We start from the raw sequence: 56,541 nt of genomic DNA on the forward strand, positions 1-56,541 counted from the left end.
TTCATTAAGGCACCTGTGTTGTTCTGAGGTGAGCATATCACCTCTGTTCAGGTGGCCAAATTTATTAAACCACTACATTTCAGGAAACAAAGCCCCAGACTATCGAATTAACGGGGAGATTTTTGATAACTATGCACCTAAGTCAGGAAGTGTTCGGAATATCTGGACAGAAGTAAAAGGTAAGATAAATGAAGGGCAGACTAATAATGTTGTTATTAATATGTCTGATACTAAAGTATCAGTTCCTGAACTTCAGCAGCAGTTTACAAAATGGCCAATAATGGGATTAGATAAGGTCATTATCATTGATAAAACTGGCAATGCAATCAGAGTTAAGTGAGGAAACATGTCCATAGATTTGAGATGCTATACGACATTATCTGTCGATGAATTACAGAAAAAACTGGATATTTTTCTGGCTAATTACCCTGAAATCTTTCCAAAACACTATATTTTATATAAAGCCAGAGATCTGGAGCGGTTTGATAAAGAAATTTCAAACGAATTTGGCCTAGATCCTAAGTCTTATTTTTACATTAGAGCATCTAATAAATTGCTTGAAATATGTACAAATAAAATCGCTAGTTTAGTGAAAGATCAATTAGGAAAAGATAATGTGATCGTTCTGCATAATGGTGAAGATTTAATATAAGCAAGATCCAGATCCTGCGAATAATTCTGTGTAATTGCCACCGTATTAAAGGTGGTCACTCGGGCGATCACCGAACACGATAATAAACCGTGTCATGGCCAATCGCTGGTTTCTGATCGGTATACAGTAGTAGTTTAATAAATTTGGCCACCTGAACAGAGGTGATATGTTCACAATGTGGTCGCGAAAAAAGACATCAGCCTGACCGGACAATCCGTTGCGGTTAGCCTCCGCGGTAGATAAAGACAAAAACACCCTCGATACCGGTACGCTGGGCTTTAACAATCTGGAAAACAAAGCGGAATATCAGGTGGAGCATCAGGGCGGCGGCCTGGGCACCGGCGGTGACCTCGGTGCTCAGGTGATTTCCAACCTGGGCAATGCCCTGGCCGTGGCGGATAACAAAAAAGAGAGCAGCAGCAACACCACTCATGCGGCGGTCTCGGACGGTAAATGGATTATCCGTGATACTGAAAACCAGAAACAGGACGTGGCAGACCTGAGCCGTGACACGGACAACGCCCACTCTGCACTTAATCAGATATTTGATAAAGAGAAAGAGCAGAACCGGGTGAAAGAGCAGCAACTGCTCGGTGAAATTGGTGTTCAGGTGATAGATATTGCCCGGACGGAGGCAAAAATCAACGCCACGGAAAAAGCGAAGGAAAGCTTTGATATCAGAAAGTACAGTAAGGATGATATCGATAACGCCAGAGCGGCACTGACGGCAGACGGTAAAGAAACGGACGATGAAGCGATCAGTGCACTGTTATTTAACAAAGAGGTTGAGAAAAACTTAGCGGAATCGGGCTTCGGCACCGGCGGCAAGTACACCCGCGCCATGCAGGCCGCCACCGCAGCGGTACAGGGTCTGATGAACGGTGACCTGAATGCGGCACTGGCCAACGGCGCAGCCCCGCTTATTGCCAGTGAAATCAAAAATCTGATCCCGGGAGAGGGCACAGATTCACAACTGGCCCGGGTAGTGGCCCACGGTATCGCCAACGCAGCGCTGGCACTGGCCAAAGGTGAAAACACCGCCGCACAGACCACCGGTGCCATGACCGGTGAAGCTATCGGTATACTGGCCGAATCTATCTACAATAAAAAAGCGCATGAACTGACCGAACAGGAAAAATCAAATATCAGCGCCTGGGCCACCCTGGCCTCCGGCCTCGCCGGTGGTCTGGTGGGCGGTGATACGCAGAGTGCAGCTAATTCGGCACAGGCCGGGAAAATTGTGGTTGAGAATAATGCAATGAGTCCTCGTGTAATGGCTGCGGCAGAAGCGCGGAAAAAACACACAATTGAAAATTGGGAAGCAAGTAAAAAAGCGGAAATAGAAAAAGCCTGTAATGGTTCTAATCCGATATCATGCCAAACCATGACAGCAATGGAATTCAGTATAATTGCCTGGCCTTTATTACCTGAAACTGCGGCAACAACGAGTCTTATTGGTGCAACGGCGAATACAGGTATTCAATATGCATTTACAAAATCGGTTGATTTAAATGATGTTATATTTGCATACTGGACCGGTGCTCTAACCGGAAACACTGGTTTTTGGGGAACTGTTGTTATCAATGCCTCGATGGGTGCAGGTTCCGCTTATGTTGCAGGGAAAGACCCATTAATGGGAGCTGGGATTGCCGGACTTGGTTCCGGATTAGGGTATGGATTAGGTAGTAGCATAAAATATGGTTTAAACAGGTTTGGTTACTGGAGATCTAATGGTTTTGATCCTAAGTATAACCCTCGGATACAAGGTGGTGCTATTCAGGGGCAATTGGGGTTATCCAAAGATATGGGCTCTGCTTCATTGCCAGGCACTTTAGGAAACGCAGGAGCATCAGCTGTTACAGAAACATTTAATGCCATCGTTCAAGAAGAAATTAAGGCTACCAATGAAAAAAGTAATAAATAAAAATGTGTTATATATTTTAACGATAAGTATGTTAAGTGGAGTGGCCGTTTTTTTCATAATATCCTTATCTTTTTTTATTGGTAAATCTATTGTTTGGTTTTTTTATGATAGATGTTTTTTTTATTCACTTGATTATTTTGTAAAGGCATTTAAGGCAGGTTTAATTACTGGCCCCGTTATTGGGGTAGGTACGTGGTGTCTTAGTTATAAGAAAAATAAAAAGTTGTAACGGGAAGGGGTCATGCATTCAATGCGTTGATTGCACATCAGGCGTAATACTCACGTTCAATGAACGTGCCGATGATCCTGTCATGCATTTCCGGCGATTTTGAATATCCCAGTGTCTTACGGTTCAGCCGCTTCAGTTGATTACGCAACGTCAGATTTGAGACGGTGGCAGGCTCGCGTATTCCGGCTGATGGCAGACCGAGATTATCTGCCTTTCTTCCTCCGGACTCAGCTTGTTCGCCGGGACAGGACGTACGGCCTCCGGCCGTCTGTCGCGGGGGAACTGCTGCCAGCGCCGCCAGGTACGCAGGCTCAGCTCCACTTCCCATCAGGCAACCGCCAGCCGGGATCCGGTACTCACCGCCTCATTAATCCAACGGATAAATAATGCACGTTCGGAGGCCGGTGTCAGTCGTCCCCGTCGGTTTCCCCGTAATAATCGCTGAACTTTTTTCGCAGCACCAGTAACTATGCACCTAAGTCAGGAAGTGTTCGGAATATACATAGTGAAATAAAGCGTAAAGTGACAAGCGGACAAACAACCAATGTAGTGATTAACATGTCGGATAAAAAAGTCTCTGTTCCTGAACTACAGCAGCAATTAACTAAATGGCCGGTAATGGGACTGGATAAAGTTATCATCGTTGATAAATCTGGTAATGTTATAAGGATGAAATGAAAAATTATGTCGATAGGAATCACTTGTTTTACAAGCTATAATGCTAAGGATTTACAGGAAAAATTGGATTTTTTTACCGTAAAATACCCAAGTATTTTCCCGGTGAAGTATTATTTATCCAAGGCAGCTCTTCCGGACTCTATAGACATAGAGATATCTAATGAATTTGGTTTAATACCAAAATCTTATTTATATATATCGGTAAATGATAAGTCGTTTTCTATATCTATAGACGATATAGCTAATTTGCTAAAGAATGAATTAGGTAAAAATAATGTAATAGTCCTTCTCAATGGTGAAGATTTGATCTAAATGAATGAGACTGTAATTTAAATTGTGTAATTGCCTGTTTTTGATATGTTCACTCAAACAACGGAGACAGGCAAATTATGGGCGAAAAGAAACTCAAAGCCCTTGCGGCTGAACTGGCCAAAGGCCTGAAAACGAAAGGTGACCTCAATCAGCTTTCTATGATGCTCAAAAAGCTCACCGTCGAAACTGCACTGAATGCCGAGCTGAGTCGCCACGGATAATCTAGACACTTCCGAGTCGTTGATAATACTGGTTTTCATATCCACTCTTTGCTCTGATGTTTTCACACGAGATGAGTGCCGGGTTAGATCGTAGATTAAAAACCCAGTAATTTTTTGCCCCCAAAAATTACTTTATCCTCCCTTTTAGCTGATATCTTTCTGAAAATCCCTGAGCACACCGGTTTCACAAACAGGCTCATGTTTAGGGATACCACTATGTCAAAACTCACCAAACAGCTCACTACCCTCGCCCGGCAGGGCGGCGGCAGTTTTAAAACCGTAGCGGATCGCTCAAAACTGGCCGCCCGCTTTGCGGCGAAGATGGCTGCACTGAATATCCAGATCCGTGATGTGAAACACATCAAAACGCATCATATTGAAAAATATATCCGGAGCCGTCAGGCGGAAGGGATTTCAAGACGCTCACTGCAAAATGAGATGGCGGCAGTGAGAAATATTCTGACCACGGCCGGTCGCGGTAAGCTGGCTGATCCACAGCATGAGAAACTGTGTAATAAAGCGCTCGGGTTGTCAGGGGCTAGCCGTGACGGCACGAAGGTGGCGATCAGTGCGGAGCGTTATCTCGCGGCGGTTTCCGGTGCGGAAAAACAGGATGCCGGTGTGGCGGCAGCGTTGCAGCTTGCCCGTTGTTTCGGGCTGCGGACGGAAGAGGCGGTACAGTCTGTGAAGTCGCTGAAAACCTGGCAACAGGCATTACTGCGCGGAGAGGCTAGGGTGCGTGTGGTGTTCGGCACAAAGGGCGGACGGCCACGTGATACAACGGTGATCGACCGGGACAAAATGCTGCACGCGGTCAATCATGCTCTGACGGTGGCAGCAGCACAGAACGGTCGCCTGGTTGACCGGCCGGAGTTGAAATCCGCCATTGATCGTTACCGCAATGTCGCCCGCAAAGCCGGGCTGACCGGCAAATCTGCACCGCATAGCCTGCGGTATGCGTGGGCGGTTGATGCAATGGAGTTTCATACCCGCAACGGCATGAGTGAAAAGGAAGTCAGCGCGATGGTGTCGATGGATCTCGGGCACGGTGACGGGCGCGGGCGTTATGTAATGCGCGTTTACACGAAATCTTCAGAAAGCTGAAAAGAGTTTCTGCTCCCGTTGTCAGTAATAAAAAATTAGTATCGGGTGGATTATTCGTTGTCACTGACAACAGTCTTTTATTAACCCGCGCGGGGATTTTTCCCTGCCGGGAGACATCCCCGTGTTGACTGACAGGGATGTCTTATGAAACAGAAAACTAACCGTAAACCCGTTGTAAAAGCTGACTTATTCCGGGAGGTGACTGACAAAATGATTGCTGCACTGGAGTCCGGCACACCGCCGTGGCGTCAGGCGTGGCAGAGCGGAAATGAAGGGTTACCCGCCAATGCAGTAACCGGCAGGCGTTACGGCGGTATCAATGTGATGCTGTTGTGGTCGGATGCGATGAATAAAGGGTATGAACGCAACCGCTGGCTGACTTTCCGTCAGGCGCGGGAAGCGGGGGGAAATGTGCGCAGAGGGGAGAAATCCACGACTGTGGTCCTGTTCAAACCGTTTCAGAAAGCGGAGGAGGATGAGCACGGCCGGATGACGACGGATGAAAACGGCGACCTTGTCATGAGGAATTACCGGATGATGGACAGTTTTCATCTGTTTAATATCGGTCAGTGTGAAAATCTGCCTGATAAGCTGTGTCCGGAACAGCCGGTGCTGCCGGAAGCTGAACGTATCGCCGGAGCGGATAAAATTGTCGCTAATGGCGGCGTTCCGGTGAGACACAACAACGGCGGACGTGCCTGTTATCATCCGGTTGCTGATCACATCATTATGCCGCAGGCTGTACAGTTCCGGAGCCCTGCGGACTATTACAGCACGCTGCTGCATGAACTGGTGCATTCCACCGGCCATGTATCGCGTCTGGCCCGGGACGGAATTGTGTATTGTCCGGCAGATAAACATGATCCGGTATACGGATTCGAGGAACTGGTTGCGGAGATGGGGGCAGCATTCCTGTGTGCAGACCTGGGAATACAGGGGGATCTGCAACATGAAAGCTATACCCTTATTCATTCAAATTGCAGGTTCGTTGGCCGCGCTCAGCCAGCCGGGTCACATACTGATTGTATGCTCCCCGTCTGTCTTCCCTTGCCGCCTGCCTGCATTTCGAATGACGTTGGGTAATATCGCGTCCTGGCTGACGATCCTGAAGGAGGACAAACGGGCGATATTCCGGGCTGCACGTTATGCTCGGGAAGCCTTTGAATATCTGACCTCAGAGACAGAAACCTGTCGCTGATATCATCACACTCAGGAGTTACCGGTTGTTCCGGTAGCTCTTTTTTATGTCCGGAAATCCTGATGCTGAATCTGAAATCCTTCTTTCAAATCCGGTCAATCCCGGAAAAAACACCAAAAATCCCGGCCGGATATTACTCTCCCCTAAGTGCGGACGTGTTGCTGGCAACACCGCAGCGTCAGTGCTGGCTCGCCTTCCTCCGTGATTCCTCACCACTGCCGAAAGCTCAGTTTCGGCATTATTATCAGCGGCCGCTGATGCGCTGTCTGACCCTGATGCAGCAGTTTCCGCTGACAGCGGAGGGTACACACGCCCGTTCAGGGGGAATGGCGGATTACATGCTGGAAAGCCTGTCATACGCGGTGCGGCTGGCAAAGGGGCATATGTTGCCGCCCGGTGCTCCGCCGGAAGAGCAGGCCGCACAAAGTACTGCCTGGCATGCAGTGATGGTGTATGCGGCCATGTTATCGCCGCTGGGTTATCTCTGTGATGTAGATGTTGAGCTGGTGAACGGAAAACGCTGGTTTCCGCTGGATAATGCACCTCCTGCGCCTTACCGGTTCCGGTTTCTTCCCGCAGCGCCGGATGATGCGCGGCAGAGTGCCGGGGCTATGCTGGCGTGGCGGCTAATCCCAGCCGAGGCGATTCAGTGGCTGAGTAACTATCCGGACGCGTTTCGTGCCTTATCATTGTATCTGAGCGGCTTCCGGGAACAGACGGGTGTGGTTCATCATATTATTTCTGAGGCGGTACAACTGACAACAGGGATGACAGCGGAGAAAGCAAAACCTGTTAATGATATGGTCAGCCACAATATGAGTGAAGTACCGGAAGAACTTCCTGACAGTCCCGGAAGTCAGTTCTGGCAGTGGCTGGTGACAGGATGTCAGCACGGGGAAATTGCGGTCAATCAGGCGGAGAACTGCGTGCATCTGACCGGCGGTTATCTCTTTCTGCCTTCGCCGTGGATCTTCCGGCAATACCTGACTACAACCGGCGGCGAGCCGCAGGAAAAAGACGCGATTCAGAAAGCGTTTGAGCGGCTCCGGTATCACCGGCGTAACAGCGAAAAATGGTTACCTGTCATTTATATCAGACGGAAGACAGGGAAGGGCCTTACCGGAAACTGAGCGGTTATCTGGTCCCCGCCGGGAAGGTGTTCAGCGGCGGAATTAATGACGGGGATAATCCCCTGCTTGCTGTTATATAATGATATCGTTATAGATTCTCACCGACTATAAATCCCCGTAACAGATGAAAACCGGTAAATGCCTGTAAAATCGGGCATGGCAGCTATTCGTGGCAAAGAGCGCTTGAAGCGACTTACTAATCACGGTATCTTTCCTCCGCTCCTGCAAAATCAGGAGACGGGATTAGCCTCCCGGGTCAGTCTGTTAGATATACGATTTAGGTCGTATGACCGGTTACACTTCAATGGTGGGCCGGGCGGGGGCGTCGAAAGACGCGCCGGTGTCTAACAGACCGGTAAGGCTAACCTCGTCCGGTTCACCACCAGTAAGATTAGCCTCTTCGGTGGTGAATATAGAACACCATCTGTTAGAGGATGCCTTATGGCGACGACCCTTAACCCCGATCATCCGTTAGTTTCTGTTTCCTTCACCGCTGATACTGATTTTACTGTCCTGGCTGACCATTGCGCCCTGTTTGCTGAAGTTTTGATTGAGTCGGCTGACCCGGTGCAGAAGCTGGCATTGTGCGGCAGGATAAGCACCGGTCTCTCTCTGCTGAAATCCAGGCTCTCTGATCCCATCGCTCCCCATCTTGTTGAATGTCTGACCACCGATATACCCCCTGTCTCTTCTCCTCCCCGTTTTAATCCCGACAGCACTGAACTCTGCAACTATTGTCTGGCGCTGACGCAGGTTCTGGCAGGGCAGGGATTTGGTTCCCAGACGGCGATGAACCTGAGCTGGCTGCTGTATGAATTACTGGATTATTTTAAGACAGATTTACAGTCACCGCGCTGGTTACGGACAGCAGAAGGAACCCGGTTTCTTGATGAAAGGACGGCATGATGCACAACAGGGAGGAAAAAAAAGATTATCACAATCGTGGATGGTCGAAATTTTATGGTATTTCATGGTGTTATAAGCGATAACACGCGGCACCGGATACATGAATTACGTTTACATATGAGTGCTTTATGGATGATGTTACCTTTAAGTACCTGACTGATCAGTATTTTTACAGTAAATCGCTGCGTCCCCGATCAGAAAAAAGTTACCTGAAAGTTGTCCGTACATTCGGGAATTTTTCGGCTGTTTCACCTGCAGATGTGGATCACCATGTCGTGTTGGGCTGGCGTCATCTTGTTTTGCAGGAGCAGAAGCGGGCTCCGCGAACCTGGAATAACAAAGTGGCTCATATGCGGGCTTTGTTTAATTTCGGTATCGCAAAAGGATTTTTACCTCACGATGAAAACCCGTTTTATTACACACAAGTCCGGGTTGGTAAAAAGAGGAAAAAAATTCTGACGAAAAACCAGATGGAGGCGCTATACCGGCGGATTGAGCTGTATCTGGATCTGGAAAGGGTTCACGGTAATTCGTTACTTCACAGCCGTCGTCCGAATGCCATGCTTCCTGCCTAGTTCTGGAGCACGGTCATGAACGTGTTGCGTTATACCGCAATGCGGTTGGGGCAATTGCTCTATATCCGCTGGTGTGATGTCAATCTGGAGGAACGTCTGATTAATCTGTGTTCTGAAGGTTCCAAGAATCATAATGACAGCCAGATACCGATTGTTGATGCACTGTATCCGTCGCTGGAGTATCTGATGGTGCAGGCAGAGAAAGCGGGAATGGAACCGAAGCACCAGTTGTTTAATGTGGGCTGGTTTCACCCCGGCCATAAACGTAAGTATCCGGAACTGATGGATGAGGCGCCGTTACGTTCATTCTTCCGGCGCCTGTCCCGTGAGTGTAAATTCACCGTCACACCACACCGTTTTCGCCATACCGTCGCGACACATATGATGAAATCGCCGGAGCGCAATCTGTACGTGGTAAAGCGTCTGCTCGGCCATGTCAGCCTGGCATCGACGATGGAATACATTGATGAAAATGTTGACGGCCTGCGTAACATACTGGAAACCGAGCTGATGTAGTGCTCAAAGGGGGAATTTACTGACTGAGTTTGACTTTGACGGAGAAGATCTGTAAAGATCGCACGCATAAAAAAAACAGACTTGCGCGAACAAGTCTGTTTCTTTGAGAGCTTTTTCAAACACGGGTAACAATGTTACGTTATGTTTTACTTTGTGCTCTTTTCCTAACCTGTCAGAATAACATCATGTTTAACTGACAAGCGGGTTCTGAATTAGTGGTGCCCGGACTCGGAATCGAACCAAGGACACGGGGATTTTCAATCCCCTGCTCTACCGACTGAGCTATCCGGGCAACGAGGCGTATTAAACCCGATTCCGTTCGGGGCGTCAATCTTATTTCCTTCAAATTTAATCAAGTGCCGGTTTTTTCTGCAATTTACTGAAGTTTTAATCAGTAACGTCTGTTTTTACGGCATAACACGTAAAATTGCCGGCGGACAACTGCGGATGCTGCCCGCCGGTAAGTTTAACGGCGGTAGCCTTTTTGCAGGTCATTTACTTTGCGCAGATAATTGCGGGATTCTCCGGACGGGTGTTTCGTCGTCAGGGTTTCATACACTTTACCCGGCTCCATACCGCTGATAATGCGGGCGGCCTGCTTTTTATCACTGTGGAAGACACGCAGTACACTGCCTGCGCCGCCGTTGTAGGCGGTGATAACCGCATAGCGCCGTGATGTCGGGTTGCTGATCTCACCGAGGTAGGTATTCTGCAGAATCGCCAGATATGCTGTACCGGTGTCGATATTGCTGGCCGGGTCAAACAGATAGCTGCGGCTTGGCACACCGGAGCGGCCCTGTGATTTAAACACATCACGTCCGGCGGTGTTCGGCATAATCTGCATCAGCCCCAGCGCATCAGAGCGGCTGACCGCATACGGGTTAAAGCTGGACTCTGTCTGCATAATGGCAAGGATCAGCGATTCTTCCACGCCGTATTTGGCAGATGCCTGACGAACCAGCGGCAGGTATTTGTGAGCACGCTGATCCAGATGGTTCGGCACCAGTTTCAGGGTGATATAGGTGATCATCTGTGAGCCGGACTGGCGGCGCTGTAAGCGATTGGTCACCAGATAATCCGCGAATTTGGTGGCGCGCCACTCCCAGCGGATCGGCTGTCCGGTATGATCCAGCACCTGGCCGAACAGGAACGGCTCTTTACTGATGGTAACATCGTTGGCATCAGAATAGAGGTCAACCGAGCCCGGATCCTCGCCCATCAGCAGAGTATTGATAATCGCCTGACGCAGATGCGCTTCCGGCTCAACACCCGCCAGGGTCTCAATGGTGACAGTACCGGCATCAAAGTTGATATGGGAGCGGGTGTAGTACTGATCGGTATATTTGACATAATCTTTCGGACCGGCGATCAGAACTTCTTTTATACCCCAGATATTTTCAATGTTATGGGCAAACTGGCCCATCAGAATATCAAATCCGTTGGTATCCTTAACATATTCAGGACGGAACTCCGTCTGTTTTTGTGAACCGGTACAGGACGCCAGCAGCGGCGCAATAATGATCAGTGCAGCAAGTTTTTTCATGGGTATAAATACGGTGCGATCCGGGTTCAGATACAACATCAGAGCCGGGAAAAGGCTCTGATGACAGGGTTATTTTTCAGGCGGTGTATAGCCTTCAATGTGGATATCGTGGCCTTCAAACAGGAATTTGACCATTTCCTGTTCCAGCAGTTTGCGATCATCCGGGTTCATGGTGCTGAGTTTTTTCTCGTTGATCAGCATGGTCTGTTTGGACATCCACTGCTGCCAGGCTTCTTTGGAAATCTCATTAAAAATACGTTTGCCTAATTCGCCCGGATAGAGCTGAAAATCCTGGCCGTCAGCCTCACGCTGAAGAAAAGTGCAAAAAATTGTTCTGCTCATGTAACATCCTCAAAAATAGGGTTCTTTACCCGATCTGCTTAAGCAAGGTTTCCACCGGGGCGGCCAGGCCGATCGCCGGCGGATTTTGGCTGTTATACCAAATCCCGTCGCTGTCGTCATGGACTGCTGTGCGATCGGTGACGTTTGCGGCAACGGGCACAATATCCAGGTGAAAATGGCTGAATGTGTGGCGGAAGGCAATCAGCTGCTGTAATGGTGAGTGGCTGATACGGCGTTGTGCCAGCCAGTCGTGCATAGCATCTTCCGTTGCAAACTGCGGAAAGCTGTATAATCCGCCCCAAATTCCTTTCGCCGGCCGTTTTTCCAGCCAGATCTCATTATCATGCTGAATGATAAGAAAGTAAGCTGTTTTTTCCGGAATCGATTGTTTTGGTTTTTTGCCGGGATACGCCGCCGGGTTGTGCTCTGCATAGGCAATGCAGCCGGACTGCAGCGGACACAAATCGCACTTGGGTTTGCTGCGTGTGCAGACCATCGCGCCCAGATCCATCATCGCCTGATTAAAATACTGCACGCTGTCAGCCGGAGTCACATCTTCGGCGATCGCCCAGAGACGGTTTTCCACCTCTTTTTTACCCGGCCAGCCGCTGACGGCATAACAGCGCGCCAGCACCCGTTTGACATTACCATCCAGAATCGGGAAATGCTGATTCTGAGAGAGGGACAGAATCGCGCCTGCGGTTGAGCGCCCGACACCGGGCAGGGCAACCACATCCTCAAACGTGATCGGGAACTGTCCGCCGAATTCAGAAGCGATAGTCTGTGCCGCTTTGTGCAGATTGCGGGCACGGGCGTAATAGCCGAGCCCGGTCCATAAATGCAGCACTTCATCAAGTGGTGCGGCGGCGAGATCAGTGACCGCCGGAAACCGTTCAATAAAGCGGTTAAAATAAGGGATAACCGTTGCCACCTGGGTCTGCTGTAACATCACTTCAGAGAGCCAGACGTGGTAAGGGGTTTTCTCCTGCTGCCAGGGCAGATTTTTTCTGCCGTAGCGGTGATACCACGTCAGAACCGATTGCGAAAATTGCTGTGCTTCCATGAGAATAAAATAATAATTGAATAGTTTTAATTGACGGGAATTCCAGCACACTGTTTTGCGACTGTAAACCAACTTTTGCCTGAAATTGTGCGAAAGAGGATGATTAACCGGTGCGAAGTCGGTTGTCTCTTGCTAAACTTGCCGCACTTTGCGTGTGTCAGCGCAGCGCAGCCCGTTGTGCAGGACACATTATGATTTATTTTTGCCGGGATACTGACAGCAAACCTTATGATCAACAATGTAATTTCGCCGGAATTTAATGAAGACGGCAGAGCCCTGCGCCGCGTCCGCAGTTTTGTGCGCCGTCAGGGACGGCTGACCAAACGTCAGGAAGATGCCCTGACTGACCTGTGGCCGTCTGCGGGTGTGGATTTTACCCCGGAACTGCTGGATTTTACCGCGCTGTTCGGGCGCGATGCGCCGGTCACACTGGAGATCGGTTTCGGCATGGGTGCCTCTCTGGTGGAGATGGCGAAACAAAATCCGGATAAAAACTATCTGGGCATTGAAGTGCATGCCCCGGGTGTCGGTGCCTGTCTGGCGGATGCGCAGGAAGCCGGGGTGACGAACCTGCGGGTGATGTGCCATGATGCCATCGAAGTGCTGGATAAAATGATCCCGGATAACAGCCTGCATATGGTGCAGCTGTTCTTCCCTGATCCGTGGCATAAGGCCCGTCACAATAAGCGGCGCATCGTTCAGCTGCCGTTTGCGGAAAAAGTGCGGACAAAACTGACGCAGGGCGGTATCTTCCATATGGCAACAGACTGGCAGCCGTATGCGGAGCACATGCTTGAGGTCATGACTCAGGCACCGGGTTACCGCAATCTGTCAGCAACACAGGATTATGTACCGCGCCCGGATACCCGGCCGGTCACGAAGTTTGAAAAACGCGGCCATCGCTTAGGCCATGGCGTCTGGGATCTGATGTTTGAGAGGATGAAATAATGGCAACACAACGTAGTCGTCGTTTACGGAAAAAAATGCGTATCGATGAGTTCCGCGAACTCGGTTTTTCCTTCAAATGGGATTTCCCGGAAGGCACTGATGTCGACACTATCGACCGCACCGTAGACCAGCTGGTTGAGGAAGTGATCGAGCCGAACGGCCTGGCGCTGGATGCCAGCGGCTACCTGAGCTGGGAAGCCATGGTCTGTTTACAGAAAATCGGTGAATGTACCGATGAACACCGTAAACTGGTGGGTGACTGGCTGAAAGCCAAAGGGATGCAGAACATTCAGATGTCTGAACTGTTCGATATCTGGTGGGACTGAGATAAATTCTTTACCACGCTAATTATTAATAAGGGCACCTGAAAAGGTGCCCTTATCTCTCTCCGGCCTCCGGATTTGCGGCGTGCTGTATTTTGGAGTAACAACCTTGACCACACACTTTAGTAATGAACTGCTGGACGATATCTTACACCGTGTCCGGCCGCTGATTGGCTCCGGTAAAGTGGCGGATTATATTCCGGCGCTGGCAGAAGTCTCACCTGACAGGCTGGGGATCGCGGTGTGTACCGTGGACGGGGAGATTTATTCCGCCGGTGATGCTTATCAGCGCTTTTCCGTGCAGTCCATTTCCAAAGTGCTGAGTCTGACACTCGCGATGACACGTTATAAGGAATCGGAGATCTGGTCCCGGGTCGGCAAAGAGCCGTCCGGTCTGCCGTTTAATTCGCTGGTGCTGCTGGAGATGGAAAAGGGCATTCCGCGCAATCCCTTTATTAATGCCGGGGCGATTATTATCGCAGATATGCTGCAGTCCCGCCTCAGTGCGCCGCGTCAGCGGATGCTGGAGTTTGTCCGCAAACTGACCGGCAGTCAGGATATCACCTATGATTTGCAGGTGGCACGCTCTGAACTGGAGCACGGCAGCCGCAATGCCGCTATCGCCTTCCTGATGAAATCCTTCGGCAATTTTGAGAATAATGTACTGACTGTGCTGGAGAACTATTTTCACTATTGCGCACTCTCAATGAACTGTGCTGAACTGGCAACCTGTTTTGCTTATCTGGCCAACGGCGGTGTGCCACTGGGCGGCAGCGAGCCGGTGATCACGCCGTTGCAGTCACGGCAGATAAATGCCCTGATGCTGACCTGCGGGATGTATGACGGCTCGGGGGAGTTTGCTTACCGGATAGGTATGCCCGGGAAATCCGGGGTCGGCGGCGGGATCGTCTGTGTGGTGCCGGGCGAGTTTTCTGTGGTGGTCTGGTCACCGGAACTGGATGATTCAGGGAACTCTTTGGCCGGTTGCGCTGCCTTAGAAATGTTATCTGCAAAAATCGGGCGCTCTATTTTCTGAACCCGCCGGGTTCAGCGTCCGCTGTCTGAGAATCAGGAGTGTTTATGTTACGTAAATGGATTGCCGTTCTGAGTCTGGGTGCCGCGTCGCTGGCATCGGCGGAAGGGTATCAGTGCAGTGTCACCCCGCAGGATGATTTGGTTATCACACCGGCCTATGTGCAGGTGATCGGAAAAAGCGGGGAAATGAAGATCACCCCTGACGGGCAGATCACCCGTGACGGTAAATCCCTGACACTCAGTGCCGCACAAAGTGCGGATGCAAAACGCTATCAGTCAGGTGTGCGTCAGGATGTGCCGTGGATAAAACAGCAGGCGGTGAACCGGATCGGTAAATCCCGTCAGGCGGTGGACAAGGTGCTGATCAAAGAGATGGGGCAGGACAGCAAACTGCGCGGTCATCTGACAACCCTGGAAGCGGATCTGAATAAACAGGTTGACCGGATCATTGAAACCCGTCCGGATGGTTATGCTTTCCATCATCAGGCGATTAAGCAGGTGGAGCAGGACGGACGTGCGCAAATTCAGCAGCGCCTCGGTGGTATGCTTCAGGATGCCATCAATGAGATCGGCCGTAAACAGCTGCTTGCCGGGCTGACTGGTGACAAAAGCGCCGCCGGTGCGGCACTGAGCGGGCTGGACGGATTACAGAAATCCTTACAGCAGGCCGTGCGTGAACAGGAAGATGACTTTAAACAGTTCAGCAAACAGGTGTGCGGAAAAGTTACCACTCTGGAACAACAGCGTATTCAGCTGATGAATTCCCTTAAGTAATATAAGGTTACCGGTACATTTTGTGCCGGTAACTGCTTTTTTAGCCGATTAGGTTCAAATAAATAATAATTGTTATGATAATGATTCTTATTTGATTGACATGTTTCGGCTTCTGCCTAGAATGAACTGCGACGTTAAACGCATTTAATCAGGCAGGAACATGAAAAAGATCATTCCGTTAGTGTTAATTCCGTTTTTAGGCTTTGCCTCCGCTTCCGCGCTGGCTGACTCCGCGCCGAAATATACCCCGAATCATATCGCCGCCGTGGCGGATAAAAGCCCGCTGTTAACTATCGAACATCAGTCCGGCTCCGCAAAAGTGGTACAAAAGCCATCCCGCGTGGTGTTGTTTGACTTTGGTGTGTACGACACCATGAATAAGCTGGGACTGGCTGACAATGTTGTCGCGCTGCCGCTGGGTAATCTGCCGTCATACCTGAAAGGTCAGGTGGACAGCAAAGTTGCGGATGCAGGCGGAATGAAGACCCCTGACCTGGCAAAAATCGCGGAACTGAAACCGGATCTGATTGTGATCACCGGCCGTCAGGGTAAATCATTTGATGAGCTGAACAAAATCGCGCCGACAGTGAACCTCGGTACCGGCGGTGATGATTATCTGGCAGCGGCAGAGGCGAATATTACTCTGATCGGTCAGCTTTATGATATTGAGAAGAAAACCGCAGAAGAACTGGCCGCACTGGATAAAACCGTTGCTCAGGCTCAGGAAAAAGCCGCCAAATCCGGTAAAAAAGTACTGGTGATGCTGCATAATGACGGCAAATTATTCCCGAATAAACAGCCGGTTGTCTATCAGGTGGTGAAAGCAGCTGGTGTTGATATTCCGGTTGACCCGAAAGCAGAGAAAGATAAGCGTCCGCTGGTGACACCGGAAATGGTGGCAGAGCTGAACCCGGATGTGATTCTGGTGATTGACCGCAGCGCGGCTATTGGTGCAGGGCAGTGGGATAAAGCGGCCTTTGAAACTGATGGCGTGAAAAAGACCAATGCCTTTAAGAATGACAAAATTATCGTGTTACAGCCGGATCTCTGGTATCTCTCCGGCGGCGGGCTGGACAGTCTGAATCGTCAGGTGCAGGCCGTGGAAAGCACGCTGTAATCAGCTGATTCATACAAATAATAAAAACCCGGACGTGAAAACGGCCGGGTCAGGCCGTTGACAAACCCGCAGGGGTTGGCGACGACCGCCAGAGGTTGTAAAAATAAACCAGGAAAATCAATAAATTGATTTTCGGCTGATAACACAAAGCAGGAAAAACCACGTTTTATCCTGCTTTGTCAGCAATCTCACCCGGGCGTGAAAGCGGCCGGGTTTTTTGTTTTATAAAAACCGTTCCAGCAACGTATTGAGGAATAACTTGCCGTGTTCAGTTATCTGCCAGTGAGTCGCAGTTTCGGAAATCTCACCGGCATTCAGTGCCGCTTCAATCTGCGGACGAACCACGGATTCCGGCAGTCCGGTGTAATCGGTGAAATCCCGGCGCGGCATCGCTTCCAGCAGGCGGAACCGGTTCATAAAGAACTCAAACGGCCGGTCTTCCGCTGCCACCTCATTTTGCTGATCAAGGTAGCGCCCTTCCATATAACCGCGCGGGTGTTTGGTTTTGACTGTCCGCAGAATACGTCCGTCAGCAAACGAAATTTTGCCGTGCGCACCACAGCCGATCCCGAGGTAATCCCCGAAACGCCAGTAGTTGAGGTTATGCTGACACTGAAATCCCGGTTTTGCATACGCGGAGGTTTCATACTGCACATAACCGGCCTGTGTCAGTAACTGATGACCCTGAGAGAAAATATCCCACAGAAGATCGTCATCCGGCAGTACCGGCGGGCGGGAGCCGAAACTGGTGTTCGGTTCAATCGTCAGCTGATACCAGGAAAGGTGCGGCGGCGCGAGTTCAATGGCCTGGCGCAGATCACTGAGTGCTTCGCCGAGATGCTGCTCCGGCAGCCCGTGCATCAGATCGAGGTTAAAACTGCGCAGTCCGAGTGTCGCCGCGAGCCGGGCCGCCCGTTTGGCTTCTCCGGCATCGTGAATACGCCCGAGGCGGATCAATTTGTCATCACCGAAGCTCTGCACACCAATGGAAATGCGGTTGATACCGGCTTTCTGGTAGCCGCTGAAACGATCGGCTTCCACGGTACCCGGGTTGGCTTCCATGGTCACTTCCGCATCTGCTGCGACAGGAATACGGGCACGCACGCCGTCCATCAGTGTCTGCATCGCTTCCGCACTCAGCAGGCTGGGCGTGCCGCCGCCGATAAAGATAGTGCGGATTTCGCGACCGGCAACCAGCGGCAGATCGGCATCCAGATCTGCCAGAAGATGTGCCACATAATCATCATGCGGCACTTCACCTTTCAGCGCGTGAGAGTTGAAATCACAGTAAGGGCACTTCTGAACACACCACGGAATATGAATATACAGACTGAGCGGGGGAAGCTTACCCATTACGCAGGGCTTCCGACAGCAGTGCCAGTGCTTTGCCGCGGTGAGACATAGCCTGTTTTTCTTCCGGGCGCAGTTGTGCGGCAGTTTTATTCAGTTCAGGTAACCAGAAGACCGGATCATAACCGAAACCGCCTTCGCCCTGAGCCTGCTCTGCGATCACACCGGCCCAGCGGCCATGACAGATGATCGGAGTCGGATCATTTTCATGACGCATATACACCAGCACACAGTTGAAGTGTGCCTGACGCTGCGCCGCCGGTACGCCGTCAAGGGCGGCCAGCAGTTTTACGATATTGGCACCGTCGTTGCCGTCAGTTCCGGCATAGCGGGCGGAGTAGATCCCCGGCGCACCGCCGAGGTAATCGACGGAAATCCCGGAGTCATCGGCAATAGCCGGTAAACCGGTGACTTTTGCTGCGTGACGCGCTTTGATAATGGCATTTTCAACAAAGGTCAGGCCGGTTTCCTCAACGGAGCCGACCCCCAGTTCCGTCTGTGCCACCACATCCATTCCGGCATCCGCCAGCAGTGAGGCCATTTCGCGGACTTTTCCGGCATTGCCGGTAGCTAAAACAATTTTGCGGGTCATATCAGCGCCTGATTATAAAAATATCCACTGAACAATATCGTTATAGAGATAGCCCAGTGCATACAGAATAAAAATGACAATCATTGCAGAGAAATCAATGCCGCCCATCGGCGGAATGATACGGCGGAACGGCGACATCAGCGGCTCGGTCAGCTGCATCAGCACATAATCCACCGGGTTGCGGCCCTGGCTGAACCAGCTCAGCAGCGCGCGGGCGAGGATCACCCAGAATACCGTCATACCTGCAAGATAAAGAAGATTAAAGAAAGCAACTAACAGCATCAGCCCGCCGAGCTGGCCCTGAAAACCGGCCAGAAACCACGGAAAGAGCAGTTTCAGCAGGACGGCAACATAGGCCACCAGCACAGAGGCCGTATCAATCGGGCCGATAGCCGGAATAATACGGCGCAGCGGACGGACAACCGGCTGTGTGGCTTTCACGACAAACTGGGCAAACGGATTATAAAAGTCCGCGCGCGCCCATTGCATCCAGACACGCAGCAGTAAAATCGTGGCATAGGCATGCAGGAGCGTGGTGACAACAAAATTCAGTGTTTGCATCGGTGAAATCCTTAACAGAAAACAAATTAACCGGTTCGTGATAACGCACTAAGATACAGGAAGGTCATGATACAGAATGATCAGGATACAGAATAGTTACGTGCACCGAAAATTGCAGTGCCGATGCGTACCATAGTCGAACCGCAGGTAATCGCGGCATCCATATCGTCGGTCATACCCATCGATAAGGTATCCGCCTGCGGGTATTTCCCCTGCAATTCACGGAAAGCGGTTTCCATCTGACGGAAAACCGCAGACTGGCGCTCCGGATCCGTTTCCGGTGCCGGAATTGCCATCAGCCCGCGCAGACAGACATTCGGCAGTGCGGCAACCTGCTCCGCCAGCACCGGTAATTCTGCAAGAGTGATACCGGACTTGCTGTTCTCATCGCTGATATTGATCTGGATAAGCACATTCAGCGGTGCTTTGTCTGCCGGGCGCTGATCACTCAGACGCTGTGCGATTTTCAGCCGGTCGATGGTGTGGCACCAGTCAAAATGCTCTGCAACCAGACGGCTTTTATTAGACTGCAGCGGCCCGATAAAGTGCCATTCCAGATTTTGATTCGCGGAGAAATACTGAATTTTTTCAACGCCTTCCTGGACGTAGTTTTCACCAAAGCGGGTTTGCCCGGCCGCTATCGCTTCTTCGAGCGCGCTCACAGGTTTGGTTTTGCTGACGGCAAGTAAGGTCACTGTGTGTGGATCGCGGCCGCATTTTTGCGCCGCAGCGGTTATACGTTCTCTGATTTCTGTCAGATTGTCTTTTATTGGTTTCATGATGATCCGGGAGATAACCTAATGAATATGGATAATTTAATCGCCCTTAGTGTAAAGCATAATGCATCCGATCTGCACCTTTGTGTTGGTCAGGTGCCGGTGTTACGGGTGGATGGAGAGCTTTTTTCGCAGACACACTGTGCGGCGGTAACCGATGACGCACTGCGCGGCTGGGTAAAGACGATCCTCGACCAGGCAAATTACCACAGATTGATGACAAAAGGGCAGGCGGATCTTGCGTTGTTTATCCGCGATCAACCTTTGCGGGTGAATATTTTTATGGCGGGGGGATTGCTGAATGCCGCACTGCGGCTGATAAGCCCGGTGGTTCCCTCTCTGGAGGATATCCTGGCGCCGCCGGTGTTTGCCGGACTGCTGTCAAAGACGCAAAGCGGCCTGATTCTGGTCACCGGCGCGACCGGCAGCGGAAAATCAAGCACGCTGGCGGCGCTGCTCAGTTATATCAATCAGCACTTCCGGCGGCATGTGATTACCCTGGAAGACCCGGTGGAGTTCCGTCACCGCAGCAGGCAGTCGCTGATCCGCCAGCGGGAAATCGGCCGTGATTGTGAGGATTATCAGCAGGGGCTGACAGCCGCGCTGAGACAGGATCCGGATGTGATTATGCTGGGAGAACTGCGGGATGAGGCGGCTATCCGTCTTGCTCTGACGGCGGCGGAAACCGGGCATCTGGTGCTGAGCACGCTGCACACCCGGGGAGCTATTGCCGCCATCGAACGGCTGACGGATGTGTTCAGCGGCGCAGAAAAAAACCGGGTATGCAGCCAGCTGGCAGGCAGTCTGGTGGCGGTGCTGAGTCAGCATCTGGTGGCAAAACAGGGCGGCGGGCGCTGTGCAGTGTTTGATGTGCTGATCAATACCCCGGCGGTGGCGAGCCTTATCCGGGATAACAAAGCATATCAGATTGCCTCTCATCAGCAGTCAGGCGCACAGTCCGGGATGATGACGGAGGAGCAGTGCCTGCAATGGCGGCGCGGCAGAGGGGAAATAGCCGGGGAGGCGGGCGCGGTACCGGCATGGTAAACAGTACAGCGCGCCGGGGGCGGGATAGTCAGCCGTAAAGCTGTTCAAACCAGCTTTCAAGGATAATCACGGCAGAGGCGGAGTCCACTTTGTCTTTGCCGAGGGCGCGGTAGCCGCCGTCTGCAAACAGATTGGCGCGGGCTTCCACTGTGCTGAGGCGCTCGTCATGGAGTTCAGCGGGGATCCCGAAACGGCCGTGCAGGCGATTGGCAAATTTTTTCGCCTGATTAGTGACCAGCTGCGGCGTACCGTCCATATTGAGCGGCAGGCCGACAACCACATAGTCCGGCTGCCATTCACGGAACACGGCGGCGATCAGCTCCCAGTCCGGAATGCCCTCACGGGCTTTCAGTGCCGCCAGCGGGCGGGCGGTGCCGGTGATGGTCTGACCGACAGCCACACCAATGCTTTTGGTGCCGAAATCAAAGGCAATCACAGTATTGCTGCTCATTATGCGTGTCCGGCCTGTTGTGCGATGGTGTAAATATTCACGCCGATACCGGCGGCAGCTTCGCGCCAGCGGTCGGGCACCGGGGTACGGAACAGCAGGCGCTCACTGACATCCGCCACCAGCCAGCTGTTTTCCATGATTTCCCGCTCCAGCTGACCGGCTGTCCAGCTTGAGTAGCCGAGCGTCATCAGGTAGTGCTCCGGCTGCTCTGCGGTTCCCAGCGTCTCCAGCACATCTTTTGAGGTGGTCAGAAACAGGTCATCGGTCAGGCGGGTGCTGGCGGCGTACTTTTTATCACCGGAGTGCAGCACGAAACCATGCTCTTCAGAAACCGGACCACCAACCAGAACCGGTTTTTCCAGCGACTGGTTTTCATCACGGATGTCCGGGGAGATTTTCAGCTTTTGCAGAATTTTACCGACAGACAGCTGTTCGATTGGTTTGTTGATCACCAGTCCCATCGCCCCGTTTTCATTGTGTTCACACAGATACACAACTGAACGCGCAAAATACGGATCATCCAGCGAGGGCATAGCAATGAGAATATGATGTTGTAAGTTCATAACCTTCTTTTCAGTCTGCCCGCAGACCGGAAAAAACGGCCTGCGGGTGTGAATGTACGGACACAGTGCCGGCTGTTACCGGCCGAGACGTTTTTCAATGGCATCCATCAGCATGCCGGTGACAGAAACGTCCGGTTGTGCGGCTTCAATTTCACGGGCACAGGTCGGGCTGGTTACGTTGATTTCAGTCAGGCGGTCGCCGATCACATCGAGGCCGACAAAAATCAGACCTTTTTCTTTGAGGACCGGTGCCACGCTGCGGGCAATGGCCCAATCGCTCTCACTCAGCGGACGCACTTCACCGTGACCACCGGCAGCGAGGTTACCGCGCGTTTCGCCTTTGGCCGGGATCCGTGCCAGGCAGTAAGGAACCGGCTCGCCGTCCACTACCAGGATACGTTTGTCACCGTCTTTGATGGCAGGCAGGAAGTTTTGCGCCATGCAGAAAGTATGACCATGATTTGTCAGGGTTTCGATAATCACACCGACGTTCGGATCATCCTGTTTCAGACGGAAAATTGACGCACCGCCCATACCGTCGAGCGGTTTGAAAATCACATCACCGTGTTTCTGGTGGAACTCACGCAGACGCTGTGCACTGCGGGTGACCAGGGTGTCCGGGGTCAGATCAGCAAACCAGGCAGTGAACAGTTTTTCGTTACAGTCGCGCAGGCTCTGCGGTTTGTTGACGATCAGGGAACCGGCACTTTCCGCGCGTTCCAGGATATAGGTGGCGTAAATGAATTCAGTATCAAACGGCGGATCTTTGCGCATCAGAATGACATTCAGGGTGCCCAGCGCGATATCCTGCTCACTGCCGAACTGATACCAGCCTGCCGGGTCTTCTTTCACCGTCAGGGTGCGGGTACGGGCACGGGCAACGCCCTGATGCAGATAAAGGTCATTCATCTCCATATAATGGATTTCATAACCACGGCGCTGTGCTTCGAGCAGCATCGCGAAACTGGTGTCTTTCTTGATTTTGATGGAATCGATAGGATCCATCACAATACCGAGCTTGATCATTTTTTCTCCTTAACCCAGATCGCCGAAACGCACCTGCAATGCGGTGATTGCAGTGAGCGCGGTGGTTTCTGTGCGTAATACACGCGGCCCTAATAATATGTCGGTAAATTGATGACCGGCGGTCATCGCGATTTCCTCTGCTGACAGCCCGCCTTCCGGGCCAATCAGCAATCGCACTTTAGCGGTTTCTGCGGGCAGTGTATTGATACTTTGTGATGCGCGCGGATGTAAATTTATTTTCAGAGCATCATCATTCTCCGCACACCATGCTTCCAGAGTCTGCACCGGGCGGATCTCCGGAATCACATTACGTCCGCACTGCTCGCAGGCAGCGATGGCAATTTTTTGCCACTGCTGCTGTTTTTTCTCCAGCCGCTCACCGTCCAGTTTAACACCACAGCGTTCAGAGATCAGGGGGGTAATAATCTGAACACCCAGTTCAACCGATTTCTGAATGGTGAATTCCATTTTTTCGCCGCGCGACATCACCTGTCCGAGGTGGATAGACAGCGGGGATTCGCGGTTGTCGTCCTGCTCATCTGTCACACGGACGGATACACTTTTTTTGCTGACATCTGTAATTTCAGCATTAAAAATCCGGTTGGTGCCGTTAAACAGGATCAGGGAATAGCCGGTTTTCATCCGGAGCACACGGGCAACATGGTTGGCACCGTCATCTGTCAGTTCTGTCACCATGCCGGGGGTTAAAGTGGCGGGGTGATAAATGCGCGGGATCCGCATGAAAATATCCTTTACGTTCTGCCGGCACGCTGCCGGTTGATACACATTGCCCCATGATAATAGAGGGGGGATCCTCACTGCAAGCATCAGCCGGGATCATTACATGCCGGGGTAACTGTCAATATTGCGTTATGACCCGAAAAAAAATGTAATTCAGCTGTAATCAGGGAAAAAAACGTGTCTTTCCCGGGGCGGTCAGGCAGGCTGCGGATATCGCAACAGGGAAAAACGCGGGGAAAACATGGACTGGCTGATTATGATTATCTGGGGAGTATTTTTGCCGCCGCCGCTAAAAGCCGGGACGGAATATATTCTGCGCCATTACTATCAGTATCCGCAGCGGTTACCGGGCGGGTGGCTGTATCTGCACTGCCTGTTATCCGGTGTGCTGATAGTGTTCTGGTCAGACGGACAGGGCGTGTATGTCCTGTTTCTGACACTGCTGTTTTTATGTCTGGTGATGTTGTTTCATATTGATAACGCAGTATTTTATCTGCCGGATAAACTGGTGTTCCCGATGCTGTGGGCCGGATTGCTGTTTCAGAATGAGGTCCGGCTGGTGACGCTCTCTTCCGCGCTGTACGGGGTGATCGGCGGTTTTTGTCTGCTCTGGAGTGTGGCGGAAGGCTATGCCTGGTGCCGGAAAAAAAGCGGCCTGGGAGGCGGGGATATCAAACTGTTTTCTGCCTCCGGGGCCTGGGTGGGGGCGGAACAGCTCGCGCTGTTGCTGATGCTGGCCTGTGTGTCTGCGCTGGTGGTGTACGGAGTGCAATATTTTCGTCACCGCAGTTATCATCACCCGCGATGCGGCCCGCGCATTATTGCCTTCGGGCCGCATTTAATTGCGGGGATGATTATCGTGATGGGGCTGATGTCAGGCGGTCGTTTTCAGTAACGGGATCAGCCTTTCCCAGTGTGATTCCGCACCCAAAACGGCCTGGTTCGGGATGTGCTGAAATGCGCCGTCCTCTTCCAGCAGCAGAGTCGGGAAGCCGCCGGTCGGGTTATGGACAAATAACTGACGGCTCTCATGAATATGCTGCTCAGTTTGATCAGACTGAATATCGCTGATACCCAGTTTATCCGCCAGCTTGCGCAGGGTATCGCGGTTAAGCGGCAACCCGTTCTGATAATAGGCTTTCTGGCAGGCTTCCAGCATGTCAATGCCTTTACCGGACTGCGCCTGCGCACTGAGAATGGCGGCAATCGGCGGCACGGAATCCATTACCCACTCCTGATTTTTCAGCAGAGTGTAAAAGGCATCGGTAAACGGTTGTCCGGTCAGCTGAGTGATGCGCTGATTGTGGTTGCGGATCATCTCCCGCATGCTGTCATCTGCCGGGCGGCGCTGTGAGCCGGTGATCATCCCGCCGCCGTGCAGGGCGATCGTCACGCCCTGTTTATGTGCAGCCTGAATAAACGGCGCGATACCATAACACCAGCCGCAGAGCGGATCATAAATATAGTGCAGCGTTTTTACTGACATTCTGTTTTCCTTAAATCAGATTACTGCGGCCAGCGCATTTCACCTTTGAGCACTTTGGCACTCAGTTCGAGGCTTGATTCATCCGCCAGGGCCGGGTAAGCGGCTTTCAGTGTGCTGATCATCTGTTGTGAGTCCTTACTCTCTTTCAGGGCTGCTTCTGCACGGGTCAGATAATCTGCGGTAAAGGTAATGGCCGCCGGTGAGAAATGGCTGTTACCGACATAATGGCCGGGCACCACGGCGGACGGATGTTTGTCCTGCATACTTTTCAGCGACTGCTGCCAGTACTGACGGGATTCCGGGGTTTGCGTATCTGCCAGCCAGACATGGATATTTTCTGATACCAGCACACCGCCCATTACCGCAGACAGTGACGGCACCCATACATAACTGCGTTCCGGTGCCGGGCTGTCCAGCCCTTCAATCAGAATACTTTTCCCTTCCAGCATAATGCGGTTGCCCTCTAACGGCTCCGGCACAACGATACTCTGCGGGGCATTCTCTTTCAGAACCGGTCCCCAGTAAGCCAGTTTACCGTCTTTGCTTTCTTTAATCAGTGCGACGGTCTGCGGAGTGGCCACAATCTTAGCCTGCGGGAAGGCTTTTTTCAGTTCATCCAGTCCGAAATAGAAATCCGGATCAGAATGGCTGATATAAATGGTGGTCAGCGTTTTGCCGGTCGCACGGATTTTATCCGCCAGTACCTGAGCATCATCTTTCTGAAACTGGGCATCAATCAGAACCACCTCATTTTTGCCGCTGATGATTTCCGAAGAAACCGGGAAGATACTTTTTTCGCCGGGGTTATACACTTCCAGCGACAGCGGTGCGGCGGCAGTGACAAAAGAGGCACCCATCAGGGCGCTGAATACCAGTGAGGTACGGATTGCAGAAGTCATGGTGTTATCCTTTTTTGCAGGTGAGTCGTTAAGATGACGCTATAATAAGTTGCATAATCCGCCGGAAAAACCCCATAATCCGGTCTTCATTGTTGCATAAACCGGACAAATAAAATGGACAGGATCACTGCCGCTCAGGTTTTTATTGCCATTACCGAACAGCGCAGCATGAGCAAAGCTGCGGATATGCTGGGAATGTCCCGGGCGATGGTCACCCGTTATCTGGCTGAAATGGAAAACTGGGCCGGTGTGCGGTTGCTGAACCGGACAACCCGCAGTCTGACGCTGACCTCTGCCGGTGAAGCGGTGCTGACGCAAAGCCGGGAATTACTGTCGCTGGCAACAGCGATTGCCCGTCCGGTAGTGACAGAAGATGAGGCCGTCAGCGGCCTGGTGCGGATCACCTGCGCCCAGTCACTGGCGATGGTGGCACTGTCAAAGGCGCTTGTGCAGTTTCGGGCCCGCTATCCGGCCATTGCCGTCGATGTGCAGGTCACAAATAAAGCGATAAGTCTGGTGGAGGAACGGATTGATCTGGGGATCCGTATCACCAACAATCTCGAACCAAACCTGATCGCTAAGCCGCTTTCCCGCTGTGATTCTGTAGTTTGTGCGGCACCGGCGTATCTGGAAAAACACGGTTATCCGCTATCTCCTGAGGCACTCAGTGAATTGACCTGTCTGACCTATAATTTTTACGGCCGCAGTCTGTGGCTGTTTGAACGGGATGATGAGGTGATTTCTGTTCCGGTAAGCGGGGCGCTTAGTGCCAATGAATCCACGTTTCTGCTGGAAGCAACGCTGAACGGGGAAGGTATTGCATTGCAGCCTTACTGTTCGGTGTATGAACATCTGAAAACCGGGCGCCTGGTGCGTCTGTTTCCGGAATACCGGCTGCCTGCGCTCGGCATTTACGGCATTTATACCAGCCGCGAGCATATGGCGCGGCCTCTGCGTCTGCTGCTGGATTTTCTGGCAGAGTGGTTTGCGCATTCGCCGGACTGGCTGCCGTATCTGCTGGATGAAAAAACTAACCGGTAACCCGTTTTAACTGCCGCAAAACAGCCTGCATATGCTGACGGAGATGGGTAATAAAAATATCTGTCAGTACAGAATGCGGCCTGTGCAGCGGGCGGATCAGACTCACGGTGAACGGAATATCCTCACTGAACGGGCGGACACAAATCCCGCTGCAATCCATGGCAGTCAGCGGGTTAACGACAGACACTCCCAGCCCCTCCCTGACCATGGCACATACCGAGGCGGCACTGTGTGTTTCCATTATCATCCGGCGCGGGATCTGCTTTTCACTGAACAACGCATCGATTTTCTGCCGGTAACTGTCCGCAACGGACAGGCTGATGAAATTCTGCTGTGCAAAATCAGCAGGGGTCAGTACGGATTTACTGCACAGCGGATGCGATTCCGGCAGAACACAGACTTCGCTGAGCGTGAGCAGGGTTTCCTGCAGGGTGCCGGGCGGTGTCAGCTGATGCTCGGTTATTCCGAGGTCATAACGCTGGGCTGAAAGCCACTCTTCCAGCAGGGGAGACTCCTGCGGGGCGATTTCAAAATTCACATCCGGATACTGCGCATGGAATGTGCGGCAGACAGCGGGCAGTAATGACTGGGCAAAGGCGGGCAGACAGGTTATCGCCAGCTGGGCATGCTGAAACTGGCGGATGCTCTCCGCTGCCCGGCTGATGCGCTCGAGTCCGTAATATGATCGTTCCACTTCCTCGAATAACCGCAGTCCCTGTTCAGTCGGATGCAGGCGGCCTTTGATGCGGTCGAAAACACGGAACCCGAGGATTTTTTCGAAACGGGCAAGCTCCCGGCTGACAGTCGGCTGAGAGGTATGCAGCAGTTGCGCGGCATCCGTCAGACTTTTTGTGGTCATAACCGCGTGGAAAATATCAATGTGACGCCAGGAGTAGTGTTCCATTATTCATCGAGTCCATATCAGTAATGAATAGACCTTAGCAAATCAGATATTTTAAATCCCGCAGAATTTTTGTCACGATGGAAAAAAATGAGATCACGATCAAAAAGAGCACAATATCATGACCATCGCAACCAAAACACTCCGCGCCCCGTTTACCCCGGATGCCCTGCGCAGCCTGGCTCAGCAGTACGGTACCCCGCTGTGGCTGTATGACAGTGAGGTGATTGTCAGCCGTATTGCCAGGCTGAACCGCTTTGATGTGATCCGTTTTGCGCAGAAAGCCAATTCCAATATTCATATTCTGCGTCTGATGCATGAGCATGGTGTAAAGGTGGATTCTGTATCCGCCGGGGAAATCGAACGGGCACTGAAAGCCGGTTACCGTCCGGATGAGATTGTTTTCACCGCCGATATGATCACAGAAGAAACGCTGGATCGCGTGCTGGAACTCGGCATTGCGGTGAATACCGGCTCGGTGGATATGCTGCGCCAGATTGGTGCCCGCCGTCCGGGACATCCGGTGTGGCTGCGCATTAATCCGGGTTTTGGTCACGGCCACAGCCAGAAAACCAATACAGGTGGCGAGAACAGCAAGCACGGGATCTGGTTTGCGGATCTCGGTGAAGCACTGGCGGAGATCAGCCATTATCAGCTGACATTAACCGGCATCCATATGCATATCGGTTCCGGAGTGGATTATGAGCACCTGGCAACGGTCTGTGATGCTATGGCCGAACTGGTGATCACCAATAATCTGGATATCCGTGCGATTTCTGCCGGCGGCGGATTATCGACCCCTTACCGTGAAGGGGATGAAATTATTGATATCGATAATTATTTTTCACTCTGGGATGCCGCCCGGGCACGTATTGCCCGTCATCTCGGTCGTGAGATCACTCTTGAGATTGAACCGGGTCGTTATCTGGTGGCGGAATCCGGTATTCTGCTGGCACAGGTACGGGCGGTCAAAGGGATGGGGAGCCGCCACTATGTGCTGGTGGACAGTGGTTTTAATGACCTGATGCGTCCGGCCATGTATGGCAGTTATCACCATATTTCAGTGTTACCGGCAGCGGGAGAACCGCAAAACAGTGCTGTGCGGGAAACAATTGTCGCCGGGCCGTTATGTGAATCCGGGGATGTGTTTACCCAGCTGGAAGGCGGGATGGTGGTGCCGCGCGCATTACCGGAAGCCGCTGTGAATGATTTTCTGGTATTTCACGATACCGGGGCATATGGCGCATCGATGTCATCGAATTACAACAGTCGTCCGTTATTACCGGAAATCTTATTTACTGACGGAAAGGCAAAACTGATCCGCCGCCGTCAGACCATTGATGAACTGATGGCGCTGGAAATTACAGAATAATATATCTGTCTGACCGATATTGAAAATACCCGGGAATAACATCCCGGGTATTTTATTATTGATACTCCCCGGGAGTATTTTAATGTTATTTTTACTTACATAAAAATAACAACGGAATGATAACTTTTAACGCAATAATCCCATCCGGAGGCCATATTCCGGCAGAGTGTGACTGGTGTTATAAAACAGATTACCTGTCATAGAGTCCCCGCACTGTTACCTCTATTATCACTTCAGTCACTTTATTATTTATCATCGGTACAGTTTTTATATAACAGTGCCGGTCAGCTTTTTCCGGGGACGTGTGTATTATGAATTTAATGCAGCCATTTGTATCAGAGAAATTAACACTTAAAAATAAATTAGTTTATCCGCCTGTCAGAATAAAACGAGCCACTGACGGCTACGCGGATTACTTTCATCTGGCGCATTATATGTCTTTTGCTATCGGTCAGGTCGGGCTGATTATTATGGAAGAGTGCGCGGTTACCGCTGACGGCCGCCTGGGCAGTGGTGCGCTGGGTTTATATGAGGACGGACATGTTGCGATGCTGGCGCAGATTGTGGCAATGCTGCAAAATGAAGGCAGTAAAGTGGCGATCCAGCTTAATCATGCAGGCAGTAAGTCACGGCTGGAATCCGGCAATATTATTCAGGATATTAATGCATTAACCGCGAAGGATATTACTGCATTGTTTGACTGTTATACACGTGCGGCAGCACGGGCAGATAAAGCCGGATTCGATGCCCTGGAAATTATGGCATCCCATGAGTTTTTAATTTCTCAGTTTATTGATCGGCGGACAAATCAGCGCAGCGATAAATATGCTGATCCGGTTATTTTTCTGACAGAATTACTGTCCGCAGTCCGCAAATCCTGGCCGGAAGATAAAGCGATTATTTTGCGTATCGGCACCCGTTACTGCGAAGAAGACAGTATTCCATTTACACAAAAAATTCTGCGTAATATTAATCTGCTTATTGATATTGTACATATATCCAATGGCGGCAGTCAGATGCACGGAACCAATAAAGGTGTGGCATATCAGCTGGAAGATACCAAAGGGGTAAAAAAAGGCTGTGAGAAACCGGTTATTGTTGTCGGGGGTATTCGTGATCACCAACTGGCCGATGATATATTAGAACACCAATATGCGGATTTAATTGCCGTTGGTCGCGGGTTATTACGCAATCCTAACTGGTATCTGGAATATTTACTGAAATATGATCGTAAATTAATTCCCCGTCCGTATATCCGGGCATTTCGCTGATAACAGTAAACTGAAAGAAAGAGACAGTACCCACGCCATACTTATACAGTTCAGTAATGGCGGAGCAGGGAATTGCTCCGCCGTGTTATTTATGCGCCGGGATTTTCACCTTTGCGGTAACGGTGAGAATTGGCGTGTGATTTTAAGCCGATAATCTCCGGTGCAAACTCATCCACATTGATTGAACGCAGACGGCTGGCTTCCGCTTTGCGCAGAATATCCGCCTCTTCCGGCGTAACTTTTCCGCCTTCCAGGGCAATATCCGCCAGTTTATCCAGCCGTGTGAAATCAATGTGTTTTTCAGTCATGCGGCTCAGGCGATCCACCAGCGGCTCGGCGGCGAGAATATCACTGAGTGCGGCATTGAGCAGCCCGTGCGGGTTGTTGGGCTCAGGTGCCAGATATTGTCCGCGTCCGATTCTGTCGCGGGTCTCTGACGGTTCCTGCAGCAGACGGGCGAGTTTGCTGTCCAGTTTATCTGACGGCGGACGGTGATGGCGGCCTGACGGGAAGACGGTCAGACGCAGCAGGGCGGCTACTTTGCGGTCAGGGAAGTTGGTCAGCAGTTCATCCATCGCTTTTTCGGCTTCATACAGGCAATCCTGAGCAGCCCAGTGTACCAGCGGTAAGTCTGCCTGCGGACGGCCATCTTCATCAAAACGTTTTAAGGTGGCGGATGCCAGGTAAAGCTGGCTGAGTATATCGCCGAGTCTGGCGGAGATCCGCTCACGGCGTTTTAAACTGCCGCCGAGTGTTGCCATGGCGATATCAGACAACAGTGCCAGGTTGGCACTCAGCCGGTTGAGGTGCTGATAATAGCGGCGGGTGGCATCCCGGAACGGTGACGGGCTGAAATATCCGTGTGATAACCCGAGCCAGAAACTGCGGGTGGCGGCGGTTAATACATGGCCGATATGGGCAAACAGTGCGTTATCGAAGTCATTCAGCTGATTGTCTGCCGCTGCGGCCATTTCAGTCAGTATATACGGGTGACAGCGGATAGCGCCCTGACCGAAGATAATCATACTGCGGGTCAGGATATTGGCACCTTCGACGGTAATCGCGATAGGCGCCCCCTGATAGTTGCGGGCCAGGAAGTTGGACGGCCCGAGGCAGATCCCTTTACCCCCTGCAATGTCCATCGCGTCAATAATGGCGCGCTGACCGCGATGGGTGCAGTGATATTTTACAATCGCGGACAGAACCGCCGGTTTTTCTCCCTGCATAATACCGGTGGTGATCAGTGTGGCAGCGGCATCCATCAGGTAGGCATTTCCGGCAATACGTGCCAGCGGCTCTTCAATTCCTTCCATTTTGCCGATTGGCATCCGGAACTGGCGGCGGATATAAGAATAAGCGCCAATTGCCATGGCCGCACTTTTCAGCCCGCCGGTGGCATTGGACGGCAGGGTGATACCACGCCCGACCGACAGACACTCCACCAGCATACGCCAGCCCTGTCCGGCCATTGCCGGGCCACCGATAATATAATCCAGCGGCACAAAGACATCTTTACCGCGTGTCGGGCCGTTCTGAAACGGGACATTAAGCGGGAAATGACGGGTGCCGGTTTCAACCCCCGGGGTATTTACCGGGATCAGTGCGCAGGTGATCCCGAGCGAGGTTTTTTCACCGAGCAGTTTATCCGGATCATACAGTTTAAAGGCAAGACCCAGTACGGTGGCAACCGGTGCCAGGGTAATATAGCGTTTATTCCAGTTCAGGCGCATGCCGAGCATCTGTTTGCCCTGCCATTCGCCGGTGCAGATAACCCCGGTATCCGGAATGGCACCGGCATCAGAACCGGCTTCCGGACTGGTCAGGGCAAAACAGGGGATTTCTTCCCCGGAGGCCAGTCCCGGCAGCCAGCGTTTTTTCTGCTCATCAGTGCCGTAGTGCTGTAACAGCTCTCCCGGCCCCAGTGAGTTGGGAACGCCGACGGTAATCGCCAGAATACCGGAAACCCCGGCGAGTTTTTGCAGCACCCGCGCCTGGGCATAGGCGGAGAACGCCAGGCCGCCGTATTCTTTGCGGATGATCATGGCGAAGAATTTATGCTCCCGCAGGAACTGCCATAATTCCGGCGGCAGATCCGCCAGTTCGTGGGTAATTTCAAAATCGTTGGCCATCCGGCAGGCTTCTTCTGCCGGGCCGTCGAGGAAAGCCTGTTCTTCTGCTGTCAGCTGCGGAGCAGGATAGCTGTGCAGCTTCTGCCAGTCAGGCTGACCACGGAACAGATCACCCTCCCACCAGGTGGTACCTGCATCGATCGCCTCTTTTTCTGTCTGTGACATCGGCGGCATCACTTTACGGAACAGCAGCATCAGACGGCTGCTGAACAGGGCTTTACGTACGGACGTGATCACAAACGGCAGGAAAAGCAGTACCAGCAGCGCGGTGACAGCAAAAGGCCATAAACGGAAGATATTCATGACGAGACTGAACAGTATCAGTGCCATTGCACTGTACTTCAGGCTGACCCGGTGAAATGAGAGCAGCCCGGTGATGGCGATAAACAGAATAATGCTGAGTAGTAACATGATGAACCTCCGTAGGCGGATATTCGTGTCAGCACAACGTGACATCAGAGGTCTGACCTGTTGTGTTCAGATTTAGCGTAACGGCGAAATAACTTCAATGATTTCACATTTTATTTACAACTCAGCTCACAAAATTAGCAGAACAAAATGTGTCTTATTTGCAGATGCCACGGATTGTGACTTCTTTCACCGGGACAGATCCGTTACACTCAGGACAGACAAATCCGATTCATTTTCAGGAGCCTATCTCTATGTACCAGGAACTTATCCGCGGTGAACTGACCGAAGCAGCGGCAACCCTCGATAACTTTTTGAAAGATGAGAATAATATTGATGCTATCCGCCGGGCTGCTGTCATGCTGGCTGATTCTTTTAAAGCGGGCGGCAAAGTAATGTCATGCGGCAACGGCGGTTCACACTGCGATGCGATGCATTTTGCGGAAGAACTGACCGGACGCTACCGTGAAAACCGTCCGGGCTATCCGGCGATTGCCATTTCAGATGTCAGCCACTTATCCTGCGTCAGCAATGATTTCGGCTATGAATATGTTTTCTCCCGTTTTGTGGAATCTGTCGGTCGTGAAGGGGATGTGTTACTCGGTATCTCCACATCCGGAAATTCAGGCAACATTATTAAAGCGATTGAAGCAGCCCGCGCCAAAGGCATTAAAGTGATCACGCTGACCGGCAAAGACGGCGGCAGGATGGCAGGCAGCGCGGATATTGAAATCCGTGTGCCGCATTTTGGTTACGCGGATCGTATTCAGGAAATCCATATTAAAGTTATTCATATTCTGATCATGCTGATCGAAAAAGAAATGGTTAAATAACCGGATATAAGCCGGATCCTGAAAAAGCACTCTGCCGCGGTTGAGTGCTTTTTTTATGGCGCAATACCTGTCTTATTCACCATAAGCATAAATCACCTTACATATAACCAAATCATCTAAAAGAATGATATTTTCGCGATTGTGAAACTATCGGATTGCGGGTAACAATAGTCTTCGGTCATCACAAAAACGGGTAAGGGAGAAAGGCGATGTGTGAATTGCTGGGGATGAGTGCAAATGTCCCGACTGATATTCATTTCAGTCTCAGTGGCCTGATCCCGCGCGGCGGTGAAACCGGGCCGCACAAAGACGGGTGGGGAATTACCTTTTATGAAGGTATGGGGTGCCGGACATTCAAAGACGCCCGCGCCTGCTGCAACTCTCCCGTTGCCCGTTTTGTCCGTGACTATCCTGTCAAATCCGAAGCGGTGATTGCCCATATCCGCCAGGCAAACAGAGGGGTGGTATCACTGGAAAATACCCATCCCTTTACCCGCGAACTGTGGGGGCGGAACTGGACATATGCCCACAACGGGCAGCTCAGCGGCTATGAACATCTGCCGACCGGTTTTTTTACCCCGGTTGGTCAGACTGACAGCGAGCACGCATTCTGCTGGCTGCTGAATCAGCTGAAAGAAAAATACCCGCAGCCGCCACAGGATCTGCAAACGGTGTTCCGTGAAATTAAACGGCTGGCGGATGTGCTGCGGCAGTTTGGTGTCTTTAATATGCTGCTGTCAGACGGCAGCTATGTGCTGGCGTACTGTTCAACGAATCTGCACTGGATCACCCGCCGCGCGCCTTTCGGCAAAGCGCGGCTGGTGGATAGTGATGTGGAGATTGATTTTTCACAGCATACCCGGCCGGACGACGTGGTGTCTGTGATTGCCACACAGCCGCTGACCGGTAATGAGCAGTGGCAGAAAATTCTGCCGGGCGAAGCCGTTCTCTTTTACTACGGCGAACGGGATCAATCCGTGTTCTGAGTCAGCAAACCGGTGTCCGCTGCCGGTGCCGGTACAGCTGAATGTGCGGCGGTCACATAACGGCCGTTAACAACAGCAACCACAGCAGGTATCTGATTATCCGCGAAATACTGATAAGCAGGCTGTAACTGCTGCCAGAAGGCCAGATGTGAGGAGTTCCGGTGGCGGTTCAGGTTCTCCGGCGTCATCCGGAAAGGATAAATCGCGATATTCAGATCCGTCTGTCCGCTCAGCAGGGCGCTTTCCACATAGCGGTAAATCTCATCAATATAAGCATCCGTCATGGCGTAGCAGCCGACGGATTTGCAGTCTCCGTGAACCATCAGATAATCCCCTGTATAGCCATGCGCCCGGTCGAATTCATTGGGAAAACCAAGGTTGATCGCTCGGTAAAACCGACTGTTCGGGTTAAGCTGTGACAGACTGATACGGTAAAATCCCTCCGGGCTTTTTAAATCGCCGGTCAGTTGCTTGGGTCCCAGTCCGCCGGAAAACTGACAAACCGGGTAGCGTTTTACCAGTTTAAAACGTCCGTTATTTTCCCGCTGATAAAGCTCCAGCTCTTTTTCTTCTTTAAATATCTGTATAAATACCCGGCTGTCACGGACATCACTCACCGGCGCTGTGAGCCATAATGACGCGGATTGTTCCGTGTTTGCTGATGATTGCCCCGCAAAAAACAACAGGCCGATCATCATAAAAATGATATGTCGCATTCTTAATATTCAGGGTGGCGATAGGTTGGTGAAAAAAGTAACAATAGATTGCCATGATGCAGATAATTTGTGAATGGTTTCCTGTGAGAATAAAATCGGTTGTTACGAATATTATTGTGGTTAAAAAAGAGACAGAAATCGGTAAAGGTGACTTAACTGCTCGGTAAAGGCGAGTTATCAGGCTTTTTCTGATCACAATAATCCCATTTGCTTGAGCCAGGTCACTCGTTTCGCCGGACAGAATTGTTGTGAAGTGGTAAAATAATGCGGATCTGGTTTACGCAAAATCGTGACATACATCGGAGAAAACAGCCCGGGGCGACAATAACGGCCCGGAGTGTTTTTATTGTTGAGTTGTCATACGCTGCTGCGGCAGTAATGACGTGGGTTTAACAAAAACTTGTGCAAATTTTATGATTAAAATTAAAAAAGGACTCGACCTGCCGATCGCAGGAGCACCTGCTCAAGTCACAGAAGATGGCCCTTCAGTCCGCCACGCAGCATTGCTGGGTGAGGAATACATCGGGATGCGTCCGTCGATGCTGGTTCAGGAAGGTGAATCAGTGAAGAAAGGACAGGCTCTTTTTGAAGACAAAAAGAACCCCGGTGTGATTTTTACCAGCCCCGCCTGCGGAGTGGTAAAAGCCATCAATCGTGGTGAGCGTCGTGTATTACAATCTGTGGTGATTGAGATACAGGGAGACGAGCAATTAACATTTGACAGTTATGACCGCCGGGATCTGCCGTCACTGACCCGTGAACAGGCAGAGAAAAACCTGGTGGCTTCCGGGTTATGGACCGCGCTGCGGACACGCCCGTTCAGTCATACCCCAAAATTAGGTTCTGTGCCGGCCGCTATTTTTGTCACCGCCATGGACACCAATCCGCTGTCAGCTGATCCGCTGGTGATTATCCGTCAGGAACAGGCGTCGTTTGATGACGGCTTACAGGTACTGAGCTGCCTGACGGAAGGGAAGGTTCATGTCTGCCACAGTACAGCTGATTTCGCAAAAGTTACCGATAACAATCGTGTCAGTTACACACAATTTACCGGGCCGCATCCGGCTGGCCTTGCCGGTACACACATCCATTTCCTGGAACCGGTCAGCGCAACAAAAATAGTCTGGTCACTGAATTACCAGGATGTCATCGCCATCGGTAAACTGTTCACGACCGGCTTTTTATATACCGACCGTATTGTGGCACTCGGTGGTCCGCAGGTGGAAAACCCGCGCCTGCTGAAAACCCGCCTCGGCGCAGATCTGTATGAACTGACCGAAGGGCAGCTGAAGGCCGGTGAAAACCGCATTATTTCCGGTTCTGTCCTGTGGGGCGTGGCCAGTGATGATGCTCATCATTATCTGGGCCGTTTTACCAATCAGGTCTCCGTTCTGGAAGAAGGCCGTGAGAAAGAGCTGTTCGGCTGGATTATGCCGGGCACAGACAAATACACGGTTACCCGCACCACACTGGGTCATTTCTTTAAGAAGAAACTGTTCTCATTTACTACATCAATGAATGGTGGCGAACGTTCTATGGTGCCAATCGGCAGTTATGAACGTGTGATGCCGCTCGACATTATGGCGACACATTTCCTGCGCGATCTGCTGGCGGGTGATACTGACAGTGCCCAGGCACTGGGTGCGCTTGAGCTGGATGAAGAGGATCTGGGGCTGTGTACCTATGTCTGTCAGAGTAAATATGAGTACGGCCCGGTGCTGCGTGACGTACTGACCAGGATTGAGCAGGAAGGATAATCATGGGTCTGAAAAAATTTCTCGAAAAAATTGAGCCGCATTTTGAACCGGGCGGCAAATTACAGAGATGGTATGCACTGTATGAAGCAGCCGCCACCATCTTCTATACTCCGGGGACAGTTACCCGCGGGCGTTCACATGTCCGTGACTCCATCGACCTTAAACGTCTGATGATCCTGGTCTGGTTATCCGTTTTCCCGGCCATGTTCTGGGGGATGTATAACGTCGGTAACCAGGCAATGCCGGTACTGCTGGATATGTACAGCGGTGCGGAGCTTCAGCAGGTGATTGCCGGTGACTGGCATTATCGTCTGGCGGAGCTTATCGGGGTGTCCTTCACACAGGATGCGGGCTGGATCAGCAAAATGCTGTTCGGTGCCGTCTATTTCCTGCCGATCTACGGGGTGATTTTTATCGTCGGCGGCTTCTGGGAAGTCCTGTTTGCGATGATCCGCGGGCATGAAATCAACGAAGGTTTCTTTATTACCTCCATTCTGCTGGCACTGATTGTTCCGCCGACACTGCCGTTATGGCAGGCCGCGCTGGCTGTCACCTTCGGTGTGGTGGTCGCGAAGGAAATCTTCGGCGGTACAGGACGCAACTTCCTGAACCCGGCACTGGCTGGTCGTGCTTTCTTGTTCTTTGCTTATCCGGCTCAGATCTCCGGTGACACTGTCTGGACTGCCGCTGACGGCTTTTCCGGCGCAACCCCGCTGTCACAGTGGGCGGTCGGTGGTGAGCATCAGCTGGTCAATACCATGACCAATCAGCCGATCTCCTGGATGGATGCCTTTATCGGTAACGTACCGGGTTCGATTGGTGAAGTCTCCACGCTGATGATTCTGATCGGTGGTGCTGTCATTCTGTTTGCCCGTATTGCCTCTCTGCGTATTGTGGCCGGTGTGATGGTCGGGATGATCGCAATGTCCGCTGTCTTTAATATGATTGGTTCGGACACCAACCCGCTGTTTGCTATGCCGTGGTACTGGCATCTGGTTCTGGGGGGTTTTGCCTTCGGTATGATTTTCATGGCGACGGACCCGGTTTCAGCCTCATTTACCGATAAAGGGAAATGGGCTTACGGGATCCTGATCGGGGTGATGTGTGTCCTGATCCGTGTGGCAAACCCGGCATATCCGGAAGGAATGATGCTGGCTATCCTGTTCGCCAACTTATTCGCCCCGTTATTTGATTATCTGGTGGTTCAGGCAAACATTAAACGGAGAAAAGCACGTGGCTAATGAAAAAACGAAAAACAAGGACAGTGTTGCAAGAACGTTTATCGTTGTCTTCGTCCTGTGCCTTGTGTGTTCGATAGTCGTGGCCGGTTCTGCAGTGGGGCTGAAATCCACGCAGCAGACACAGATTATGCTGGATAAGCAGCGTAACATTCTGGATGTGGCCGGGTTACTGACGCCATCCATGCCGGCGGACGAAATCGACGCAGTCTATAAAAAATTCATCAGAGCAAAAATGGTGGATTTAAAAACTGGTCAGATGACGGACAGCACCGGCAAATACGATCTCAACGATGAACTGCGCAGTGATGAGACCAGTATTGCCCTGTCACCGGAAGAAGATCTGGCGAAAATCCGCCGCCGTGCCAACAGCGCGGAAATCTATCTGGTACAGAATGAGCAGGGTGAAACCAGCAAGATTGTTCTGCCGGTTTACGGCTCCGGTCTGTGGTCGGTGATGTATGCCTTTATCGCGATTGATGTCGACGGTATTACCTCCGAGGGGATCACTTACTATCAGCACGGTGAAACGCCGGGGCTGGGCGGTGAGGTGGATAACCCGCAGTGGCGTAAACAGTGGATTGGTAAAAAGCTGTTTAATGAAGAAGGTATGCCGGCCATCAAAATCGTCCGCAGCGGCGCCACTGACAGCCCGTACGGCATTGATGGTTTATCCGGTGCGACACTGACCTCAAACGGCATCCAGCATATGTTTGATTTCTGGCTGGGCGACAACGGTTTTGGCCCGTTCCTGAAAACAGTACGCGAAGGAGCGTTGAATCATGGCTGATAGTAAAGAAATTAAACGCGTTCTTCTCGGACCGTTATTAGATAACAACCCGATTGCCCTCCAGGTGCTGGGGGTGTGTTCGGCGCTGGCGGTAACCACCAAACTGGAAACTGCACTGGTTATGACCATCGCGGTAACCCTGGTGACCGCATTCTCCAGCATGTTTATCTCGATGATCCGTAATTTTATTCCGGGCAGTGTGCGGATTATCGTTCAGATGGCAATTATCGCCTCGCTGGTTATTCTTGTTGACCAGATTCTGCGGGCCTATGCCTACGGTATCTCCAAACAGCTTTCCGTGTTCGTTGGTCTGATCATTACCAACTGTATTGTGATGGGACGAGCGGAAGCGTATGCCATGAAAGCGCCGCCGCTTGAAAGCTTTATGGACGGTATTGGTAACGGCCTGGGTTACGGTGTGATCCTGCTGCTGGTAGGCTTCTTCCGTGAACTGATCGGTTCCGGCAAACTCTTTGGCGTGACTGTGCTGGAAACGGTACAGAACGGCGGCTGGTATCTGCCGAACGGCCTGTTCCTGCTGGCACCAAGTGCATTCTTTATTATCGGGATGCTTATCTGGGGAATTCGTACCCTGAAACCGTCACAAGTCGAGGAGGATTAAGATATGGAACATTATATCAGTCTCTTTGTGCGGGCTGTGTTCATTGAAAACATGGCACTGGCCTTCTTCCTCGGGATGTGTACGTTCCTGGCGGTATCCAAAAACGTTAAAACGGCGTTTGGTCTCGGGGTGGCGGTTACCGTGGTGCTGGGGATTTCGGTTCCGGCAAACAACCTGGTGTACAACCTGCTGCTGCGCGACGGCGCGCTGATGGAAGGCGTGGATTTAAGCTTCCTGAACTTCATTACCTTTATCGGGGTCATTGCGGCGCTGGTACAGATTCTGGAGATGATTCTGGATCGCTATTTCCCGGCACTGTATAACGCGCTGGGGATCTTCCTGCCGTTAATCACCGTAAACTGTGCAATTTTCGGTGGTGTGTCTTTTATGGCGCAGCGCGACTACAACTTTACGGAGTCTGTGGTTTACGGATTCGCTTCCGGTATCGGCTGGCTGCTGGCGATTGTGCTGATGGCCGCTATCCGCGAGAAGATGAAATACTCTGACGTACCGGCCGGCCTGAAAGGGCTGGGGATCACATTCGTGACCACCGGACTGATGGCTCTGGGCTTTATGTCCTTCTCCGGCGTACAGTTATAAGGGTGAAACGCAATTATGGATATCGTTATTTTAGGCGTGGCAATGTTTACCCTGATTGTTCTGGCGCTGACCGCGTTGATTTTGTTCGCAAAATCAAAACTGGTGAACACAGGGGACGTTAAGATTGAAATCAACGGCGATGCGGAGAAAAGCTTCGACGCACCAGCCGGTGACAAGTTACTGAATGTGCTGTCCGGTCAGGGGATTTTTGTCTCCTCGGCCTGCGGCGGCGGCGGCACCTGCGGCCAGTGCCGTGTGAAGATCAAAGAAGGCGGCGGTGATATTCTGCCGACAGAAATGTCGCACATTAACAAGCGCGAAGCGCGTGAAGGCTGCCGTCTGGCATGCCAGGTGAATGTGAAGCAGGATCTGAAAATTGAGCTGCCGGAAGAGATCTTCGGGGTGAAAAAATGGGAGTGCGAAGTTATCTCCAATGATAACAAAGCGACGTTCATTAAAGAGCTGAAACTCAGAATCCCTGACGGTGAAAATGTGCCGTTCCGTGCCGGTGGTTATATTCAGATTGAATGTCCGCCGCATGTGGTCCGCTATGATGAGTTTGATGTGCCGCAGGAATATAGCGAGGACTGGGACAAGTTCAACCTGTTCCGCTATGTGTCTGATGTGAAAGAGCCGACAGTGCGTGCTTACTCCATGGCGAACTATCCGGAAGAGCACGGCATTATCATGCTGAACGTGCGTATCGCCACACCGCCTCCGCGTGTGCCGGATGCGCCTCCGGGGATTATGTCCTCTTACATCTGGTCACTGAAACCGGGTGATAAAGTGACAATTTCCGGGCCGTTCGGGGAATTCTTCGCGAAAGATACCGACGCGGAAATGATCTTTATCGGTGGTGGTGCAGGGATGGCACCGATGCGTTCGCATATCTTCGATCAGCTCAAGCGTCTGCATTCCAAACGCAAGATGTCTTTCTGGTATGGTGCGCGTTCAAAACGTGAAATGTTCTATGAGGAAGATTTTGACCAGCTTCAGGCTGAAAATGAAAACTTCACCTGGAACGTGGCGCTGTCTGATGCCCTGCCGGAAGATAACTGGGACGGATACACCGGGTTTATTCATAATGTTCTCTATGAGCATTACCTGAAAAATCACCCGGCACCGGAAGATTGTGAGTTCTACATGTGCGGGCCGCCGATGATGAACGCCGCCGTGATCAAGATGCTCAAAGATCTGGGTGTGGAAGACGAAAATATTATGCTGGATGACTTCGGCGGCTGATTTCCGCCCCTGTCATAACGAAACTGCGCCCACTCCTGTGGGCGCAGATGATCTGAAATCAGACTGGATTGTGTATGGTAAAAATAAAACGGGCTTTTCTGCCGCTGGCACTGATGGCCTTGTTACTGAGCGCGTGCGGTGATAACACACCGGAAACACAGCAGGTAACCCTGAACGGCAAAACGATGGGCACCTATTACGCGATAAAATATATCGCTGACCAGAAAGACCCGTCGGCGGAATCACTGCAGAAAGGCATTGATGTGGTGCTGGAAGAGGTCAATGACCAGATGTCCACCTACCGGCCGGATTCTGAACTCAGCCGTTTTAATCAGAGCCGTGAGATAAATACGCCGTTTCCGGTCTCTGCTGCGACGGCAAAAGTGGTTCGTGAGGCTATCCGTATTAACCAACTGACAGACGGCGCACTGGATGTTACCGTCGGCCCGCTGGTTAATTTATGGGGATTTGGTCCGGAAGGACGCGTGACCCATGTGCCGACAGAGCAGGATATTGAAACCCGCCGTCAGTGGACCGGGATTGATAAACTGAAGGTTGAAGGCAATAATCTGATTAAGACCGTACCGGAACTGTATGTGGATCTGTCCTCTATTGCCAAAGGCTACGGGGTGGATGCGGTGGCGGAATATCTGGAATCGCAGAATATCCGCAATTATATGGTGGATGTGGGCGGCGAAGTCCGGACTCAGGGCATTAACGGCAAAGGCAAACCGTGGCGTATTGCGATTGAAAAACCGTCGTCACAGGGGCTGAGCCAGTCTGCACAGGAAATCATTGAGCCGGGGAATGCCTCTGTGGCCACATCCGGGGATTACCGGAATTATTTTGAAGAGAATAATGTCCGTTATTCACATACTATTGATCCGAAAACAGCACGTCCGATTAATCACAATCTGGTATCGATTACGGTGATTGCTGATAATTGCATGAGTGCGGATGGCTTTTCTACCGGACTGAATGTGCTCGGGCCGGAGCGCGGCCTTGAAGTGGCAAATGCGCAAAATATCCCTGTCTTTATGATTGTCAAAACAGAGAAGGGATTTGAAGAACGCTACAGTGAGGCATTTAAGCCCTATTTGCAGCAAAAATAAAAGGAGGTGGCTGATATGATGATAAAAGTATTTATCGCAACCTTTATCCTGTTTCTGGTCGCGTTTCTGGGAATGTCTCTCGGCTATATCATTAAGCGCAAGAGTATTCAGGGAAGCTGCGGCGGGCTGAGCAGCATTGGTGTCGAGAAAGTCTGTGACTGTCCTGAACCGTGTGATGCCCGGAAAAAACGGATGGCACGTGAAGCTGCCCGCGAAGAGAAACTGAATAAAAACCGGATTGTATAGATTCGGAAGATATAACAAAGGCGCGTTAATGCGCCTTTGTTTATTAATGGAAGAAGGCAGTAATACCGAATCAGTAATAACGATAGTCTGATGTCACAATAGCGGTATTTATCACAATAATGTTATTGGCCTGATTCCCTTCAGAGATACTCTGCCAGAGTGCTTTTTCACAATTTCCGTAAGTATCTGTCTGCTGGCAGATATAAATCGTTTTTACCCGGCCCAGCGGCGTATGTTGTGTCTGTGTCTGCCGGATAACCTGACCGCCATCATTGTACGCAAATTCATAGTTCAGCTGAGGAAGCCCGTTACTCTGCGATATAATCGCATTTATCTGCCGATCCTGCCGCCAGTCATAACGGATTTCACCGCCGGTGTCTGCAGAGTCCCCTGTGGACACCGCATGTGAGATTAAACCGTTTTCATAAAAAAAGTCGGTTTCCATATGCGATTTTGGGGTATTGCCGCCACTGTTGCTTTCGGATTCGGCACGGACGATTTGCTTCTGGTTATTATAGAAAAGGCGGCTTCGGGCATGAATCAGAGTGACAGGGGCTTTTCCGCTGCCATGCAGTTGTGACGTGAATAATAGGGTATAACCCTGTTCCGTCTTCTTACCTTCGGAATACATCCGGTTCTGCAACCCCGGGTAGTGCTCGGTAACTTCCAGCGAAAAGTAACTCAGTTCACCACACGGAGTCAGGTCATATTGCCCGTTAATGATAATATTGCTGTTTTTGTTGTCCGGGGAATGTGCTGTTGTGATGACGGATTTTACCGGGCCGTTAATCATACCGGCACCCAGAATAATAAAGTTACTGCTGCGTGTTTTATCTGAATACAAACTGCAGTCTGCGTAAGAATAAACACTGAATAACAGAAAAAATAATCCCGTAAAAACAAAGAGGGATTTTGGGGGTGAATTTAAATCGAAGAACAGCTTACTTATCACCGCATGGCCTCCCGGATGTTTCTTATAGTTATAACAAAAGTGGCCTGATAAATAAATTACTATAATTAATTAGGTTTGGTGAGATTATAAAATATTATGTAAAGATTACCGGGTAAATTGCAGGAAGAGGCAAAAAGTATTAAATAAGAGTGACATTCATCATCTGTTAAATCTCACTCTTATTTTTCAGGCTGGTAAAATTAGTAAGTAATAATACCTTGATTAATTATTTTATTTTTATATTGAGCAGGGAATCGACCATCACGCCATCTGCGCCCAATTCTGTTGCCAGCTGTAAATCAGCGGGTGTTTTTATACCGAACAGAACAACATGGTTTTGATTATTTTTACGAAAACAGTCCATTGCGGTTTTATCCCAGGTCAGCACAACCGGAGAGCGTGCTTCACCCAGTGTGAAGGTTTCAACCACATCCACGTTACGGTGCAGTTCAAAGCCATACCAGCGTGGCTGCGGATTATCTTCCAGGTCACAGGTGTGTCTGATCAAGCTGCCGGCCAGTGCGTTACGGGTGGTATCACGGCTTTCAAATACGGGGATTGATGATGGCAGAGCAGCCAGATAATCCTGGCCGGTTGAATAGACACGAACCCGGTTTTTGGCTTTATGGCGGGTCAGTACTGAATCCAGCTGTTGTGCGAAAACTGCCGGTGAGGCATCCGGAGATTTGATATCGAGGTAGAAAAAGGTATCCGGATAACGGCTCAGGACGGTATCCAGTGCCGGAACAGAGGCTTTGATATGGGTTTTATTTTTCTGATTATAATCACGGGCTGCATCGGTTTGTGCCAGTTCTGCCACGCTGTAACCGGAAACCGGACCGGTTTTGTCGGTCAGGGATTTCAGATCAGACGGACGGTATAACACCACCTGGTTGTCTTTTGATAACTGAAGCGTGATCCAGACGGCATCGGCTTTGTTACTCAGCGCCTTATCGATGGCATAAAGGGTATTTTCAGGGGCATCCGCCGTGGCGGCGCGATGGGCAATAATTTGCGGTGCTGCATGGGCTGTCATAACAATGCCACTCAGGAAAAGGGCTGAAAGTATTTTTTTCATAATCCGTCCGTCAAAAAGAAAGAGATCAGGTGTGATGTCACGCTGTTGTAGCGAAGTAACATGACAACCGGATGTAATCACAGAAAAAAAGCACAAACTTGCAAATTTCAGCCCACCGATTGACTCGGTGAATAATAAGCAAATTAACCGATTTGAATTGTATTGATTTTAACTGTATATTTAAACAGTGTTATTAGTAAGCAGGAGAGGCGGATGCGTAAAATCATTCATATTGATATGGATTGCTTTTATGCGGCGATTGAAATGCGTGATGATCCCCGTCTGCGCGATATTCCGCTGGCTATCGGCGGCAGTTCCGACCGGCGCGGTGTGATTGCGACCGCCAATTATCCGGCGCGGCGTTTCGGGGTACACAGCGCGATGTCAACGGCAAAAGCATTGCTGCTGTGTCCGCATCTGAAAGTGATCCCCGGACGGATGGAGCTGTATAAAACCACCTCCCGCCATCTGCATGCGATTTTCGCCCGTTATACTTCACTGATTGAGCCGCTGTCACTGGATGAAGCTTATCTTGATGTGACGGACAGCCCGCAGTGCCGGGGCTCTGCCACACTGATGGCGGAAGAGATCCGTAAAACCATTTTTACCGAACTGGGGCTGACCGCCTCTGCCGGGGTGGCACCGGTAAAATTCCTTGCCAAAATCGCGTCTGATCTGAATAAACCCGACGGGCAGTACATTATCACGCCGGAGCAGGTGACGGATTTTGTGCTGTCACTGCCGCTGCGTAAAATCCCCGGTGTGGGAAAGGTGACGGCAAAGCGTCTGGCTGAACTCGGACTGGAGACCTGCCGGGATGTGCAGAATTATGATCAGATATCGCTGCTGAAACAGTTCGGAAAATTCGGGCAGATCATCTGGCAGCGCAGTCACGGTACCGATGAGCGGCCGGTTTGTCCGGACAGGGAACGCAAATCTGTCGGTGTCGAACGGACACTGGCGGAAGATATCGCATCGTGGGATGAGTGTCAGACGATTATTGATGAGCTGTTTCCGGAGCTGGAGCGCCGTCTGACAAAGGTGTCACCGGATCTGCGGATCGCCCGTCAGGGAATTAAACTGAAGTTTGCGGATTTTCAGCAGACCACACAGGAACATGTCCATCAGGTGCTGGATAAAGCGGATTTACTGAAAACGGCAGAACTGGCCTGGGAGAACCGCCGGGAAGGGCGCGGCGTGCGGCTGGTGGGACTGCATGTGACACTGCGGGATCCGCAGCTTGAGCGGCAGTTGCTGCTCGGGTTCTGAGGCGGAAACAAAAACGGCGGGACAATGTTATCCCGCCGCTGAACTGAATAAAGCAGTTACGCTTTCTCAGGGATCGCTTTTAAGATAGCGGTCAGTAACTGCCAGTACTGTCCGACACTCTTGATATGCACTTGTTCATCCGGCGAGTGAGCACCGGTGATGGTCGGCCCGATGGAGACCATGTCCATGTCCGGATACGGTTTTTTGAATAAACCGCACTCAAGACCGGCGTGGATCACCATGATATTCGGGGTTTTATCAAACAGCTGCTGATAGGTTTCACTGACCAGATGCATGACCGGAGAGTCTGCATCCGGCTGCCAGCCCGGATAGCCGCCTTCGGCAACAATATCCGCACCGGACAGTGCCGCCAGCGAGGTCAGCATGCTGACCACAGAGGATTTGCCGGATTCAATCAGAGAACGCACCAGACAGATAATCTGCACACGGTCATCACTCATTTTTACCACACCCACGTTCAGTGAGGTTTCGACCACGCCCGGAACCACGTCACTCATGCGGATCACACCGTTCGGCATTACATTGAGCATATTGATAAAACGGGACTGCACATCGGCGGTCAGTACGCCCTGAGCGGCGGTTGCTGCTTCCAGGGTGACAACCGGGTTTTTCTCTTTCTGCGCCAGTTCTTCTCTGAGCAGCGCTTCAAAGGTCTGTGCCAGCGATTTCAGCTGTGCGGCTTTATCTGCCGGTACTGCCAGGGTGATATGGCCTTCGCGCGGAATCGCGTTGCGCAGTGTGCCGCCCTGAAAATCAACCAGACGCGCGCCGAGTTCTGCGGCGTGACCGGCCAGGAAACGGGCCAGTAATTTGTTGGCATTGCCGAGGCCCAGATGAATATCACCGCCGGAGTGGCCGCCTTTGAGACCTTTAAGCGTCAGGGTGAAGATGCTGTAACCGGCCGGAACGGCTTCGCGGCTCAGTGCGAGTGTTGTGGTGACATCAATACCGCCCGCACAACCCATATAGATTTCACCTTCTTCTTCGGAGTCGGTATTGATCAGGATATCAGCCTGTAACCAGCCCGGCTGAAGACCGAATGCGCCGTCCATCCCGGCTTCTTCTGTCATGGTCAGCAGGACTTCCAGTGGCCCGTGTTTGACTGAGTCATCAGCCAGTACTGCCAGCGCGGAAGCCATACCGATGCCGTTATCTGCACCTAATGTGGTGCCTTTCGCGGTTACCCAGTCGCCGTCGATGTACGGCTGAATCGGATCTTTTTCGAAATCGTGTGCTGTATCATTATTTTTCTGCGGCACCATATCCAGGTGCGCCTGCAGAACGACCGCTTTGCGGTTTTCCAGGCCTTTGCTGGCCGGTTTGCGGATCAGGATATTACCGACGCTGTCGCGTTCAACGTGGAATTCCTTTTCTTTTGCCCATTCAATAATATGTGCAGCCAGTTGCTCTTCGTGGTAGGACGGATGAGGAATAGAGCAGATTTTGGCAAAAATATCCCACAGCGGCTGCGGAAATAATTGTGATAGTTCAGACACGTTCGATCTCCTGTTACTGCATTTTTCATTATTAGGGGGAGGATACCCGAAGGCGGCCGGTAACGCTGTTTAAAATGAGCGGTCGCGAATATCCGATGTCCGGAGAATAGCAAATTCTTACGCAAAGTGCGTGTGTCATAACAGGGAATTATGATGAATTTGTCAGATACTCTGGTCTTTGGCGGCTCAAGTCACTATAATCTCGCGCAACCTTTTTTCCGCAAAAAAGACTCTTTTCTGTAAATCATCAAGCCGGGATCAATCTGATATGAGCGAAAAATACGTCGTAACGTGGGATATGTTGCAAATGCATGCCCGTAAACTGGCACAGCGTTTAATGCCAACCGAACAATGGAAAGGCATCATCGCCGTAAGCCGCGGTGGTCTGGTGCCGGGTGCTTTACTCGCTCGTGAACTGGGTATCCGTCATGTGGATACTGTCTGCATTTCCAGCTATGATCATGACCATCAGCGCGATATGAAAGTCCTGAAAAAAGCCGACGGTGATGGCGAAGGGTTTATCATTGTTGATGATCTGGTGGACACCGGCGGTACTGCTCAGATGATCCGCGATATGTATCCGAAAGCGCATTTCGTCACTATTTTTGCCAAACCGGCCGGACGTCCGCTGGTTGACGATTATGTGGTTGATATCCCGCAGGATACCTGGATCGAACAGCCGTGGGATATGACCGTCAGTTTTGTTAAACCAATCTGCGATCAGTAAGCGAATGCCATGACACAACAGAACCTGTCAGAGAAACTGTTTAAGCCGAAAATCAAGCACCCTGAGACATCCGCACTGGTGAACTTTACCCGTTCCGGGATGAAGGAAGTCAAGGGCAGCGTCCTGAGCGGATGTACACATCCGGGCTGGTATCGCATGATTAACCGCTTAATGTGGGCCTGGCGGGGGATCCCGCCGCTGGAAACCGAAGAGGTTCTCAGCCGGATAGCGGCATCTGATGCCCCCCGCAGTGATGATGCACTGCTGGATACGGTGATCGGCTACCGCCGCGGTAACTGGGCTTATGAATGGTCTCAGCAGGCGATGTTGTGGCAGCGCAAAGCGCTGGAATTTGAATCCGGCGAAAAAGCCTGTGAAGCCTGGCTGCTTGCCGCAAATCTGTACAGTATTGCGGGATATCCTCATTTAAAAGGGGATGAGCTGGCGGATCAGGCTACCGTTCTGGCAAATCAGGCGTATGAAAACTCCGCCCGGTTTGCCGCATATGAACTGAAAAAAATTGAATTCAAAATGGAGAGCGGCGGAAACATCTGCGCTTTCCTGCATCTCCCGCCGGGGAAAGGCAGTGCGTTTCCGGTGGTGATGATGTGCGGCAGTCTGGATAATCTGCAAAGTGATTACTGCCGCTACTTCCGTGACTATCTGGCACCGCAGGGAATTGCACTGCTGACGCTGGATATGCCGTCAATCGGTTACTCCTCAAAACAGACCTTAGGCCAGGAAAGCAGTCTGATGCACCAGCAGGTGCTGGATCAGCTGCGCAATGTGCCGTGGATTGACCACACCCGTGTGGCGGTGATGGGTCTGCGTTTCGGTGCCAATGTCGCGATGCGTATGGCATATCTGTCCGCACATCAGCTGCGGGGAGCCGTCCTGTTCGGGCCGGTGGTGCATGATCTGTTTGTCAGCCCGCAGCGGCAGGATAAGATTCCCGGCATGTATATGGATGTGCTGGCCAGCCGTGCGGCGGCACGTTGTACTGATCTTGATACTGTCCGCACCCGGCTCGGCTGTCTGTCCCTGAAAAATCAGGGGCTGCTCGGCCGCCGCTGTTCACTGCCGGTGCTGAGCATGTGCTGGAAAGAGGATGTATTCAGCCCGAAAAGTGAATCGGAGCTGATTGTCCGCTCCAGCGCTGACGGTAAGCTGCTGGAATTCGGCCATACCCCGGTTTTTGACACTTTCCACAAATCGCTGGATGAGGCTACCCGCTGGCTCACCAGAATTTTATCCTGAACAGCATAAAAGTCATTGATAATTCCTGTCTGTTTGCTACAACTAAGCCTTCGCTGAAAGGAGGCTTAATGATGGCACTGGTTTCAGATTACACACGCGGCAGGTTGCTGCGATGTTTCACTGCATTGGGTCCGTATATCCGTGAGCCGCAGTGTCAGGAGGGTCACTATTTTTTTGACTGCCTGGCGGTGTGTGTGAATGCGGGGGTCGCGCCGGAAAAACGTGAGTTTTTTGGCTGGTGGCTGACACTGATCCCGCAGGAAACCGGGTTTGTCTCTGAATACCATACCGGGGTATTTGATAAAAAAGGGCTCTGGCAGGAAAAATCTCTGTCTGACAAAGAGACCCGTGATGCGGTCAGTAAAACCCTGACTGATTTTTATCCCCGCTTACAGGCCGTTCTTCAGGAACTGGATCTGTCCCTGACCCCGTCACCGGTATCACCGCCCCCCGGAAAGCAGCCGGATTAATGTCCGGTTTTGCGTTGTGCCCGTTGGCATGACGCGCATCACCTGTTAAAACAGGTCATCTTTTCTTATCCCGCAAAATGAATGGTAGAACACAATGAATAGCAGCCAAACGCTGGTTGTCAAACTGGGCACAAGTGTGCTGACCGGCGGATCACGACATTTAAATCAGGCCAGGATTGTTGAACTGGTCCGGCAGTGTGCGCAGCAGTATGAAAAAGGACACCGTATTATTATTGTGACCTCCGGGGCGATTGCCGCCGGGCGTGAGCACCTCGGTTACCCCGGACTCCCCGCCACCATTGCGTCCAAACAGTTACTGGCTGCGGTCGGTCAGAGCCGCCTGATCCAGTTATGGGAGCGCCTGTTTTCTATTTACGGTATCCATATCGGTCAGATGCTGCTGACCCGGGCGGATATGGAAGATCGCGAGCGTTTCCTGAATGCCCGTGACACCCTGACCGCACTGCTGGATAACGGTATCGTGCCGGTCATCAATGAAAATGATGCGGTCGCCACAGCGGAAATTAAAGTCGGGGATAACGATAACCTCTCCGCGCTGGCAGCGATCCTCGGCGGGGCGGATAAGCTTCTGCTGCTGACCGATATTGAAGGGCTGTATACTGCTGATCCGCGCAGCAACCCGGATGCCACCCTGATTTCTGAAGTGCATGATATCAGTGATGAGCTGCGCAGTGTCGCGGGCGACAGTGTCTCCGGACTGGGTACCGGCGGAATGGCCACCAAACTCCAGGCCGCAACTGTCGCAGGCCGTGCGGGGATTGATGTCATTATTGCTGCCGGTGATCGCGCCGGGGTGATTTGTGATGTGATTGATGATATTCCGGTCGGCACCCGTTTCTTCGGGAAAAAAGCGCCGATGGAAGCGCGTAAGCAGTGGATCTTCGGGGCACCGCCTGCCGGTGAGATCATTGTGGATGACGGCGCGGAGAAGGCACTGAAAGAGAAAGGCAGTTCCCTGCTGCCGAGCGGGATCCGTACTGTTAACGGTAATTTCTCCCGTGGTGAGGTTGTCCGTATCCGCACCCTGAGCGGACGCGATCTGGCACACGGTGTCTGCCGGTATAACAGCGATGCGCTGCGCCTGATTGCCGGACGGCAGTCACAGGAAATCAGCACGATTTTAGGTTACGAATACGGCGCAGTGGCCGTCCACCGCGACGATATGATTGTCAGTTAAGGATATCAGCATATGTTAGAACAAACAGGTAAAGCGGCGAAAGCCGCCTCCCGGGCACTGGCTCAGTTGTCCGGGAAACAGAAAAATCAGGCACTGATCCGTATTGCCGATCTGCTGGAACAGAACAGTGCGCCGATCCTTGCTGCCAATGAACTCGATATTGCCAAAGCCCGGGAGCAGGGCTCGTCAGAGGCACTGCTTGATCGCCTGCTGCTGACTCAGGCGCGTCTGGAAAGTATTGCTGCTGACGTACGCAAAGTGTGTCAACTGGCGGATCCGGTCGGGGAAGTGATCGACGGCGGTGTGCTGGAAAGTGGTCTGCGTCTTGAGCGCCGCCGTGTCCCGCTCGGTGTGGTTGGTGTGATTTATGAAGCCCGCCCGAATGTGACGGTGGATGTTGCCTCGCTGTGCCTGAAAACCGGTAACGCGGTGATCCTGCGCGGCGGTAAAGAGACACACAATACCAATGTGGCGATGGTCAGTGTGATTCAGCAGGCACTCAGCGAGTGCGGTCTGCCGCAGGCGGCGATTCAGGCGATTGATAACCCGGATCGTGCGCTGGTCAATGAACTGCTGAAGATGGATCGTTATGTGGATATTCTGATCCCGCGCGGCGGCGCCGGTCTGCACCGCTTATGCCGTGAGCAGTCCACGATTCCGGTGATCACCGGCGGTATCGGCGTGTGTCATATTTTTGTCGATGAAACGGCGGATCTGCATAAAGCGCTGCCGGTTATCCGCAATGCGAAGGTACAGCGTCCGGGAGTCTGTAATGCGGTGGAAACGCTGCTGGTGCATGAAAAAGTGGCTGCGGAATTTCTGCCGCTGCTGAGTGATCACATGGCGGCGGATAATGTCACCCTGCATGCGGATCCTGCCGCGCTGGCGCTGCTGCAAAACGGCCCGGCAAAGACGGAAGCCGTAACCGAGGCACAACTGTCAGATGAATGGCTGTCACTTGATCTGAATGTGGTGATTGTGAAGGACATTGATGGCGCGATTGAGCATATCCGCCATTACGGCACTGAGCACTCAGAATCGATTCTGACGCAATCCATGTCTCAGGCTGATTATTTCGTGTCAAATATTGATTCATCAGCGGTATATGTTAATGCCAGCACCCGTTTCACTGACGGCGGTCAGTTCGGACTGGGTGCGGAAGTTGCGGTCAGCACTCAGAAACTGCATGCCCGGGGCCCGATGGGGCTGACGGCACTGACCACCTATAAGTGGATCGGAGTCGGTGACCATACGATCCGTTCATAAACAGGTCGTTATGCATCCGCAGGACGTTTTTTGTCAGATGACAGCCGCGTTCTGCGGATCGCGCTTTAGCTTTTTATCTGAGTACGCTATGATAGGCCATCTTAATTTACACTTATGTAAAATATTATGAACACCTGCGGAGAAAGCGGATAGTATGAATCATCAGGATGAGAAACCGATTATTTATCTTATCGGCGCCCGCGGGGCTGGCAAAACCACGGTGGGTAAACCACTGGCGCAGGCATTACTGTACGATTTTATTGACACCGATGCCTGTGTGACAGAACAGTGCCGGATGTCTATCTCACAACTGGTGGAACAATCGGGCTGGCGCAGTTTCCGTGAGCTGGAAAGTGATGTGCTGCGTCAGGTCAGTAAGCCGCATCGTCTGGTCTCCACCGGCGGCGGTATTGTGATGGCACCGGAAAACCGGGCGTTTATGCAATCTTCCGGCAAAGTGGTGTATCTGCGCGCCAGTGCCGAAACCCTGGCGGAACGGTTGTCACACACCCCTCAGGCCCATCAGCGCCCGAGCCTGACCGGCAAATGCATTGTGGAGGAGATGGCAGAAGTGCTGAGCAAACGCGAGCCGCTTTATCTGGAATGCGCGGATATCGTGGTGGATGCCACCTGCCCGGTACCGGAGCTTATCAGTCAGATCTGCACACGGATCCACGCCGCAGTATAGCGTCTGCTGCTGTATTATTGTGAACAGTGACACAAATCGAATAAAGGTAATTCCGTACCGCTCTGTCAGTTGGTTAATCAATCCGCTGTGTTATTATTAAAGCGTCTGCCCGCCGAACCGATTGGCGGAATAATAAATACACAGGGAATTCAGTATGTTGATGAATGTGTTACGTGCACTGCTCCGCGGATTATTCCGCATTCGTGTTACAGGTGACCTGAGTAATCTTAATCAACCGCGAAGTGTTATCACCCCGAACCATGCCTCTTTTATTGATGGTGTTCTGCTGGGGTTATTCCTGCCGACCCGGCCGGTGTTCGCGATGTACACCAATTATGCCACGCCGTTTTTCATCCGCTGTTTAAAACCCATTGCCGACATTATTCCGGTGGATCCGCGTAATCCGCTGGCATTACGGCATCTGATCCGCGAAGTGGAAAAAGGGCGTCAGATAGTGATCTTCCCGGAAGGACGGGTGACGATCACCGATTCTCTGATGAAGATCTACGACGGCGCTGCCTTTATTGCCGCCAAAACCGGTGCAAAAGTGATCCCGGTGCGGATAGACGGCGCGGAACTGACGTATTTCAGCCGGATGCGGAAAGTGATTAAAAGTCACTTTTTCCCGGCCATCACCATTCATGTTTTGCCGCCGGAAACCATTCCGATGCCGGAGGCACCCCGTGCCGCAGAGCGCCGCCGTCTGGCGGGGGAACATCTGCGCGACATTATGATGGACGCACGCATGACGTGCCGCCCGTCACTGACACTGCCGCAGGCGTTTCTCGGTGCGGTAAAACGTTACGGCCGTTTCCAGCGGATCATTGATGACATCAATTTCAGCGAGGACAGTTATCAGGGGCTGCTGAAAAAATCCCTCGGACTGAGCTGCATTATCAGCCACTACACCAAAGAGGGGGAGCGCACCGGCTTCCTGCTGCCGAATGCCACCGTGATGGGCGCGGCGATCCTCGGTGCCTCCATGCGCCGCCGTATTCCGGCACTGCTTAACTACACAGCGGGTGTTGCCGGGCTGCGTAATGCGATGAAAGCGGCGGGGATCACGACCATCATCACCTCGCGCCAGTTTCTGGAAAAGGGCAAACTGACACATTTGCCGGAACAACTGACAGAAGCCAACTGGGTCTATCTGGAAGAGGCGAAAGCATCCGTTACCCTGAAGGATAAACTGTGGGTGATGCGTCACCTGGTCACACCGCAGGCGGCACTGCTGCCGCAAAAACCGGAAGATGATGCGGTTATTCTTTTTACCTCCGGCTCGGAAGGTACACCAAAAGGCGTGGTACACAGCCACGACTCCTTGCTGGCGAACGTGGAGCAGATTAAAACGGTTGCGGATTTTACGCCGAAAGACCGCTTTATGTCCGCTCTGCCGCTGTTTCACGCGTTCGGGCTGACCGCCGGACTGCTCACACCGCTGCTGTGCGGCAGCCGGATTTTCCTCTATCCGAGCCCGCTGCATTATCGCATGGTGCCGGAGCTGACATATGACCAGAACTGTACCGTTATTTTCGGGACATCCACCTTCCTTGCCAACTATGCCCGTTTTGCTCATCCGTATGATTTTGCCCGTGTCCGCTATGCAGTGGCCGGTGCGGAAAAGCTGGCGGAAGGCACCAAACAGGTCTGGCAGGATAAATTCGGTCTGCGCATCCTGGAAGGTTACGGGGTGACAGAGTGTGCGCCGGTGATCTCCATTAACGTGCCGATGGCCGCCCGTACCGGTACAGTCGGACGGCTGGTGCCGGGGATGGAAGCTCGGTTGCTGCCGGTTGCCGGAATTGAAAACGGCGGGTTGCTGCAGGTGCGCGGCCCGAATGTGATGAAAGGGTATCTGCGGGTCGAAAAACCGGGTCAGATTGAACCGCCGTCAGCAGAAAATATACAGGGCGAGGTTCAGATCGGCTGGTATGACACCGGTGATATCGTCACGATGGATAAAGACGGATTTATCACTATCCGCGGACGGGTGAAACGCTTTGCCAAACTGGCCGGTGAAATGATCTCACTGGAGAGCGTTGAACAACTGGCACAGTGTGTTTCGCCGGACAAACTGCATGCCGTGGTGACGAAACCGGATGCAAAACGCGGCGAAGCGCTGGTGATGTTTACCACGGACAGTGAACTGGATCGCGCACAACTGCTGGCAGAAGCGAAAGCGAAAGGGCTGCCGGAACTGGCGGTTCCGCGTGATATCCGCTATATCAGACAACTGCCGGTGCTCGGCAGCGGTAAACCGGATTTTGTCACACTGAAACAACAGGCATTACAGGAGCCGCAGGTATGACAGCATCCGCCCCGTTACTGAACAAAGGCATGAAAGCGGTACTGGTTTCCCAGTTTATTACAGCATTTGCGGATAACGCGATCCTGTTCGCCATCCTTGCACAGCTCAGCGCCCGGCACTATCCCGAGTGGAGCCAGCCGATGCTGCAGATGGTGTTTGTGCTGACCTTTATTGTGCTGGCACCGTTTGTCGGACAGATTGCCGACAGCTTCCCGAAAGGGCGGGTGATGCTGCTGTCGAACGGCTGTAAGCTGTTCGGCGCGGTCGTGATCTGTTTCGGCTCGGATCCGTTTCTGGGATACGGGCTGATCGGGGTCGGGGCGGCGGCTTACTCCCCGGCAAAATACGGGATCCTCGGTGAGCTGACCACCGGTGAGCAACTGGTGAAAGCCAACGGGCTGATTGAAGCGTCGACTATTGTGGCTATTCTGCTGGGATCGGTAACCGGCGGTTTTCTGTCTGATT

56 protein-coding genes, 1 tRNA gene and 5 pseudogenes (1 of these 62 only partly in view) are annotated in these 56,541 nt (G+C 51.8%); 41 read left to right on the plus strand and 21 right to left on the minus strand.

All coding sequences use genetic code 11. The features are described 5' to 3' along the window. The 3 genes and pseudogenes from AB7038_RS16325 to AB7038_RS16335 all read left to right on the plus strand — a co-directional run. A pseudogene (locus AB7038_RS16325) lies at positions 1 to 340 on the plus strand (hypothetical protein); the annotation flags it as partial. Positions 341 to 346: 6 nt separating this feature from the next. Further along, complete coding sequence (locus AB7038_RS16330; RefSeq protein WP_369453657.1) at positions 347 to 652, plus strand: hypothetical protein; 306 nt, start codon at positions 347 to 349, stop codon at positions 650 to 652. Positions 653 to 869: 217 nt separating this feature from the next. Further along, a complete protein-coding gene (locus tag AB7038_RS16335; RefSeq protein ID WP_369453658.1) occupies positions 870 to 2,576 on the plus strand; it encodes a VENN motif pre-toxin domain-containing protein in 1,707 nt (568 codons plus the stop codon). Positions 2,577 to 2,842: 266 nt separating this feature from the next. Here the strand turns inward: AB7038_RS16335 and AB7038_RS16340 are convergent. Next, positions 2,843 to 2,962 (minus strand): annotated as a pseudogene (locus tag AB7038_RS16340) (IS1 family transposase); the annotation flags it as partial. Positions 2,963 to 3,246: 284 nt separating this feature from the next. Here AB7038_RS16340 and AB7038_RS16345 point away from each other — a divergent pair. The 9 genes and pseudogenes from AB7038_RS16345 (at position 3,247) to AB7038_RS16380 (ending at position 9,445) form a co-directional block, all read left to right on the plus strand. Then, positions 3,247 to 3,483, plus strand: coding sequence for a hypothetical protein (locus AB7038_RS16345; RefSeq protein WP_369453673.1), 237 nt, complete (start codon positions 3,247 to 3,249; stop codon positions 3,481 to 3,483). Positions 3,484 to 3,489: 6 nt separating this feature from the next. Then, a complete protein-coding gene (locus AB7038_RS16350) occupies positions 3,490 to 3,795 on the plus strand; it encodes a hypothetical protein (protein ID WP_369453659.1) in 306 nt (101 codons plus the stop codon). A gap of 77 nt (positions 3,796 to 3,872) precedes the next feature. Next, positions 3,873 to 4,010, plus strand: a pseudogene (locus tag AB7038_RS16355) (IS256 family transposase); the annotation flags it as partial. A 222-nt stretch (positions 4,011 to 4,232) separates the two neighbouring features. Continuing rightward, positions 4,233 to 5,120 (plus strand): integrase domain-containing protein, encoded by an 888-nt coding sequence (locus tag AB7038_RS16360; protein ID WP_369453660.1) that lies wholly within the window; start codon positions 4,233 to 4,235, stop codon positions 5,118 to 5,120. Positions 5,121 to 5,264: 144 nt separating this feature from the next. Then, positions 5,265 to 6,203, plus strand: coding sequence for an ArdC family protein (locus AB7038_RS16365; protein ID WP_369453661.1), 939 nt, complete (start codon positions 5,265 to 5,267; stop codon positions 6,201 to 6,203). 1 nt (position 6,204) lies between these two features. Next, positions 6,205 to 6,318 (plus strand): annotated as a pseudogene (locus AB7038_RS18190) (DNA primase); the annotation flags it as partial. A gap of 62 nt (positions 6,319 to 6,380) precedes the next feature. Next, positions 6,381 to 7,448 (plus strand): TraI domain-containing protein, encoded by a 1,068-nt coding sequence (locus AB7038_RS16370; RefSeq protein WP_369453662.1) that lies wholly within the window; start codon positions 6,381 to 6,383, stop codon positions 7,446 to 7,448. A 441-nt stretch (positions 7,449 to 7,889) separates the two neighbouring features. After that, positions 7,890 to 8,354: a hypothetical protein gene (locus AB7038_RS16375; protein WP_369453663.1), complete on the plus strand. Its 465-nt coding sequence runs from the start codon at positions 7,890 to 7,892 to the stop codon at positions 8,352 to 8,354. 128 nt (positions 8,355 to 8,482) lie between these two features. Next, positions 8,483 to 9,445, plus strand: a pseudogene (locus AB7038_RS16380) (tyrosine-type recombinase/integrase). Between the two features lie 216 nt (positions 9,446 to 9,661). Here AB7038_RS16380 and AB7038_RS16385 read toward each other — a convergent pair. The 4 genes from AB7038_RS16385 to mutY all read right to left on the minus strand — a co-directional run bounded on the left by AB7038_RS16385 (position 9,662) and on the right by mutY (position 12,393). Beyond that, positions 9,662 to 9,737 (minus strand) — tRNA-Phe (locus AB7038_RS16385). Positions 9,738 to 9,911: 174 nt separating this feature from the next. Then, positions 9,912 to 10,988: a membrane-bound lytic murein transglycosylase MltC gene (gene mltC / locus AB7038_RS16390; protein WP_368890173.1), complete on the minus strand. Its 1,077-nt coding sequence runs from the start codon at positions 10,986 to 10,988 to the stop codon at positions 9,912 to 9,914. A 69-nt stretch (positions 10,989 to 11,057) separates the two neighbouring features. Then, positions 11,058 to 11,330 (minus strand): oxidative damage protection protein, encoded by a 273-nt coding sequence (locus AB7038_RS16395; RefSeq protein ID WP_004237812.1) that lies wholly within the window; start codon positions 11,328 to 11,330, stop codon positions 11,058 to 11,060. A 25-nt stretch (positions 11,331 to 11,355) separates the two neighbouring features. After that, the gene (gene mutY / locus AB7038_RS16400; protein ID WP_368890172.1) at positions 11,356 to 12,393 is read right to left on the minus strand and encodes an A/G-specific adenine glycosylase; all 1,038 of its coding nucleotides are present in this window, start codon (positions 12,391 to 12,393) and stop codon (positions 11,356 to 11,358) included. A gap of 228 nt (positions 12,394 to 12,621) precedes the next feature. Here mutY and trmB point away from each other — a divergent pair, with 228 nt between their 5' ends. The 5 genes from trmB (at position 12,622) to AB7038_RS16425 (ending at position 16,590) form a co-directional block, all read left to right on the plus strand. Then, on the plus strand, positions 12,622 to 13,341 hold the full coding sequence (gene trmB / locus AB7038_RS16405) for a tRNA (guanosine(46)-N7)-methyltransferase TrmB (protein WP_024472669.1): 720 nt from the start codon (positions 12,622 to 12,624) through the stop codon (positions 13,339 to 13,341). Further along, positions 13,341 to 13,667, plus strand: a complete 327-nt coding sequence (locus AB7038_RS16410) for a YggL family protein (protein ID WP_015422519.1) — start codon at positions 13,341 to 13,343, stop codon at positions 13,665 to 13,667. The genes trmB and AB7038_RS16410 overlap by 1 nt, the downstream gene beginning before the upstream one ends. Positions 13,668 to 13,773: 106 nt before the next feature. Beyond that, positions 13,774 to 14,700, plus strand: coding sequence for a glutaminase B (glsB, locus tag AB7038_RS16415; RefSeq protein ID WP_072871880.1), 927 nt, complete (start codon positions 13,774 to 13,776; stop codon positions 14,698 to 14,700). Between the two features lie 44 nt (positions 14,701 to 14,744). Continuing rightward, complete coding sequence (locus AB7038_RS16420; RefSeq protein ID WP_072871879.1) at positions 14,745 to 15,473, plus strand: DUF2884 family protein; 729 nt, start codon at positions 14,745 to 14,747, stop codon at positions 15,471 to 15,473. 160 nt (positions 15,474 to 15,633) lie between these two features. Then, complete coding sequence (locus AB7038_RS16425; protein ID WP_369453664.1) at positions 15,634 to 16,590, plus strand: siderophore ABC transporter substrate-binding protein; 957 nt, start codon at positions 15,634 to 15,636, stop codon at positions 16,588 to 16,590. Positions 16,591 to 16,812: 222 nt separating this feature from the next. Here AB7038_RS16425 and hemW read toward each other — a convergent pair whose 3' ends face one another. From hemW to AB7038_RS16445, 4 genes are all read right to left on the minus strand, one after another. Next, the gene (gene hemW / locus AB7038_RS16430) at positions 16,813 to 17,943 is read right to left on the minus strand and encodes a radical SAM family heme chaperone HemW (protein ID WP_368890170.1); all 1,131 of its coding nucleotides are present in this window, start codon (positions 17,941 to 17,943) and stop codon (positions 16,813 to 16,815) included. Next, positions 17,936 to 18,532 (minus strand): RdgB/HAM1 family non-canonical purine NTP pyrophosphatase, encoded by a 597-nt coding sequence (rdgB, locus tag AB7038_RS16435; protein WP_004238785.1) that lies wholly within the window; start codon positions 18,530 to 18,532, stop codon positions 17,936 to 17,938. The genes hemW and rdgB overlap by 8 nt, the downstream gene beginning before the upstream one ends. Positions 18,533 to 18,544: 12 nt before the next feature. Next, positions 18,545 to 19,093: a YggT family protein gene (locus tag AB7038_RS16440; protein ID WP_046895179.1), complete on the minus strand. Its 549-nt coding sequence runs from the start codon at positions 19,091 to 19,093 to the stop codon at positions 18,545 to 18,547. Between the two features lie 80 nt (positions 19,094 to 19,173). Next, on the minus strand, positions 19,174 to 19,872 hold the full coding sequence (locus tag AB7038_RS16445) for a YggS family pyridoxal phosphate-dependent enzyme (RefSeq protein WP_214179432.1): 699 nt from the start codon (positions 19,870 to 19,872) through the stop codon (positions 19,174 to 19,176). Positions 19,873 to 19,893: 21 nt separating this feature from the next. On the opposite strand from AB7038_RS16445, the gene AB7038_RS16450 reads away from it, so the two are divergent. Then, positions 19,894 to 20,916, plus strand: a complete 1,023-nt coding sequence (locus tag AB7038_RS16450) for a type IV pilus twitching motility protein PilT (RefSeq protein ID WP_369453665.1) — start codon at positions 19,894 to 19,896, stop codon at positions 20,914 to 20,916. A gap of 28 nt (positions 20,917 to 20,944) precedes the next feature. Here AB7038_RS16450 and ruvX read toward each other — a convergent pair whose 3' ends face one another. The 4 genes from ruvX to rsmE all read right to left on the minus strand — a co-directional run bounded on the left by ruvX (position 20,945) and on the right by rsmE (position 23,697). Next, positions 20,945 to 21,367, minus strand: a complete 423-nt coding sequence (gene ruvX, locus AB7038_RS16455; RefSeq protein WP_369453666.1) for a Holliday junction resolvase RuvX — start codon at positions 21,365 to 21,367, stop codon at positions 20,945 to 20,947. After that, the gene (locus AB7038_RS16460; RefSeq protein ID WP_368890168.1) at positions 21,367 to 21,930 is read right to left on the minus strand and encodes a YqgE/AlgH family protein; all 564 of its coding nucleotides are present in this window, start codon (positions 21,928 to 21,930) and stop codon (positions 21,367 to 21,369) included. The genes ruvX and AB7038_RS16460 overlap by 1 nt, the downstream gene beginning before the upstream one ends. Positions 21,931 to 22,005: 75 nt before the next feature. Continuing rightward, positions 22,006 to 22,956, minus strand: coding sequence for a glutathione synthase (gene gshB, locus AB7038_RS16465; RefSeq protein WP_032097880.1), 951 nt, complete (start codon positions 22,954 to 22,956; stop codon positions 22,006 to 22,008). A gap of 9 nt (positions 22,957 to 22,965) precedes the next feature. Then, positions 22,966 to 23,697, minus strand: coding sequence for a 16S rRNA (uracil(1498)-N(3))-methyltransferase (gene rsmE / locus AB7038_RS16470; protein WP_368890167.1), 732 nt, complete (start codon positions 23,695 to 23,697; stop codon positions 22,966 to 22,968). Between the two features lie 241 nt (positions 23,698 to 23,938). On the opposite strand from rsmE, the gene AB7038_RS16475 reads away from it, so the two are divergent. After that, a complete protein-coding gene (locus AB7038_RS16475; RefSeq protein WP_369453667.1) occupies positions 23,939 to 24,592 on the plus strand; it encodes a prepilin peptidase in 654 nt (217 codons plus the stop codon). On the opposite strand, the gene AB7038_RS16480 is transcribed toward AB7038_RS16475, so the two are convergent. Beyond that, complete coding sequence (locus AB7038_RS16480; protein WP_368890165.1) at positions 24,572 to 25,183, minus strand: DsbA family protein; 612 nt, start codon at positions 25,181 to 25,183, stop codon at positions 24,572 to 24,574. The two genes, AB7038_RS16475 and AB7038_RS16480, sit on opposite strands and share 21 nt — an antisense overlap. 20 nt (positions 25,184 to 25,203) lie before the next feature. Then, the gene (locus AB7038_RS16485) at positions 25,204 to 26,040 is read right to left on the minus strand and encodes an MBL fold metallo-hydrolase (protein WP_368890175.1); all 837 of its coding nucleotides are present in this window, start codon (positions 26,038 to 26,040) and stop codon (positions 25,204 to 25,206) included. A gap of 156 nt (positions 26,041 to 26,196) precedes the next feature. Between AB7038_RS16485 and AB7038_RS16490 the strand changes: the two genes are divergently transcribed. Next, positions 26,197 to 27,123 carry a LysR family transcriptional regulator gene (locus tag AB7038_RS16490; protein ID WP_108655243.1) on the plus strand — a complete coding sequence of 309 codons (927 nt, stop codon included), beginning with the start codon at positions 26,197 to 26,199 and terminating at the stop codon, positions 27,121 to 27,123. Here the strand turns inward: AB7038_RS16490 and AB7038_RS16495 are convergent. Then, positions 27,113 to 28,027: a LysR family transcriptional regulator gene (locus AB7038_RS16495; protein WP_036426138.1), complete on the minus strand. Its 915-nt coding sequence runs from the start codon at positions 28,025 to 28,027 to the stop codon at positions 27,113 to 27,115. The two genes, AB7038_RS16490 and AB7038_RS16495, sit on opposite strands and share 11 nt — an antisense overlap. A gap of 118 nt (positions 28,028 to 28,145) precedes the next feature. Here AB7038_RS16495 and lysA point away from each other — a divergent pair, with 118 nt between their 5' ends. Both lysA and AB7038_RS16505 read left to right on the plus strand, forming a co-directional pair. After that, entirely contained in the window at positions 28,146 to 29,396 is a 1,251-nt protein-coding gene (gene lysA / locus AB7038_RS16500) for a diaminopimelate decarboxylase (protein ID WP_072871865.1), read from the plus strand. A 320-nt stretch (positions 29,397 to 29,716) separates the two neighbouring features. Then, positions 29,717 to 30,667 (plus strand): oxidoreductase, encoded by a 951-nt coding sequence (locus AB7038_RS16505; RefSeq protein ID WP_369453674.1) that lies wholly within the window; start codon positions 29,717 to 29,719, stop codon positions 30,665 to 30,667. An 89-nt stretch (positions 30,668 to 30,756) separates the two neighbouring features. On the opposite strand, the gene fadE is transcribed toward AB7038_RS16505, so the two are convergent. Then, entirely contained in the window at positions 30,757 to 33,207 is a 2,451-nt protein-coding gene (gene fadE / locus AB7038_RS16510) for an acyl-CoA dehydrogenase FadE (protein ID WP_368890162.1), read from the minus strand. Between the two features lie 251 nt (positions 33,208 to 33,458). Here fadE and lpcA point away from each other — a divergent pair, with 251 nt between their 5' ends. Next, positions 33,459 to 34,037 (plus strand): D-sedoheptulose 7-phosphate isomerase, encoded by a 579-nt coding sequence (gene lpcA / locus AB7038_RS16515; RefSeq protein ID WP_369453668.1) that lies wholly within the window; start codon positions 33,459 to 33,461, stop codon positions 34,035 to 34,037. A 209-nt stretch (positions 34,038 to 34,246) separates the two neighbouring features. After that, on the plus strand, positions 34,247 to 35,023 hold the full coding sequence (locus AB7038_RS16520; protein WP_072871861.1) for a class II glutamine amidotransferase: 777 nt from the start codon (positions 34,247 to 34,249) through the stop codon (positions 35,021 to 35,023). On the opposite strand, the gene AB7038_RS16525 is transcribed toward AB7038_RS16520, so the two are convergent. Beyond that, the gene (locus AB7038_RS16525; protein ID WP_368890161.1) at positions 35,008 to 35,739 is read right to left on the minus strand and encodes a L,D-transpeptidase family protein; all 732 of its coding nucleotides are present in this window, start codon (positions 35,737 to 35,739) and stop codon (positions 35,008 to 35,010) included. The two genes, AB7038_RS16520 and AB7038_RS16525, sit on opposite strands and share 16 nt — an antisense overlap. A 413-nt stretch (positions 35,740 to 36,152) precedes the next feature. Between AB7038_RS16525 and AB7038_RS16530 the strand changes: the two genes are divergently transcribed. The 8 genes from AB7038_RS16530 to nqrM all read left to right on the plus strand — a co-directional run bounded on the left by AB7038_RS16530 (position 36,153) and on the right by nqrM (position 43,346). Beyond that, on the plus strand, positions 36,153 to 37,496 hold the full coding sequence (locus AB7038_RS16530; RefSeq protein WP_368890160.1) for a Na(+)-translocating NADH-quinone reductase subunit A: 1,344 nt from the start codon (positions 36,153 to 36,155) through the stop codon (positions 37,494 to 37,496). 2 nt (positions 37,497 to 37,498) lie between these two features. Continuing rightward, positions 37,499 to 38,737, plus strand: a complete 1,239-nt coding sequence (locus AB7038_RS16535; protein ID WP_036418792.1) for an NADH:ubiquinone reductase (Na(+)-transporting) subunit B — start codon at positions 37,499 to 37,501, stop codon at positions 38,735 to 38,737. Then, entirely contained in the window at positions 38,730 to 39,524 is a 795-nt protein-coding gene (locus AB7038_RS16540) for a Na(+)-translocating NADH-quinone reductase subunit C (RefSeq protein WP_368890159.1), read from the plus strand. The genes AB7038_RS16535 and AB7038_RS16540 overlap by 8 nt, the downstream gene beginning before the upstream one ends. Next, positions 39,517 to 40,146, plus strand: a complete 630-nt coding sequence (locus tag AB7038_RS16545) for an NADH:ubiquinone reductase (Na(+)-transporting) subunit D (protein ID WP_004237851.1) — start codon at positions 39,517 to 39,519, stop codon at positions 40,144 to 40,146. The genes AB7038_RS16540 and AB7038_RS16545 overlap by 8 nt, the downstream gene beginning before the upstream one ends. A 3-nt stretch (positions 40,147 to 40,149) precedes the next feature. After that, positions 40,150 to 40,746, plus strand: coding sequence for an NADH:ubiquinone reductase (Na(+)-transporting) subunit E (gene nqrE / locus AB7038_RS16550; RefSeq protein WP_004237852.1), 597 nt, complete (start codon positions 40,150 to 40,152; stop codon positions 40,744 to 40,746). A gap of 15 nt (positions 40,747 to 40,761) precedes the next feature. Beyond that, entirely contained in the window at positions 40,762 to 41,988 is a 1,227-nt protein-coding gene (nqrF, locus tag AB7038_RS16555; RefSeq protein ID WP_369453669.1) for an NADH:ubiquinone reductase (Na(+)-transporting) subunit F, read from the plus strand. Positions 41,989 to 42,062: 74 nt separating this feature from the next. Then, entirely contained in the window at positions 42,063 to 43,100 is a 1,038-nt protein-coding gene (locus AB7038_RS16560; RefSeq protein ID WP_368890157.1) for an FAD:protein FMN transferase, read from the plus strand. An 18-nt stretch (positions 43,101 to 43,118) separates the two neighbouring features. Further along, a complete protein-coding gene (gene nqrM / locus AB7038_RS16565; RefSeq protein WP_024472643.1) occupies positions 43,119 to 43,346 on the plus strand; it encodes a (Na+)-NQR maturation NqrM in 228 nt (75 codons plus the stop codon). A gap of 70 nt (positions 43,347 to 43,416) precedes the next feature. On the opposite strand, the gene AB7038_RS16570 is transcribed toward nqrM, so the two are convergent. Both AB7038_RS16570 and AB7038_RS16575 read right to left on the minus strand, forming a co-directional pair. Further along, a complete protein-coding gene (locus AB7038_RS16570) occupies positions 43,417 to 44,190 on the minus strand; it encodes a hypothetical protein (RefSeq protein WP_368890156.1) in 774 nt (257 codons plus the stop codon). 334 nt (positions 44,191 to 44,524) lie between these two features. Continuing rightward, complete coding sequence (locus tag AB7038_RS16575; RefSeq protein WP_368890155.1) at positions 44,525 to 45,376, minus strand: glycerophosphodiester phosphodiesterase family protein; 852 nt, start codon at positions 45,374 to 45,376, stop codon at positions 44,525 to 44,527. Between the two features lie 213 nt (positions 45,377 to 45,589). Here AB7038_RS16575 and dinB point away from each other — a divergent pair, with 213 nt between their 5' ends. Next, positions 45,590 to 46,645, plus strand: coding sequence for a DNA polymerase IV (gene dinB, locus AB7038_RS16580; RefSeq protein ID WP_369453670.1), 1,056 nt, complete (start codon positions 45,590 to 45,592; stop codon positions 46,643 to 46,645). Between the two features lie 56 nt (positions 46,646 to 46,701). Here dinB and pepD read toward each other — a convergent pair whose 3' ends face one another. After that, positions 46,702 to 48,162 carry a beta-Ala-His dipeptidase gene (pepD, locus tag AB7038_RS16585; RefSeq protein WP_369453671.1) on the minus strand — a complete coding sequence of 487 codons (1,461 nt, stop codon included), beginning with the start codon at positions 48,160 to 48,162 and terminating at the stop codon, positions 46,702 to 46,704. A gap of 268 nt (positions 48,163 to 48,430) precedes the next feature. Here pepD and gpt point away from each other — a divergent pair, with 268 nt between their 5' ends. The 8 genes from gpt to lplT form a co-directional block, all read left to right on the plus strand. Then, positions 48,431 to 48,889 (plus strand): xanthine phosphoribosyltransferase, encoded by a 459-nt coding sequence (gene gpt / locus AB7038_RS16590; RefSeq protein ID WP_024472638.1) that lies wholly within the window; start codon positions 48,431 to 48,433, stop codon positions 48,887 to 48,889. A 9-nt stretch (positions 48,890 to 48,898) separates the two neighbouring features. Then, positions 48,899 to 50,146, plus strand: coding sequence for an esterase FrsA (gene frsA, locus AB7038_RS16595; protein WP_368890152.1), 1,248 nt, complete (start codon positions 48,899 to 48,901; stop codon positions 50,144 to 50,146). A 68-nt stretch (positions 50,147 to 50,214) separates the two neighbouring features. Beyond that, a complete protein-coding gene (gene crl, locus AB7038_RS16600; protein ID WP_081371548.1) occupies positions 50,215 to 50,616 on the plus strand; it encodes a sigma factor-binding protein Crl in 402 nt (133 codons plus the stop codon). A 94-nt stretch (positions 50,617 to 50,710) separates the two neighbouring features. Then, the gene (gene proB, locus AB7038_RS16605) at positions 50,711 to 51,814 is read left to right on the plus strand and encodes a glutamate 5-kinase (RefSeq protein ID WP_368890151.1); all 1,104 of its coding nucleotides are present in this window, start codon (positions 50,711 to 50,713) and stop codon (positions 51,812 to 51,814) included. A 12-nt stretch (positions 51,815 to 51,826) separates the two neighbouring features. Next, on the plus strand, positions 51,827 to 53,080 hold the full coding sequence (gene proA, locus AB7038_RS16610) for a glutamate-5-semialdehyde dehydrogenase (RefSeq protein ID WP_072871851.1): 1,254 nt from the start codon (positions 51,827 to 51,829) through the stop codon (positions 53,078 to 53,080). Between the two features lie 154 nt (positions 53,081 to 53,234). After that, on the plus strand, positions 53,235 to 53,768 hold the full coding sequence (gene aroL, locus AB7038_RS16615; protein WP_024472634.1) for a shikimate kinase AroL: 534 nt from the start codon (positions 53,235 to 53,237) through the stop codon (positions 53,766 to 53,768). Between the two features lie 154 nt (positions 53,769 to 53,922). Further along, entirely contained in the window at positions 53,923 to 56,076 is a 2,154-nt protein-coding gene (aas, locus tag AB7038_RS16620) for a bifunctional acyl-ACP--phospholipid O-acyltransferase/long-chain-fatty-acid--ACP ligase (RefSeq protein WP_369453672.1), read from the plus strand. Continuing rightward, a protein-coding gene (gene lplT / locus AB7038_RS16625) for a lysophospholipid transporter LplT (protein WP_072871849.1) crosses the window boundary here: on the plus strand, positions 56,073 to 56,541 show its start. Its footprint extends 737 nt past the window's final position; 469 of the gene's 1,206 nt are visible here — the first part of the coding sequence; the start codon lies at positions 56,073 to 56,075; the stop codon falls past the right edge of the window. The genes aas and lplT overlap by 4 nt, the downstream gene beginning before the upstream one ends.

This window comes from Morganella morganii, assembly GCF_041099235.1.
GTDB classification, from domain to species: domain Bacteria; phylum Pseudomonadota; class Gammaproteobacteria; order Enterobacterales; family Enterobacteriaceae; genus Morganella; species Morganella morganii_E.

What these genes read in the sequence shown, in the direction of transcription:
- AB7038_RS16330 (WP_369453657.1), top strand. Translation starts at nt 347, where the DNA reads ATGTCCATAGATTTGAGATGCTATACGACATTATCTGTCGATGAATTA.
- AB7038_RS16350 (WP_369453659.1), top strand. Translation starts at nt 3,490, where the DNA reads ATGTCGATAGGAATCACTTGTTTTACAAGCTATAATGCTAAGGATTTA.
- AB7038_RS16360 (WP_369453660.1), top strand. Translation starts at nt 4,233, where the DNA reads ATGTCAAAACTCACCAAACAGCTCACTACCCTCGCCCGGCAGGGCGGC.
- AB7038_RS16365 (WP_369453661.1), top strand. Translation starts at nt 5,265, where the DNA reads ATGAAACAGAAAACTAACCGTAAACCCGTTGTAAAAGCTGACTTATTC.
- AB7038_RS16370 (WP_369453662.1), top strand. Translation starts at nt 6,381, where the DNA reads ATGCTGAATCTGAAATCCTTCTTTCAAATCCGGTCAATCCCGGAAAAA.
- AB7038_RS16375 (WP_369453663.1), top strand. Translation starts at nt 7,890, where the DNA reads ATGGCGACGACCCTTAACCCCGATCATCCGTTAGTTTCTGTTTCCTTC.
- mltC (WP_368890173.1), bottom strand. Translation starts at nt 10,988, where the DNA reads ATGAAAAAACTTGCTGCACTGATCATTATTGCGCCGCTGCTGGCGTCC.
- AB7038_RS16395 (WP_004237812.1), bottom strand. Translation starts at nt 11,330, where the DNA reads ATGAGCAGAACAATTTTTTGCACTTTTCTTCAGCGTGAGGCTGACGGC.
- mutY (WP_368890172.1), bottom strand. Translation starts at nt 12,393, where the DNA reads ATGGAAGCACAGCAATTTTCGCAATCGGTTCTGACGTGGTATCACCGC.
- trmB (WP_024472669.1), top strand. Translation starts at nt 12,622, where the DNA reads ATGATCAACAATGTAATTTCGCCGGAATTTAATGAAGACGGCAGAGCC.
- AB7038_RS16410 (WP_015422519.1), top strand. Translation starts at nt 13,341, where the DNA reads ATGGCAACACAACGTAGTCGTCGTTTACGGAAAAAAATGCGTATCGAT.
- AB7038_RS16420 (WP_072871879.1), top strand. Translation starts at nt 14,745, where the DNA reads ATGTTACGTAAATGGATTGCCGTTCTGAGTCTGGGTGCCGCGTCGCTG.
- AB7038_RS16425 (WP_369453664.1), top strand. Translation starts at nt 15,634, where the DNA reads ATGAAAAAGATCATTCCGTTAGTGTTAATTCCGTTTTTAGGCTTTGCC.
- hemW (WP_368890170.1), bottom strand. Translation starts at nt 17,943, where the DNA reads ATGGGTAAGCTTCCCCCGCTCAGTCTGTATATTCATATTCCGTGGTGT.
- rdgB (WP_004238785.1), bottom strand. Translation starts at nt 18,532, where the DNA reads ATGACCCGCAAAATTGTTTTAGCTACCGGCAATGCCGGAAAAGTCCGC.
- AB7038_RS16440 (WP_046895179.1), bottom strand. Translation starts at nt 19,093, where the DNA reads ATGCAAACACTGAATTTTGTTGTCACCACGCTCCTGCATGCCTATGCC.
- AB7038_RS16445 (WP_214179432.1), bottom strand. Translation starts at nt 19,872, where the DNA reads ATGAAACCAATAAAAGACAATCTGACAGAAATCAGAGAACGTATAACC.
- AB7038_RS16450 (WP_369453665.1), top strand. Translation starts at nt 19,894, where the DNA reads ATGAATATGGATAATTTAATCGCCCTTAGTGTAAAGCATAATGCATCC.
- ruvX (WP_369453666.1), bottom strand. Translation starts at nt 21,367, where the DNA reads ATGAGCAGCAATACTGTGATTGCCTTTGATTTCGGCACCAAAAGCATT.
- AB7038_RS16460 (WP_368890168.1), bottom strand. Translation starts at nt 21,930, where the DNA reads ATGAACTTACAACATCATATTCTCATTGCTATGCCCTCGCTGGATGAT.
- gshB (WP_032097880.1), bottom strand. Translation starts at nt 22,956, where the DNA reads ATGATCAAGCTCGGTATTGTGATGGATCCTATCGATTCCATCAAAATC.
- rsmE (WP_368890167.1), bottom strand. Translation starts at nt 23,697, where the DNA reads ATGCGGATCCCGCGCATTTATCACCCCGCCACTTTAACCCCCGGCATG.
- AB7038_RS16475 (WP_369453667.1), top strand. Translation starts at nt 23,939, where the DNA reads ATGGACTGGCTGATTATGATTATCTGGGGAGTATTTTTGCCGCCGCCG.
- AB7038_RS16480 (WP_368890165.1), bottom strand. Translation starts at nt 25,183, where the DNA reads ATGTCAGTAAAAACGCTGCACTATATTTATGATCCGCTCTGCGGCTGG.
- AB7038_RS16485 (WP_368890175.1), bottom strand. Translation starts at nt 26,040, where the DNA reads ATGGGTGCCTCTTTTGTCACTGCCGCCGCACCGCTGTCGCTGGAAGTG.
- AB7038_RS16490 (WP_108655243.1), top strand. Translation starts at nt 26,197, where the DNA reads ATGGACAGGATCACTGCCGCTCAGGTTTTTATTGCCATTACCGAACAG.
- AB7038_RS16495 (WP_036426138.1), bottom strand. Translation starts at nt 28,027, where the DNA reads ATGGAACACTACTCCTGGCGTCACATTGATATTTTCCACGCGGTTATG.
- lysA (WP_072871865.1), top strand. Translation starts at nt 28,146, where the DNA reads ATGACCATCGCAACCAAAACACTCCGCGCCCCGTTTACCCCGGATGCC.
- AB7038_RS16505 (WP_369453674.1), top strand. Translation starts at nt 29,717, where the DNA reads ATGCAGCCATTTGTATCAGAGAAATTAACACTTAAAAATAAATTAGTT.
- fadE (WP_368890162.1), bottom strand. Translation starts at nt 33,207, where the DNA reads ATGTTACTACTCAGCATTATTCTGTTTATCGCCATCACCGGGCTGCTC.
- lpcA (WP_369453668.1), top strand. Translation starts at nt 33,459, where the DNA reads ATGTACCAGGAACTTATCCGCGGTGAACTGACCGAAGCAGCGGCAACC.
- AB7038_RS16520 (WP_072871861.1), top strand. Translation starts at nt 34,247, where the DNA reads ATGTGTGAATTGCTGGGGATGAGTGCAAATGTCCCGACTGATATTCAT.
- AB7038_RS16525 (WP_368890161.1), bottom strand. Translation starts at nt 35,739, where the DNA reads ATGCGACATATCATTTTTATGATGATCGGCCTGTTGTTTTTTGCGGGG.
- AB7038_RS16530 (WP_368890160.1), top strand. Translation starts at nt 36,153, where the DNA reads ATGATTAAAATTAAAAAAGGACTCGACCTGCCGATCGCAGGAGCACCT.
- AB7038_RS16535 (WP_036418792.1), top strand. Translation starts at nt 37,499, where the DNA reads ATGGGTCTGAAAAAATTTCTCGAAAAAATTGAGCCGCATTTTGAACCG.
- AB7038_RS16545 (WP_004237851.1), top strand. Translation starts at nt 39,517, where the DNA reads ATGGCTGATAGTAAAGAAATTAAACGCGTTCTTCTCGGACCGTTATTA.
- nqrE (WP_004237852.1), top strand. Translation starts at nt 40,150, where the DNA reads ATGGAACATTATATCAGTCTCTTTGTGCGGGCTGTGTTCATTGAAAAC.
- nqrF (WP_369453669.1), top strand. Translation starts at nt 40,762, where the DNA reads ATGGATATCGTTATTTTAGGCGTGGCAATGTTTACCCTGATTGTTCTG.
- AB7038_RS16560 (WP_368890157.1), top strand. Translation starts at nt 42,063, where the DNA reads ATGGTAAAAATAAAACGGGCTTTTCTGCCGCTGGCACTGATGGCCTTG.
- nqrM (WP_024472643.1), top strand. Translation starts at nt 43,119, where the DNA reads ATGATAAAAGTATTTATCGCAACCTTTATCCTGTTTCTGGTCGCGTTT.
- AB7038_RS16575 (WP_368890155.1), bottom strand. Translation starts at nt 45,376, where the DNA reads ATGAAAAAAATACTTTCAGCCCTTTTCCTGAGTGGCATTGTTATGACA.
- dinB (WP_369453670.1), top strand. Translation starts at nt 45,590, where the DNA reads ATGCGTAAAATCATTCATATTGATATGGATTGCTTTTATGCGGCGATT.
- gpt (WP_024472638.1), top strand. Translation starts at nt 48,431, where the DNA reads ATGAGCGAAAAATACGTCGTAACGTGGGATATGTTGCAAATGCATGCC.
- frsA (WP_368890152.1), top strand. Translation starts at nt 48,899, where the DNA reads ATGACACAACAGAACCTGTCAGAGAAACTGTTTAAGCCGAAAATCAAG.
- crl (WP_081371548.1), top strand. Translation starts at nt 50,215, where the DNA reads ATGATGGCACTGGTTTCAGATTACACACGCGGCAGGTTGCTGCGATGT.
- proB (WP_368890151.1), top strand. Translation starts at nt 50,711, where the DNA reads ATGAATAGCAGCCAAACGCTGGTTGTCAAACTGGGCACAAGTGTGCTG.
- proA (WP_072871851.1), top strand. Translation starts at nt 51,827, where the DNA reads ATGTTAGAACAAACAGGTAAAGCGGCGAAAGCCGCCTCCCGGGCACTG.
- aroL (WP_024472634.1), top strand. Translation starts at nt 53,235, where the DNA reads ATGAATCATCAGGATGAGAAACCGATTATTTATCTTATCGGCGCCCGC.
- aas (WP_369453672.1), top strand. Translation starts at nt 53,923, where the DNA reads ATGTTGATGAATGTGTTACGTGCACTGCTCCGCGGATTATTCCGCATT.